This is a genomic window from Stenotrophomonas sp. 99219_Sma (genome assembly GCF_056480785.1).
The window spans coordinates 1,065,736-1,121,786 of the sequence record NZ_CM151117.1; the positions used below are offsets into that span (position 1 = coordinate 1,065,736).

The window sequence follows — 56,051 nt, forward strand, 5'->3', positions numbered from 1 at the left end:
GGCCGCGCCGAGGATGCGCATGTAGCCGGCGCAGACGATCCAGTCCGGTTGTACTGCGGCCAGCGCATCGCCGAGCGCCTGCTCGTAGTTGGCGCGGTCGCTGAAGGACTTCGGTGCATGCGCCCAGCGCAGGTTCGGTGCGACGCGCTGCAGGGCCTCTGCGGCGGGGCGGTCGGAAAACACGCCGACCACCTCGGCGGGCAGTCGGCCGTCGGCAATGGCATCGAGGATGGCCTGCAGGTTGCTGCCGCGACCGGAGGCGAGCACGGCAATGCGGGTGGTCGCGGTCACTGCTGGGCGCTCCGGCGGATCAGCGGCCAGATCAGCAGGCTGCCGAGGGTGGCCATCAGCATGTCGGCGTGCGCGTCCCACATGTCGCCCTGCTGCCCGTTGTAGGCCTCGGCAGCATCCGGTGACAGCGCCACCGCGATGGCCCACTCGAACCATTCGTAGACCAGGCTGGCACACATCACCGTCATCACCGCCAGGGTGAAGGCCTGGCCCAGGCGCAGCGCCGGCCACGCATGACGGGCAAGCTGCAGCAGCGCAGGAGTGAAGCAGACGCCGAACAGGAAGTGGATGAGGCGATCGAAATGGTTGCGCTGCCAATCGAAGGCCGCATTCGGCGACCAGCCGCTCAGCGTCTGCGCCCAGGCGTCGTAGGGCACGTTGGAATACAACCAGCGCGCGGCCACGCAGTGCAGGGCGATGAAGCCGCAGATCGCGATGAAGGCACCGTTGCCCAGCCAGCCGCCGCGACGGTCGACCCACAGCAGCGCGGCCAGCCCGATCACGGTCAGGGTGCTGTGCAGGGCCTGTTCGGTAGGCCACAGCGGGTGGACCCAGCTGACTGCGAACACCGCCAGCACGGCGGCAAAGGCCAGCTTCTTGGGGCCCGAGAAACGGTGGGTGGTGGGCGAAGCGGACGTGGGGAGGGCAGGCGCGGACATGGGAAATCGATCAGGAAAGGACGGGGCGTCTGCCGGCAGGTTCAGACACTGAGGTGGTCGCCGCGGTCGAACAGCGCGGCCATGTCAGGTTTGGACAGGAACACCCAGGCATAGGCGGCCAAGGCCATGCCCAGCGGGCCGGCCAGTACGCCCAGCCACGCCGCGCGCCGGCACCAGGCCAGCCCGGTGCGATGTGACAGCTGGCGCGCGGTATACAACTGCACGAACCCCAGCACGGCCGCCAGCACGGCGATGGACGCATAGACCGTGGTCAGCATCCAGGCATCGTCCAGCCCGCGCGAGTGGGCCACCCATCCGCTGAGGCCAAGAAACGCCACTGTGGCGAACCAATGGAAGCCGGCCAACGCGTAGAACAGCACTTTCAGCGTCTGCAGATGGCTGGTCAGCTGCAGCTGCGCCAGGGTCTGATGCGGCAGCGGCGGCGGATTGCCGGAGGCGGTCATGCGGGCGTGGCGGGAAGGTCGAAGGCGGCCTTCACCTGCGGGCGCAGCAGGGTGATCAGGCTGAACACCCCCAGCACCGTGCCGACGGGGGTGAACAGGCAGGCCAGGCCGGCCGCGATCAGGCACAGCAGGTAGCGGCGTCTCTGGGCCAGGCAGCGGCCGGCATAGGCGACGAACGCGCCCAGGGTGACGCCACCGAATACGGCGACGCAACCGATGAGGGTGAACATCCAGCCGAACAGGCGCTGTTCGGCCGGCGACGACGGCTGGCCGCCGGAATTCATCGGCAGGTTGCCGGTGAGCGCGGTGATGCCCAGCACGATGTGGATGATGAAGATCAGCGAGAACAGCACGATCAGGCCGCCGACCACGTAGTGCGCGATGGCCAGCATGCGCAGGTGGTCGGCATCCTGCGCGTTGAACACCGGTACCGTCGCCAGCGGCGGCGGCACGGGGGCGGGCGACAAGGGGGGCGTTGCGTCCATGCGGGCTCCTGGGTTGTCGGGATCAGGCGATGTGGACGCGCTCGGCGCCTTCGGCGGTGACCACCTGGCCGATGGTCCAGTGCTCCAGGCCCTGCGCCTTGACCGCATCGGATACCGCGGCCACCTGGTCCGGCGCCACGATCAGCACGAAGCCGATACCGCAGTTGAAGGTGCGCCACATCTCGCTGTCGGCGACCGCGCCTTCCTTCTGCAGCCACTGGAACACCGGCGGCAGGGTCCAGGACGAGGCCTGGATGTCCAGGCCGAGGCCGTCGGGCACCACGCGGATGATGTTCTCGGTCAGGCCGCCACCGGTGATGTGGGCCATGCCGTGGATGGCCGCGCCGTGCGACTTCAGCAGCGACAGGATCGGCTTCACGTACAGGCGGGTCGGCGCCATCAGCGCATCGACCAGCTTCACGCCGCCTTCCAGCTCCAGCTCGGCCGGGCGGCCGGCGCGGTCGTAGATGCGGCGCACCAGCGAGTAGCCGTTGGAATGCGGGCCGGACGAAGCGATGCCGATCAGCACGTCGCCGACAGCCACGCTGGCGCCATCCTTCAGCTCGCTCTTCTCGACCGCGGCGACGGTGAAGCCGGCCAGGTCGTACTCGCCCGGGGCATACATGTCGGGCATTTCAGCGGTTTCGCCGCCGATCAGCGCGCAGCCGGCCTCGGTGCAACCGTTGGCGATGCCGCCCACGACCGCTGCGGCGGTGTCGATGTCCAGCTTGCCGGTGGCGAAGTAGTCCAGGAAGAACAGCGGCTCGGCACCCTGCACCAGCACGTCGTTCACGCACATGGCGACCAGGTCGATGCCGATCGTATCGTGGCGGTTCAGCTGGTGGGCCAGCTTCAGCTTGGTGCCCACGCCGTCGGTACCCGACACCAGCACCGGCTCGCGGTACTTGTTGGACAGGTCGAACAGGGCGCCGAAGCCGCCCAGGCCGCCCATCACTTCCGGGCGGAAGCTGCGCTTGACCAGGGGCTTGATCCGCTCGACCAGTTCGTTGCCGGCGTCGATGTCGACACCCGCGTCACGGTAGGTGAGGGGGGAGGGGGCGGAAGACGGGGTGTTGGTCACGGGCGTCGGCGCTGGCAGGGGTTGAACGGGCGATTTTAACAGGCCGCATTGGCGCAAAGGCCGTATTCGGGCAACAATTCCCCCGGATACGTCGAGCCAATGGATGTCCTGATGCGCCGCAGCCTGATTCTGACCCTGCTCCTTGCGCTGAGCCTGCCGGTGGCCACGATGGCCCAGAGCGGCCTGCGCACCGAGGGTGATGTTGCCACCGCCACTGGCGCGTACGAGGCCGAAGTGCCCGTCAACAGCCAGGCCGAAGCCGACCGCAACGGCGCCCTGGCCCGCGCCTTGAGCGTTGTACTGGGCAAGTTGTCCGGCGATCGCAGCGTGATGTCGCGCCCTGGCGTGGCGCAGGCGCTGCGCAATGCCAAGGATTACGTGGCCAGCTACGACTACAAGCAGGACCAGAGCGTGAGCGCCAGTGGCGCCCCCAGCTTCCGTACCCTGCTGGTGGCCCGCTTCCGCGAGGACGATGTCGATTCGCTGGTGTCGGCGCTGGGCCTGCCGCTGTGGCCGCAGCCGCGACCGAAGCCGGTGCTGTGGCTGGCCGTCGATGACGGCAGCGGTCCGCGCCTGGTCAGCGTGCAGCAGGCCAACGCCGCCCGCCCGTTGCTGAACCGCGCCATCGAGCGCGGCTACAAGCTGGGCCTGCCCAGCGGTGGTGCCGCCGAACAGGCGCTGGCCGGTGCCATCTGGCGCCAGGACAGTGCCGCCGTGGCCCGTGCCTCTTCGCGCTACTCGCCGCCGATGCAGCTGATCGGCAAGCTGTACCGCGCCAATGGCGGCTGGCAGGCGGACTGGGTGTTCGTCGACAACGGCCGTGAGCTGAACAAGTGGACCAGCAAGGACGCCAACGCCATGCGCGCGATGGCCGCCGGTGCCGATGGTGCCGCCGATGCGCTGGTCAAGCGCTATGCCAAGGCCGGCGCGGCCGTCGGCCAGGCCGGCACCTATCGGGTGGTGGTCACCGGCATCAACAGTGCCGACGACTACCTGCGCCTGGCTGCCGGCCTGCGTGAGGTGCCGGTGGTGCGCAACGTCACCCCGCTGCACGCTTCGGCCGGCCAGCTGGAGCTGAGCCTGGAGATGACCACCGGCCTGGCCGGCTTCAACCGCATGCTGGGCGACAACGGCGTGCTGGTGCCGAGCGCACCGCTGCCGGCCCTGCCGACGCCGATCGACGACACCACCGGTGCCCCGGTCGCTGCGCCGGTCAGCAACGAGTACCGCCTGCGATGAACCTGACCCCGGAAGCGGAAATCGCGCAGTTCCTGCGCCGCCTGAAGTACATCCTGTTCGCCGGCCTGATCGGCTGGGTGGTGTGGTTGCTGGCGCCGATCCTGACCCCGTTCGTGCTGGCGCTGGCGCTGGCCTGGCTGGGCGATCCGCTGGTGGACCGCATCGAGGCCACCGGCCGTTCGCGCATGACCGGCGTGGTGCTGGTGTTCGCGGCGATGGTGCTGGTGATCGTGGCGCTGCTGCTGGTGCTGGTGCCGATGATCGAGCGCCAGATCACCACCCTGATTGCGGTCGCGCCGCAGGCACAGGCGTGGCTGATGGAAAAGGGCATTCCCTGGTTCGAGCAGAAGACCGGCCTGGAAGTGATGCAGTGGCTGGACCCGGACCGCCTGATCGAATGGGTGCGCAGCCACTGGCAGCAGGCCGGCGGCTTCGCCACCACGTTCATGGGCTACGTCTCGCGTTCGGGCTTTGCGATGGTGACCTGGGTGGTCAACATCCTGCTGCTGCCGATCCTGGCGTTCTACTTCCTGCGTGACTGGGACAAGCTGGTCGAGCGCGTGGCGTCGGTGATTCCGCGCAACCAGATCGGCACCATCAGCGCATTGGCGCGTGAGTCCAACGAGGTGCTGGGCGCCTTCATCCGCGGTCAGTTCCTGGTGATGCTGGCGCTGGGCGTGATCTATGCCGGCGGCCTGTCGCTGGTCGGCCTCAAGCTGGGTCTGCTGATCGGCCTGATTGCCGGCCTGATCAGCTTCATTCCCTACCTGGGCGCGACCACCGGCATCCTGATGGCGGTGGTCGCCGCACTGGTGCAGGCACAGGGCTTCGACCTGAAGCTGCTGATCCTGGTCGGCGTGGTGTTCACCGTGGGCCAGCTGCTGGAAAGCTACGTACTGACCCCGCGCATCGTCGGCGACAAGATCGGCCTGCACCCGGTGGCAGTGATCTTCGCGGTGATGGCCGGCGGCCAGCTGTTCGGCTTCCTCGGCATGCTGCTGGCGCTGCCGGTGGCAGCGGTGACCAACGTGCTGCTGCGCTACGCGCACCAGCGTTATCGCCAGAGCGAGCTGTACGTGGGTGAGAGGCCGGCGATCGTGCTTGATGGCGTGGTCGATGCCCCCCATATCATCATTCCGAACGACAAGGGCCCCGACCTGAAGTGATGGGTGTGCCGCAACTGCCGCTGGCCCTGCATTACCCGCGGGACCAGCGCCTGGAGACCTTCATCGGCGCGCCGGACGGCGCGCTGGCGCAGCTGCGCGCGATCGCGGTGGGTGCCAGCCACGATTGGGTCTATCTGGAAGGTGCGGCGGGCACGGGCAAGACCCACCAGGCACTGGCGATGTGCTCCAGCGCCGAGCAGGCCGGGCGACTGCCGACCTACGTACCGCTGGCCAGCGCCGCCGGCCGCGTACGCGCGGCGTTGGATGGGCTGGAGGCGCGCGAGCTGGTGGCGCTGGACGGCCTGGACGAGGTGGCCGGCAACCGCGAGGACGAGATCGCGCTGTTCGATTTCCACAACCGCGCGCGCGCTGCGGGCGTGACCGTGCTGTACACGGCGCAGAAGGCGCCGGAAGAACTGGGCCTGGTACTGCCCGATCTGCGTTCGCGGCTGGGCCAGTGCGTGCGTGTGCTGCTGCAGCCGCTGGATGAGGAAGGACGGGCAGCGGTGCTGCGTGAGCGCGCGCTGCGGCGTGGGCTGGCGATCGACGAGGCCTCGATCGAGTGGCTGCTGTCGCACACCGGTCGCGAGCTGGGTGGATTGATCACGCTGCTGGACTGGCTGGACCGCGAGTCGCTGGCGGCGAAGCGGCGGATCACCGTGCCGTTCCTGCGCCAGGTGCTGGAAGAAGGCCGGCCGCGTTACTGAGGGTGGGGTTTGCTTTGCAGGGCTGCGCCCTGCACCCGCCGAAGCCGAAGCAACGTCAACGTCAACGTCAAAAGCGGGCTATCCGTGGGATGGCGGGGTGGCTCAGGTTGCGGGGGACGGCGCAAGTACGTCCATGTAGCCTCGGTCGCGCCATCCATGGCGCTCACGCCCCCGCAACCTGAGCCACCCCGCCTTCGACAGGTTCCCGCGATCTGCCGGGACTGCATACTGCACTGCTGTTGGTGGGTGTCGACCTTGGTCGACACGTGTCTTGCTTGTGGTAGGTGACGACCGTTGGTCGTCACCAGAGCGAGCGCAGCGACGCGACCCGCGTTTGCTTTTCTTTCTTTCTTCCGTGGCTGGACGCCCACGGAAACTGTCAGAGGCCGGGCGGGGTGGGTTCGCGGGGGGCACTTCAGGGACGGGTTCACGGCGTCCCCCGCGAACCCACCCCGCCCGGCCAAGCAAGGCTTCTGCTTTCAATAAGCCCAGCCACGAGGGGCTCAGCCGTTCGCGGCCAACTCAACATCCAGCGCGCGCAGGCGATCCACGGTGCCGACATCGGTCCAGCGTCCGCGATGATGCTGCCCCGTCATCAACCCCTGTGCCATGAAGTGCTTCTGCAGCGGCACCACCGAGAACTTCGGCGGCAGCCGCTCGCTGCCCGGTGCATCACCGATCACCGTGCGCCAGTCGGCCACGATGGAAGGGCGATACACGCCGATGCCGGCATAGGTCAGGCACGGTCCTTCGCGGTCGTGGTGCAGCAACCCCTGCGCATCGAGGCGGTAGTCACCGTTCGGGTGCTGAACCGGATTGTCGACCAGCACCAGATGCGCCTGGCCCTGCGGCTCGCGCGGCAGCGTGGCGAAATCGAAATCGGTCCAGATGTCGCCGTTCACGACCAGAAACGGGGCGTCGCCCAGCACCGGCAACGCGTTGAGGATGCCGCCGCCGGTTTCCAGCGGGGTCTGCCCTTCGTACATGAAATGCAGGCGCAAGCCCCATTGGCTGCCATCGCCCAGCGTCGCTGGAAACTGTTCGGCCAGCCATGCGGTGTTGACCACTACCTCGCGCACGCCGAGTGCGGCCAGGCGTTCCAGGTGCCAGACGATCAGCGGTTTGCCGGCCACGTCCAGCAGCGGCTTGGGCGTGTGCAGGGTCAGCGGGCGCATGCGTTCGCCGAGGCCGGCAGCAAAGACCAGCGCCTTCATCGGGCCACGCGCATCGGTGCGGCCAGGTCGGTCAGCGCCGGCTTGATGCGGTGTTCCAGCAGCTGCTGCAGCGGTGCCAGCTCGCGGTAGCGCGGCAGCACTTCGTCCAGATAGTTGATGAAGCGCGGCGCGTCGTCCAGGTAATGGCCCTTGTTGTCGCGATAGCGCAGGCGGCAGAACAGGCCGAGGATCTTCACGTGGCGCTGGATGCCCATCCAGTCGGCATCGCGCAGGAAGGTGGCGCGGTCGGGCACCGGCAGGCCGGCGTTGCGGGCGCGCTCGTGATACTGCGCCAGCCACTCGTCCACACGCTGCAGCGGCCAGCTCAGGAACGCGTCCTTGAACAGGCTCATCGCATCGTAGGCAATCGGGCCGCGCACCAGGTCCTGGAAATCCAGCACTGCCGGACCATTTTCGACCGGCATCAGATTGCGCGGCATGTAGTCGCGATGGGTCATCAGCTGGGCCTGGCCCAGCGCGTTGTCCATCAAGCGGCGGTGCACCAGCTGCAGCCCTTCAATCTCTCCGCAGTCCAGTTCCAGGTTCAGGTGGCGCTGCAGGAACCATTCGTCGAACAGGCCGGCATCGCGCTGCAGCAGTGCTTCGCCGAACTGGCCGAAGTCGGCCGGCACCGGGATCGCCTGCAGGCGCAGCAGCTGTTCGATCGAACGGCCGAACCATTCATCGGCGTTGCGCTCGTCGAGGATCTTCGCCAGGGTCGGGCCGCCGAGATCTTCCAGCAGCAGGAAGCCGGCATCCAGATCCTGTGCCAGCAGCGCGGGCACACGCAGGCCGTTGTCATCCAGCAGGCCGCGCATGCGCAGCCACGGGCGCGGATCTTCCAGCCCCGGCGGGGCATCCATCACGATGTGGCTGCCGCGCGTGCTGGTGGTGCGCCAGTAGCTGCGCATGCCGGCATCGACCGAGGCGCGTTCGACCACCGCACTGGAATCATCGAGCTGGGTACGGGCCCACTGCAGGCGCTGCGCGCTGCGCTGGGGATCGGAGGCGGGTTCGGTCATGCAGGCATATCCGGGCGCGCCGGGCGCGCCTACGTCGGGAACAGGAAGGGAAGAGGGTGCGGGATCAGCGGCGACCGCTGAACAGACGCAGGACGGCCAGCACGGCCACCGCGCCCAGCACCGCACCGAGGAAGCCGGCCGGCTCACCGGGGGCGTACCAGCCCATGTACTGGCCGAACCACCCGGCCAGCAGCGCGCCGATGATGCCCAGCACGATGGTCAGCAGGCAGCCCATGCGGTTGTTGCCGGGCATGAAGAATCGCCCGAGCAGGCCGACGAAGAAGCCGACCAGGATGATGTAGAGCCAGCTGCTGCTGCCGAACAGACCATTCATGCGCGCGATTTCCACCAAGGGTGGACGCAGCCTAGCAAGGCCAGGCTGCGTCCGTCACGGTGTGCCGGATTCAGCAGCAGCCGTGGTCGCCGTGGCGGGTGCCACTGTCGGCAGCCACCGGCGAACCGCTGGTCTCGCCGCGCAGGCTGGCGGCGTAGTGCTCGCTGATCACCTTGGACACGCAGGCGGTGACCTTCTTGCCCATCGGAATGTGCAGGAACTCGTTCGGGCCGTGTGCATTGGAGTGCGGACCGAGCACGCCGGTGATCATGAACTGGGCGCCCGGGAACTTCTCACCCAGCATGCCCATGAACGGGATCGAGCCACCTTCGCCCATGTACATCGCCGGCTTGCCGAAGAAGGCCTGGCTGGCGTCGTCGATGGCCTGGGTCAGCCACGGCGCCATGGCCGGGGCGTTCCAGCCGGTGGAGGCCTTTTCCAGATCCAGAGTGACCTGCGCGCCGTTCGGCGGATCGCGCAGCAGCGCTTCCTTCAGCAGCTCGCCGCAGGTTTTGCCATCGGCGGTCGGCGGCAGGCGCAGCGACAGCTTCACCGAGGTCTGCGGGCGCAGCACGTTGCCGGCCGATTCCAGCGCCGGCATGCCACCGACGCCGGTGACCGACAGTGCCGGGCGCCAGGTGCGGTTGAGCACCAGCTCGGTCAGGTCCTCGTTCATCGGACGCAGACCGTCGACCATCGGGAACTTCTCGAAGATCTCGGTATCGACCACTTCGGCGGCGCGCTTGGCCTGTTCCTGGCGCTCGGCCGGGATCTCAACGTTCATGCCGTCGATCAGGATGCGGCCGGTGTCCTGGTCCTCGATGCGCGACAGCAGCTGGCGGAGCAGGCGGAAGCTGGACGGCACCACGCCGGAGGCATCGCCGGAGTGCACGCCTTCGTTGAGGACCTTCACGGTGAAGTTGCCGCCGGTCAGGCCGCGCAGCGAGGTGGTGCACCACAGCTGGTCGTAGTTGGCGCAGCCCGAATCCAGGCAGACCACCAGCGACGGCTTGCCGATGCGGTCGGCGAGGTGGTCGACGTAGGCCGGCAGGTCATAGCTGCCCGACTCTTCACAGGCTTCGATCAGCACCACGCAGCGGGCGTGCGGCAGGCCCTGGGCCTGCAGCGCCAGCACCGCGGCCAGCGAGCCGAAGATGGCGTAGCCGTCGTCCGCACCGCCGCGGCCATACAGCTTGTCGCCGCGCAGGACCGGGGTCCACGGGCCGAGGTCGTCGTCCCAGCCGGTCATTTCCGGCTGTTTGTCGAGGTGGCCGTAGAGCAGGATGGTGTCGTCGCCGGTTTCGGCGCCGGTAGCCGGAATTTCCAGGAAGATCAGCGGGGTACGGCCTTCCAGACGCACCACTTCAACCTTCAGGCCGGGCAGCTGCTGGGCCTTGGCCCAGTTCTCCATCAGGGTGACCGCCTGTTCCATGTAGCCGTTCTGCACCCAATTGGCGTCGAACATCGGCGACTTGTTGGGAATGCGGATGTAGTCGACCAACTGCGGGACGATTTCGCTGTCCCACTTGTCATTGACGAATTGGCCGAGCTTGGCGCTGTCCATCTGAAACTCCGGTTGCATGGGCTGATCCAGCCATTCTACGCCTGTGCCGTGGGTAGGGTTTTTCCTACATCACGTCGGGTATTTGGCTGGCTTTTAGAAATCCAGGAAACCGATAGGCTGTGTGCATGTGGTGACGGACACTGTTCCTACCGACGGGATTGCCGGTCGGGACGGCCAGAATCACAAGGAGATACACGTCGTGCCTTGGAGTGTCGTGTTGAGGGCACTGGTGCTGGTCGTGTGGATCGCTGGGGCGCATGCCGCCGAACCGATCGACATCAACCGCGCCGATGCCCAGGCGCTGCAGCAGGGATTGACGATGGTCGGAGCCGCCAAGGCCGAGGCGATCGTCGAGCACCGGCGCAGACACGGCCCGTTTCATCGCGTCGAGGACCTGACGCAGGTGAAGGGGATAGGGAAAGCAATCGTCGAACGGAATCGACAGCGGATCACCGTAGGCAACAGGTTGTTGCCGGCGGATCCGGTACCCGGATCGGTACCGGTGCGAACCGTACCGAGGCGCTGACAGCAGGAATCGTCGGAACCGGCAGGAGGCTGGTTCACCGGACACGGACAGGAAGGCCGTGACCACCGACCGCCGCAGGACGCGGCACCAATCACCAGGATGGTGGCATCACAGACCTGTGGAAGGGGCTGAGATACAAACAGGACAGACGCGGCCGCGTGCAGGATGCAACGCTACCCCCACAGCGCAGGATGCGAGGGGGCGGCAGCAGGCCGACAAGGACGTAACGATTGCCCGGTACGACACATGGCTGTGTCGCCGGGCAGTTTCATTTCCGGCGCCTGGTTTTGCCGCGGCCACCACGGGTCGATGGTGTACGGTGGCCGCACCGCATGGAAAGGACCCCCGCTGGATGCTTCTGCACCGCCCCACCACCCTGATGCTCGCCCTTGCACTGGCCCTGCCGCTGCTGGGCCATGCCGCTGCGCCGACGCCGACGCCGGCTGCCAAGCCTGCCGCTGCCGCAGCCAGCAGCGCCGAAGTGCGCGGACCGACCGACCTCAAGCCGGGCGAATACCTGTGGCATCCGGAAATTTCGCCGACCGGCCCGATCGTGCTGGTGGTCAGCCTCGATGAGCAGCGCGCGTACGTGTACCGCAACGGCATTGCCATCGGCCTGACCACGATCAGCTCGGGCAAGGCTGGGCATGAGACGCCGACCGGCGTGTTCACCATCCTGCAGAAGGACAAGGACCACAAGTCCAACCTCTACAACAGCGCGCCGATGCCCTACATGCAGCGGCTGACCTGGGACGGCATCGCCCTGCATGGCGGCAGCCTGCCCGGTCATCCGGCCTCGCATGGCTGCGTGCGGCTGCCGCAGGCCTTCGCGCAGAAGCTGTTCAGTGAAACCCAGCGTGGCGACACCGTGGTCGTGGCCGATGCCAAGAGCTCGCCGATGACGCTGGCCTATCCGTCGGTGTTGGCGCCGGTCAACGCGCGCGGCCAGGCCCTTCCGGAAACCGAGGGTGGGGCCCCGGCGCAGGCCCGGTGGGATGACGCCGCGGCGCCGGCCGGGCAGGTCGGCATCCTGGTCAGTCTGCACGACCAGCGCCTGTACGTGCTGCGCGATGGCGTGATGATCGGCGAGTCGCCGCTGAAGGCCGACGCCCTGCCGGCGTTCCAGGGCACCACCCTGTTCGTGATGGGGCAGGGCTACAGCGATACGCCCAGCCCGCTGGACGCGAACAAGCGCCTGCACCAGTGGACGGCCTATCCGCTGCTGGGCCAGGACCGTGCCCAGGCCACGCCGGACCTGCTGGCCACGCCCTCGCTGCCGATGGCGTTGCCGGCCGATTTCGCCCGCCAGCTGTACCAGGTGCTGGTACCGGGCACGACCCTGCTGGTGACCTCGCTGCCGGCGGTCCGCCCAAGCCCGGCTGAATCCGGAATGCAGCCGGTCTTGGAATCCGAGCCGCCAGGGTCCACCCTCAAGGGCAACTGAGTCCCTTCGTTGTGCCCATGACTGCATCCCGCCTGTGCCGGCTGGCCGCGTTCGGCCTGCTGGCGACCTCGGCCAGTGCTCCGGCGCTGGCACAGACGCCCGCCCTTGCCACCAGTGCCGATGATCTGGCCGCCTTGCTGTCGCGCAGTGCGCCCAAGGCCGACCGCCACGTATTGCAGCTGGCGGCGCACGCCATGCGCTGCGCGCTGCAGCGGCCGGAGCTGGGCATCAATGGTGATCGCCTCAGCGTGATCGATTATTCGCGGCCGTCCACCGAGCCGCGCCTGTGGGTGTTCGACCTGGCCCACCAGCGCCTGCTGTTCGAGGAATGGGTGGCGCATGGCCGCAACAGCGGTGAGAACCGTACCGAACACTTCTCCAATCGCGATGGCAGCTTCATGTCCAGCCTCGGCGCGTTCACCGCGCAGGAGACCTACATGGGCGGCAACGGCTATTCGCTGCGCCTGGCCGGGCTGGAACCGGGCTTCAACGACCGCGCGCGCGAACGCGCCATCGTCATCCACGGCGCGCCGTACGTGAACCCGGCGACTGCGCAGCTGCAGGGGCGGCTCGGCCGCAGCCTGGGCTGTCCGGCAGTGCGCCTGTCGGTGGCCAAGCCACTGATCGACGCATTGCGTGGCGGCACGATGGTGTTCGCCTACTACCCCGACCAGGATTGGCTGAAGCACTCGCAGCTGCTGGGCGGTGAGTGCGGTGGCCAGGGCACGCTCGCCACGCGGTGATGCATGACGGCGCGCGGCATGATGCAATGCGCCGATGAACATCGACTCCCTGCTGCACACTCCGAGCCAGGTGATCTCCCGCCTGGACTACCGCCGCGAACGCTGGCGCAACGGCCTGGGCTGGACCCGCGAGATCCTGCGACTGCCGGCGCAGGGTGATGACTGGGCGCTACGCCTGTCGGTGGCCGAGATCGAGCAGGATGCCGCGTTCTCCGCCTTCCCCGGCGTGGAGCGCGAGCTGGTGCTGCTGCAGGGCAATGGCGTGCGCCTGCGCTTCGACGATGGCCGTGTGGCCGAGGTGCTGCCACCGCACGGGCGTGTGCGTTTTGCCGGTGAGGAAGCGCTGCACGGCGAATTGGTGGACGGCACCACCCACGACTTCAACCTGATGTGGAAGCGCGAGCTGCTGCAGGCCGAACTGCTGCACCGGCCGCTGGTGGGCACGATGTTCTTCTTCTGCGAACCGGGTGTGGCCTGGGCGCTGCATCTGCTGGCTGGTCAGGCGGAGTTCGGTGCAGATAGCGGCTTGCCGGCGCTGCAGGCGGGAGACACTGCGTGGTTGGCGGCGGGTGCACGGCAGCGTCATGCGTTGCAGGGCGGTGGCGAGTTGCTGGCGATCCGGATCAGTGCGGCGGCGGGATGATTCCTGGGCGCCGGTTGGCACTATCCACGCATGGCGTGGATCTACTGGGGTGCGGGTGCCACCATGCCTGGACACGCCGTTCAGTAGATCCACGCCATGCGTGGATGGGGCCACCGACACCGCGTCACGGTGCGAACCAAGGTTCGCACCCACCAGAAAGCGGTTCGCACCCGCCGAATCTGTTCAGTAGATCCACGCCATGCGTGGATGCGGCCACCGACACCGCGTCATGGTGCGAACCAAGGTTCGCACCCACCAGAATGCGGCTCGCGCCAGCCGAATCTGTTCAGTAGATCCACGCCATGCGTGGATGCGGCCGCCGATACCGCGTCATGGTGCGAACCAGGGTTCGCACCCACCAGAAAGCGGTTCGCACCCACCAGAAGGCGATTCGCATCCGCTGAAGTGGAGCAGTACATCCACGCCATGCGTGGATGCGGTGGCCTCAATACACATCGCGCCGGTAACGACCGGCCAGCAACAGCGCTTCCTTGCCCGCGGTACCCAGCACCTGCTCGATCACTGCATCCACCGCCGGGGCCATGCCCTGCAGGCTGCCGCAGACCAGGATCGTGGCGCCTTCATCCACCCACTGGCGCAGCGTTGCCGCTTCGGCCAGCAGCCGGTCCTGCACATAGCGGTGCGCACCGCCATCGCGGCTGAACACTGCATCCAACCGCGCCAGCGTGCCGTCGGCCAGCATCGCCTGCAGTTCTTCACCGAAGTGGAAGTCATGCGGGGCGGTGCGCTCACCGAACAGCAGCCAGGTGCGGCGTGCGCCACTGCGTACGCGTTCGTGCAGATGCGCGCGCAGGCCGGCGATGCCGGTGCCGTTGCCGATCAGCAGCAGCGGCACGTCGGCGGCCAAGCCGTGGAAATTGTCGTTGCGGCGCAGACGCAGCTGTACCGGTTCGCCGATGGCAGCGTGGTCGCACAGCCAGCCGCTGCCGATGCCGGGTGTACCGTCAGCGCGCAGCTGGCGGCGCAGCAGCAGCTCAACCGCACCGTCGGCCATGACCGAGGCGATCGAGTACTCGCGATGCGGCAGCGGTTGCAGGGTCGCCAGCAAGGCAGGCAGATCACCCGGGGGAACCAATGAGGGCAGGTGCGAGCGCGCGACGCGTGCCAGCAACGTCTGCCCGTCATCCAGCACGGTGTCCGCGTCGAAGCGTTGTGCATCCAGCCAGGCACGCACGGTGTGCGATGCGTGCTGCGGGCCGATCTCGGCGATGTCACCGGCCTGCCACTGCACATTTGCATCGGCCGGTGGCTGCAGGCGCAACCAGTACACCGGACCACCGGGGCTGCCCGGGTTCAGATGCTCGCGTTGCAGCAGCGTCCACGGCTGGTACTCGGCCGGACTCCAGTCGGGCAGTTCGCTGGCGTTACCGCCGAGTTGTCCCAGCAACTGTTGCCAATGACGCAGCGCTGCCGGATCGGCGTTGTCGACCTCGATGGCGTCGAACAGCGGATGCGCGCCGTGTTGGCGCAGCCAAGTGTCCAGCTGGTGGCCGAATCCGCAGAAGTGGCCATAGCTGCGGTCGCCCAGCGCGAGCACCCCGTAGTGCAGGTGCTGCAGCGGGGGCGGGGTGGCCATCACCCCGCGCAGGAACGGCAGGGCGTGGTCGGGTGGATCGCCTTCGCCGGTGGTGCTGGCAATGAACAGCGCGCGCTGGCTGGAAGCCAGCAGTGCTGCATCCACCTCATGCAGCCCGCGCACGCGCACTGGCACGCCGGCACCGCGCAGGGCCTCGGCGCTGCGTTCGGCCAGTTCGCGGGCGAAGCCGGTCTGGCTGGACCAGACCAGCAGGATGGGCGCGGTGTCTCCGGTTGCGGCGTCGTCGCGCGGGCGCCCACGCCACCACAGGGCCGCGCAGGCCAGCGCATACAGCACCGTGGCGAGCACCGCGATCTGCGACTGCCGCGCCGGTGGTGCGCCTCGCCACCACGCTTCGCCGAGATGCAGGCGAAGCAGTGCCCAGCCGATCGCTGCCAGCAGGAGCAGGACCAGAGTGTTGCCGAGCCACGCGCGCGATGGACGTGCGCTCATGCGTCCTGCCCGTCGAGCAGGCGCTGGAAGGCGCTGCTGAGAAATTCCTGCGGGCCTTCTGCGGTGCGTTGCAGGTAGCGTGCAGCCAGTCCTTCGCGTTCGGCCAGCGCCATGCCCTGTTCGCGACCCAGCACGGTCAATGCCGTGGCCCAGGCATCGGCGTGCATGGCGTCGTCGGCCACCACGGTTACTGCCGCGGCAACCTGCCGCACCGGTCTGCCGGAGCGCGGGTCCAGGCTGTGGCTGTAGGCCTCGCCATCGGCCTGGTACTGGTGCCAGCGATCACCGGAGGTGGCCACCGCCTTGCCGTCCAGCGCCAGCACCCGTGGCGGGGTATCGGTGTGCACGTCTTCTTCGGGTGCGGATTCCACCAGTACGCGCCACGGCTGGCCGTCCGGTTTGCGGCCGTAGCCGGCCAGTTCGCCGCCGACTTCGATCAGCGCGGCAGTGATGCCTTGTCCACGCAACCAGGCGGCCACGTGATCGACGCCGAAGCCCTTGGCGATCGCAGAGAGATCCAGTGCCAGTCCACCCGGCTGCAGCAGCGCATCGTCCTGCCACTGCAGGCGCTGCCAACCGCAGCGATCACGCGTGGCCTGCAGGGTAGCGTCGTCGGGCTGGCGGCGTTCACCGGCATGTGCCCCGAAGCCCCACAGTGCAACCAGCGGACCGATGGTGGGATCGAAGGCGCCGCCACTGGCGGAAGCGATGGCCTGTGCGCAGACCAGAACGTGACGGGTTTCGGCCGGCAGCACGCACCATTGGCCGGCGTCGGCGCGGTTGTAGCGACTCAGATCCGAACCACGCTCCCAGGTGCTCATCTGCGCGACCACCTCGTCCAGCCGCGCCTGGATGCCAGCATGCAGCGGGTGCAGGTCGCGCTGGCGCGACGCGACCAGCGACACGCTCCAGATGGTGCCCATGGTGGTGCCACCGAGGCGGGCGATGTCGAGCAGGGGATCGGTCATGGTGGTGTGCTGCAGGCGCGATGCCGGGGCGTGCCCGGCATCGCGGTCCACGTCATTACTGCGGCAGCACTTCCAGCGTGGCGACGTAGCTCAGGCGGCGCTTGGCGGCCTGCTTCACCGAGGTCTTGTTGTCTTCGGTGCCGGTCTCCAGCCAGTACATGCCGGCTTCCGGCCAGGTCACCTTGATCTCACCCTTGGCATCGCTGGTGACCTTCAGCTCGTCCTGCGCGTTGCGGTAGCGGGTGGCGCCACGCACGATCTCGAACTCCAGGCCGGCGGTCGGCTTGCCGTCGACCAGCACGCGGAAGGTGGCTTCCTCGCCGGCGAACAGATCGTTCGGGTGGCCGACGGCGACCAGCTCGATGCCACGGTTGGTCGGCTTCAGCGCGGTGTCGTTCGGGGCGCCGTTGGTGACGAAGGTCTCCACGCGGCCGACCGACTGGCTCACTTCCAGCTTCTTCGCATCCTTGGGCAGTTCGCCGAAGGTGGCGACGCTGCCGCGCCAGCGCTTGCGCTCGCCGTTCTGCTCGTAGGTGGCGAACAGGCCGTCATTGACCGACGCGATGCGGTAGGTGCCCGGCTGCTTCAGCTCGACATCGAACACGCTGCGGTACTTGCCGGTGGACGCGTTCTGCGGTTGCACGGTGCTGCCGTCCGGCGCGGTGATCACCAGCGACTCCAGGCGCAGCGGCACGTGGTTGAAATAGAACAGGTCGTTGGAGACCGCACCGTCGACGGTGATCCACGGCGCATTGCCGGCGATCACGGTCTGCGAGGGCAGCAGCCAGGCCTTGTGGGCCAGGGCGGAGAAGGGAAGGGCAGCGGCCAGAGCGGCGGCGAGGACGAGCGTGCGCTTCATGCGGAAGACTCCAGGTGGATGCAGGGTGGTGCGGCGAGAGGAGGGGAATTACGACTTAATCCCCTCCGTCCCCTTTTCAGGGTTTGACGGCGAGGGTGACCTGGCCCAGTTCGGTGGCGCCCTGCGCCTTGCCGTTCTGCGCGGCGGTGGCCGGCCAGGTGAAGGGGATCTTCAGCAGTTCACGGCCGCCGACTTCGCGCACCGCTTCCACCACCAGGGTGTAGTTGCCCGGAGCCAGCTGCTTCAGCGCCGGCTGCTTGTCGTTGAACGACAGCGCGTGCTTGCCGGCCGGGCGGGTCGGGCCGGTCACGCCGTCCACCGGCACCTGCAGGGTGCGGCCGCTCTTGCGCCACCACTGGCGCAGGTCCGGCAGCCACTTGGTGCCGTGGCCTTCGCTGTTGCTGGTCTGCTGGTACCAGACCGACAGGTTGGCCGCGACCTTCTGGTCGGCGCCTTCCAGCCACACCGCCACGTACGGGCGGTGGTACTCGGCCACGTTGAGCTTGGGCACTTCGACGTTGATGTCGAGGGTGGTGGCATAGGCCGGCGAGGTGGCCAGCAGGCCGCTGAGGGCGATGGTCAGGGTGACGCGCATGGGGCGGCTCCGGAAACGAAGGAAAGTCAGTGAATCAGCAGCAGGGCGATCAGCAGCGGGATCATCAGGCCGAGGCCGACCAGCGGCCAGGTCATGCGCCGCTGCCGTGCATGCAGGTGAAGCAGGAACAGGCCGGTGATGCAGAACACCAGGCAGGCCACGGCGAACAGGTCCAGGAACCAGCCCCACGCTGGGCCCGCGTTGCGGCCCTTGTGCAGGTCGTTGAGGTAGGACACCGCGCCGCGCGAGGTTGATTCGTACTCCACCGCGCCGGTCGCGCGATCGATGCTCAGCCAGGCGTCGCCACCCGGGCGTGGCAGTGACAGGTAGATCTCTTCAGCCGACCACTCGGCCGGGCGCCCGCCGATGGCGATGCCCAGCTGCGTGTCCAGCCATTGCCGGGCCGGGCGCGGGATCGGCGCGTTGCCGTCCTCGCGCGTGCCCAGCTGGCCCAGCAGCGCGGCCGGCAGTTCCAGATGCTGGTTCTGCACCTCGGGCTTGGCCTCGATCTTCGCGGCATGGTTGAGGGTCAGGCCGGTCACCGCAAACAGCAGCATGCCGATCAGGCAGACCGCCGAGCTGATCCAGTGCCACTGGTGCAGCGTCCGCAGCCAGAAGCCACGGCTCTGTTGCTGCTGCACGGTGGAAGGGGCAGGACGGCTCACGGCACGGTTCGAGGCGGACGGGGACTGCCCATTACATCATTGATGAGAATAGCTCGCAATTGCGTATCGTTCTGTATCCCTGGAGGGGAATTGCCGGCCAGCGGCCGGCACTACCGACTGGCCGGCAATCCCGCGGATCAGTAGATCCACGCCATGCGTGGATGGAGCGGTGCCGACCAAAGTCGGCACCCACCAGGGCAGGGCGCAGAGATCAGAACTTCGCGTTCAGCGAAATCCAGTAGCTGCGGCGCTGGTCCTTGGTCGCGTAGTCGTCCACGCAGCTGAACTCGCTGGGATTGAGCAGCAGGCACGACTGCGAAACGAAGTCCTTGTCGAACAGGTTGTTGACCCGCGCGTTGACCGTCAGCCACGGCGTGGCCTTCCAGCTGCCACCGAGATGGAAGATCGTGTAGTCCTCGTAATAGCGCACGTGGCGGGTGCCGGCACTGTCGATGAGGGTGTCGCGATAGCGGTCGTAGCGGCCTTCGCCGATCAGCGACAGGCTGATCGCTTCGTTGATCTGCCAGTTGAGGCTGGCGTTGGCCATGTGCTTTGCCGGCGTGGTGCCAGAGATCGGGCGTCCCTTGTCGGGGCCGCTGGTCTGCTCGCTCTTGGTCCACGTGTAGTTGCCGCGCAGCTGCAGGTTGTCGAGCAGGTCGACGTGGCCGGCCAGTTCCGCACCGCGGGTCTCGGCCTTGTCGATGTTCACGCTCTGGGTGAAGGTGCTGTAGCCCAGTGCTGCCCAGCCCGGGCCGATGTCCACGCAGTAACCGCTGCCGGCGCGGGCCACTTCGCAGTTCGGGAACGTGCCGCCGCTGGCGATCTTGTCTTCGAACTTGTTGAAGAAGCCGGTGACATTGAAGCCCCAGCGCTGGCCTTCGTAGTACGCGGCCAGCTCGTAGTTGGTGCTGGTTTCAGGCTTCAGGTTAGGCGAGCCCACCAGCGGCAGCACGCCCTGGCCACCGAAGCCGGTGATGCCCGGGAACAACTGGTCCGGACGCGGGGTCTTGTAGCCGGTGCTGACGCCACCCTTGAAGGTCCAGGCGTCAGTGGCGTTCCACACCAGGTAGCCGCGCGGGCTGACATGGCTGCCGAACACGTTGTGGTCGTCGTAGCGCAGGCCGAAGGTGGCGGTGAGGGTGTCGGTCAGCGACCAGTTGTCCTCGGCGAAAAGCGCCCACATGCGGTGCTTCTGCTTGGTGTTGCTGCGGTAGCCGGCGCCATCCATGCCGAACACGCCGTCGATCATGTCGGTGTCGTTGTACTGGCCGCCGACGGTCAGCTTGTGCGCGCCGAAGTCGAGGTCGAGCATGGTGTCGAGCACGTAGCCTTCCAGCTCCATGGTGCGCAGCGGACGCGGCAGGAATGCCTGCAGGCGTGCCATTTCACTTGGGTTGAGGGCGGCCAGTGCATTGCCGCGGCCGGCCGCGCAGTTGTTGGCGCCGCCGGTGCGGCGGCAGACGTCGTTCCACAGGGTCTGCAGGTTGGCGCGTTCGTCCAGGGTCAGCGGCAGCGAGCGGCCCAGGTTGCTGCTCTTGCTGTGGGTCAGCGAGGTCTGCCAGGTACCGAAGCTGTAACGGCCCTGGTGGGTCAGCGACAACTGGTCGCGCTCGTATCGCTGGTAGGCGGTGTAGCCCACGCGCGGCTGCACCACGCGGCGGGTGACGGTGCCGCTGCCGTTCGGGTTGGGGATGACGGCATTGCCGACGCGCCACAGGCTGGCCAGGCTGTCGAGGGTGCCGGTCTGGCCCTCGCTGTTGTCGTACTTCTGCCGCGACACGTCGTAGTCCAGCCACAGTTCGTGGTCATCGTTGACGTGGAAGTTCAGCCGCACACCGGTGTTCCAGTTGGTGTTGGCCACCGACTTGCCGCCGCCACCGAAGCCGATGCTGCGCTCCCACAGGCTGCCGTCGGGCAGGGTCAGCGCATCCCACTCCGGATTGGAGGCCTTGGCATCGTAGTAGCTGCCGCGCACCGCCAGGCTGAGGCGGTCCTTGACCAGCGGGCCGCTGAGGTACAGGTCGGTGGTGCGTGCATCACCGAACTGGTCATCCTGCTGCACGGTGAAGCCCTGGGTCACAGCGCCGTGCCAGCTGTCCTGGTTGCGACGGGTGATGATGTTGATCACGCCGCCCATTGCATCCGAGCCGTACAACGTGGACATCGGGCCGCGCACCACTTCAATGCGCTCGATGGCATCCAGCGGCGGCAGGTAGGCGAACTGGCCACCGCCGAAGTTGTTCGGATACAGCTGGCCGACATTGCTCTGGCGGCGGCCGTCGATCAGCACCAGGGTGTACTCGGAGGGCAGGCCGCGCATCGAGATGGTGGCACGGCCGTTCTTGTCGCTGGCTTCCAGACCGACGTCGATGCCTTCAACGTCGCGCAGCGCGTCGACCAGATTGGTGTACGGGCGCTTGCTGAGTTCTTCGCGGCTGACCACGCTGATGCTGGCGGGTGCATCGACCACCTTCTGCTCAAAGCCGGAGGCGGTGACCACCACCTTGTCCAGCGTCTGTGGCGCGCCGGAAGCGTCACCGTGGGCGAAGGCTGGGGCGGTCATGGCTGCCAGCACGGCGCTGGTCAGCAGGGTACGGGACAGGGACGAACGGACACGATGGCGCTGGGCCATGGCAGTAACCTCGAAGGATGCAGGGTGGTGCAATGCCAAGCGCGAACGGCGCGGCATGCACGGGGAGGCCCGGTCAGGGGCGGCAGGGATGAAGCAGGCAGCGGCGTGCGGGCACGACCGCGCAGGCGGTCACGCGGGGCCGTGATTCAGGCGAGCGGCGGCGCCTGGCCGCGTTGCTGGCGGCGCCCGGGCGCGTCGGCCCAGGGCGTGTCCGGAGCGGCCAGCGGCCAGTCCGGGCGCACGCCGGGCATGGCCGGCGTGGCGGGTACGAGTTCAAGCTCGGTGCGCAGCCATTGGCTGGCCAGCAGCAACGGCGGGCGCGCCTTCTCGGCCGATTTCACCGGGGCGGCAGCACAGCGGCGCAGTTTGGCCGGTGCTTCTTCCTGCGGGGACGCTTCGCCACCGCGCTCTTCCAGCGGCATCTGCACGGCCATTCCGGCCCGGCCGTGTGGCAGCAGCGGCAGGGTGCCCAGCAGCAAAGCCAGCATCGCCACCCACGCCAGCAGACTGGCCAGCGCAGGACGCTGGCCGCGCATGGCGGTGCCCATCTTGCGATGGATGAGTGGGCGAGGGCGAAGCGGGCGCAGCAAGCAGGGGTCCCCAAGGGTCTGCCGGCAGCGGCCGGCATCAACGGGGCGTGATTGTAATGAGAGCTGTTAGCTGTTGCAAATGAGAATGATTGCTAAATTGTCGCGGATCGGCCGGATGGGGCTCAGACTTCGCTCCAGCGTCGCAGCAGGTTGTGGTACACGCCGGTCAGCTGCAGCACCGCCTCGGCGTCACCGCCGGTCTGCCGCAGGCGCTCGATCGAGCCATCCATTTCCCACAGCAGGCGGCGCTGCACATCGTCGCGGATCATGCTCTGTACCCAGAAGAACGAGGCCACGCGCGCACCGCGGGTGACCGGCCGCACCTGGTGCAGGCTGCTGGACGGGTATACGATCAGGTCGCCGGCCGGCAGCTTCACTTCGTGCTCGCCGTAGGTGTCGCTGATGATCAGTTCGCCGCCCTCGTACTCGTCCGGCGCCGACAGGAACAGGGTGCAGGAAATGTCTGAACGCAGCTGTTCGCCGTTGGCCAGGTTCATCACCGCGCCATCAACATGGAAGCCATAGGTGCCGCCACCGCTGTAGCGGTTGAAGCGCGGCGGCAGGTATTTCAGCGGCAGCGCGGCGCTGAAGAACAGCGGGTGCCGGGCCAGCGCGACGAGGATGATCTCGCCCAGTTCGCGGCGCAGCGGTGAGGCCTCGGGCAGCTGCTGGTTGTGCTTGGCCTGCGCGCCCAGATGGCCGACGGTTTCGCGGCCATCGGTCCAGTCGGCGGCATCGAGCCGGCGGCGAAAGTCGGCCACCTGGTCGGCGCTGAGAATGTCGGGGATGTGCAGCAGCATGCGGGACTCCTCAGAGGGACGGCGGCGCGACCAGGGCGCGGACCTGTGGATGCGGCGACGCTGCCAGTTCCGGCACGATGTGCGCCATGAACGCCGGGCTGCCGTGGGCCAGTGCGCGCCGCAGCCAGTACACGGCCTGCTCGACCTGGCCGGCCTGCAGCAGGATCGAGGCGTAGTTGGCCTGGCCGCGGAAATCACCGGCTTCGGCCGCGCGCTGGTACCAGCCCAGCGCTGCCTGCGGATCGGGTGCGGTATCCAGCCCGTCTTCGAGGTGGCGGGCCAGCAGGTTCATCGATTTGGCATGGCCCAGGTGTGCGGCACGGGTGTACAGGGCCAGTGCCTGTGCGCGGTCCTGGGTCACGCCGCGGCCGGTGGCCAGCAGGTTGGCCAGGTTGTACAGGCCCCAGTCCAGCCCGGTGTCGGCCGCGCGCCGGTACCACACCGCGGCGAGTGTCGGGTCGGGGGCGGTGCCCTGGCCCAGTTCGTGGCAGCGGCCCAGCATGTTCATCGCCATCGGCGCGCCGTTGTTGGCGGCGGTTTCGTACCAGAGCCGTGCCGCCGAGGCGTCCTGTGCGGTGCCTTTGCCTTCCATGTGCATCTGCGCGAGCAGCAGTTGTGCCTCGACCTGTCCGGCCTGCGCGGCGTCGCGCACGCGTGCGAAGGCAGCCTGCGGATCGTGCTGCAGCAGCTCGGCCAGAGCATCGCTGTCGATGGGGGTACGGGTTGCCATGGGGTGAGTATCGCCGGAAACAAAAACGGCGGCAGGAGAGCCTGCCGCCGTGGTGGAGCGCAGTTACATCAGAACGTCACGTTCAGTGCCAGGGTGGCCGAGCGACCCGGGGCGATGCTCGCGTAGTGCGAGGCGTAGGCCTTGGTGAAGTAGGTCTTGTCGGTCAGGTTCTGCACGTTGAGCTGCAGGCTGATGTTGTCCTGGATCGCGTAGCTGGCCATCGCGTCGAAGCGGGTGTAGCTGGCAATCCACTTGGTGTTGGCGACGTCACCGTACTGCTTGTCCGAGTAGAACGCACCGGCGCCGATGGTCAGGCCGATCGGGAAGCGGTAGGTGGTCCACAGGTTCGCGCTGTGCTTGGCGGTGTTCGGGAACACGTTGCCGTTGTTCGGCGACGGCACGTAGACGTTGGACGGACAGGTGCGGCCCACCGGTGCGCCACAGACGAAACCGTTGTCCTTCAGTTCCGAGTCCAGGTAGGTGTAGCCGCCGTACAGGCTCCAGGCATCGGTCAACTGGCCGGTGAAGCCCAGCTCGAAGCCGTTGATTTCCTTCTTGCCGGCGTTCTGGCTGGTGCCGTTGTCGATGGTCACGCGCGCGTTGTTCATCACGGTGTGGAAGATCGCGGCAGTCAGGTTCAGGCGCTTGTCGAACAGGTCCCACTTGGTGCCCAGTTCGAGGTTCCTGGTGTCCTGCGGCTTGAGGTCGGCGACGCCGGCATTCAGGCCGTCCGAACCGTCGCCACCGTCCATGCCCGGCGGGGTCGAGGAGGTGCCCCAGGACAGGTAGATGCTGCCGTTGGCGGCCGGCTTGAACACCACGCCGGCCTGGTAGTTCAGGAAGTCGTTGTCATTGCGCACACGGGGAGTGGCGCTGCCCGGAGTGAGCAGGGTGGTGGAGTAGTCGTCATAGCGCAGGCCGACGTTGAAGCTCCACTGTGCATTGAGCTCGATGGTGTCGAACAGATACGCGGACTTGGTCTTGGTGCGCTGTTCAACGTCCTGCGCCTTGTTGCTGCGATAGACAGTCTGACCGGCCGCCCACGGATCGTTCGGGTTCGGATTGTTGAAGTCGGTGCAGTTGTAACCGGTAGCGGCACCGGACACCGTGCATCGCGAACTGTTGGCAGCGAGGGGTTCCAGCGGGTTGGCGGTGCCTGGCGTCATCTGGTAGCTGCCACGGGTCATCTTCTCGTCGCTGTATTCCACGCCGGCGCTGTAGCTGTGCTTCAGTGCGCCGGTCTGGAACGCGCCGGTCAGGCCCAGCTGGTCCGCGAAGCTCTTGACGTCGACGGCGCGGCTGTTGGTGCGGCGCCACAAGGTGCCGTAATTGTTCGGGTTGCCCTTGCTGTCGTCCGGCTGGGTCCACAGGTAGTCGTTGCTGGTGTTGCCCAGGCGCGCGATGTTGCGCAGCTTGTGGCCGCCGAAGTCGTAGCTGGCGTCCAGAGTGCTGATATCGGCACGGGTGCGCTGGAAGTCACGATCGACCAGGCCGTAGTAGTTGTTGCGGTCCGGTACCATCGGGCGGCCATCGCCGTTCTTGGCCACGTTCGGGCCGCTGGAGAACGGATTGTTGTAGGGGAAGCCACCCGCGTCCGGCAGGTCATCGCTCTGCATGTGGTAGTGGCTGGCGATCAGCTGTGCCGGACCGTTCAGGCCGAACGCGATCGACGGTGCGATGCCCCAGCGGCTGACATTGGCAGCGTCGCGGCCGGCGATGTCCGACTCGTGCTTCATCAGGTTCAGGCGGGCGGCGATGCCATCGCCCAGCACGTAGTTGGCGTCCACGGTGCCGCGTGCGTAGCTGTCGGTGCCGATGCCCATGCTGGCGCTGGTTTCGTTCTTCAACTTCGGCGTCTTGCTCACCAGGTTCAGGCTGCCACCACCGGAGTCACGGCCGCCGTAGGCCGAGCTCGGGCCCTTGACCACTTCCACCTGCTCCAGGTCGAAGATCTCGCGGGTCTGCGAGCCGACGTCGCGCAGGCCGTCGACGAACACGTTGCTCTGCGAATCGAAGCCACGGATGAACGGGCGGTCACCGGTCGGGTTGCCGCCTTCGCCGGCACCGAAGGTGATACCCGGGACCATGCGCAATGCATCCTGCAGGTTGGTTGCACCGGTTTCGGCGATCAGCTTCTCCGACACGATCGACACCGACTTCGGGGTGTCCAGCAGCTCGGCGGTGAACTTCGGCGAGGACGGATTGAACCAGCTGCCGCGCACCTGCACCTTGTCCAGGTCGGTGGCCTTGCGGGAGCCGGCATCGGCGCTGTCGGCCGCCTGTGCGGCCAGCGGTGCGAAGCCGGCGGCCAGGGTGGCAGTAGCGAGCAGGGAAACGCGCGGAGCGTGCTTGCGGGACGTGATGTGGGTCATGGTCTGGGTGGCGGTGGCTTGGATCGGGAAAGGGCGAGCGCGAGCCGGCGTAGATGGGCGTGCGGCGACAGGCGGGAGGTGGGTTCTGTAGAGCCGAGCCATGCTCGGCTGGCAGGAAACGCAATCAGGCGCACGGCAACGGCCGCAAGGCGCCTCAGCTGGCGTGCGGTGCGGGCGGAGCGTGGCCGGGGTTCAACCGCAGTGCGGGATCGTGCAACTGCCAACGCAGGGCGTCGGAACGCCACAGCGGAACATGCGCGACCAGGGGCGCGCGCGGGGAGCCAGTCCGGTACAGGGCGTGGCGCCCTCGCCATCCAGCGGCGGCTCGGGTGCTGGCGCGGCATGGTGCTGGCACTCGTCGGCCGGCGGAGCCGGCATCGGCGTGACCTGCTGCAGATCTTCAGCGTGTGCCTGCCAGCCGTGGGTAGCCGGGTTGTTGCCGCGTCCTTCGTGCAGTGCCGACCAGCCCAGCAGCAGCGTCAGCAGCACGGCCACGAGCAGCGGCCACCCTTGACGGGCAAGCTGGCACAACGTGGCGGTGGGCGCGGGCGAAGCCATGGCGCGGGGGCGGAGTCGTTACGAAGATGTTACGTAGAATAACATCAACGATAATGATTCGCATCTGCGGGGCGTGACGGGCCGCTGGGGCCGCCCCGGAGCGGCCTGGGGGCGCCCTCATGGCCTTCCGGTAGATCCACCCCATGGGTGGATGCTCTCCCGCGGGGCGCCCTCTGGGGGGGCTCTCTGGGCCGAGCGCCGCCTCAATCCCGGTCGTCGCGGGTCCAGACGGCGTCGTGCTCGCGCTTCACCGGAAACTTGGGTACAGGGCTGTAGGCCGGGGCACACAGGGCGCGGCCGTCACGCACGTCGAAGCGCGCGCCGTGCAGCACGCACTCCACGCTGCCCTCGGTGGTGTTGAACTCACCCGAGGACAGCTCGAACTCTTCATGCGTGCACTGGTCTTCCAGCGCGTACAACTCACCGTCGAGGTTGAACACCACGATCGGCGTGCCGGTTACCTCGTCGAACACGCTCTTCATTTCACCCGGCAGCAGCTCGGTGCCGGCACAGACGAAGGTCCAGGTATCGCTCACGCGGCGGCTCCGGCCAGCGGCTTTTCCAGGATCTCGAAGCGCAGGTCGTCGCGCTTGGGAATGCCGAAGCGTTCGTCGCCATAGGGGAACGGCTTCTTGATGCCGGTGCGCTGGTAGCCGCGGCGCTCGTAGAAGGCGATCAATTCGTCGCGCACGTCGATCACCGTCATCTGCATCACCGGCACCTTCCATTCGCGTGCGGCGTGCGCTTCGGCGGCGTCCATCAGCTGCTTGCCGACGCCGCCGCCCTGCTGGGCCGGGTCGACCGAGAACATGCCGAAGTAGCCCTTGCCGTCGACATCGGCGACGTGGGCGCAGGCCACCAGCTGGCCGTCGCGTTCGGCCAGCAGGATGGTGGAGCGCGGGCGGTCCAGGTCGGCCTGGATGCCTTCGGCATCGATGCGGGCGCCGTCCAGCAGGTCGGCTTCGGTGGTCCAGCCGACGCGGCTGGCGTCGCCGCGGTAGGCCGAGGTGACGAGGGCAATGAGGGCGGGGATGTCGGCCGACGTGGCGGCGCGGAAGGTCAGGGTGCTCATGGGGACATTCTAGGTGGAGCGGGGAAGGGCGCGGGAGGCTGTCGATTGGGCCAACTTTGCCGAATGTGGCCAATACGCGGGGTTGACGCCATCTTCATTATTCGTTCATATCTGTAGCCAGCACCCGCCCACCGTGAAGCAACGCGTGGCTGTCTGCCGGAGTGGGTGCCGCCTGGTCGAAGGCCAACTGCCGTTCGGCGCAGGTGGGGCACACAGGGACGTCGATCCAGGGAGGATCTTCATGCAGTCTGGCCTCATTTCTCATCCGCGCGCCGCAACGGCTGCCAAGGGTCTGTTTCTCGGTTTCATTGCCCTGTGTGTGCTGGCACCGGTCGGCGTTTCAGCCCAGATCGTTCCCACCTGGCGCCAGGAGTACGACAAGCGGCTGAAGTACGGGGACCTTGTCGAACCGCTGAAGGGCGAGATCTTCGGCGAGCAGGTCAACCTCTATGACGGCTCGATCAGCTTCAAGGCCACGGATATTTCGATTCCAGGCAATGGCAGTCTGACGATGACCTTGGGCCGCAGCTACAGCGATGACGATGGCGGCGGAGAGAACTCATTCTCGAATTGGGGCCTGGATATCCCGTCCATGTCCGGCGTCTATGGTGATCTGCCGGAGACCGCGTCTGTCGGCTATTGGGCGCCTGCCGCGCGCTGCAGTACGGTGGCGGCGCCTCCGTCATTAGAGGTCTGGAACCGTCGCAAAACCCAGACCGTCAATTTCAGTCCCACTACATTCTGGGATGGCGTGCGACTCTCTCTACCGGGTGGTGGCAGTGAGCCGGTGCTGGGAGGCAGCGGAGATGCGCGCCAGCCGCAGCCACAGTTTGGCGAACCGGCGCCTTGGAATACCAAGGGCGGCTGGACGTTCAGTTGCCTGACCGCCCTGAAGAGCGGACAGCCGGGACAAGGCTTCCTTGGTCATGCGCCGGACGGTACCAAGTACTACTTCGACTGGATGGTCGCCAAGCACCACAACGGTGCAACGCTGCAACCCTACGGGCCAGAAAGCAATGCACTGCTGAATCGAAAGCGTGTGTTCCTGTACCCATCGCAGGTTGTGGATCGCTTCGGCAACTGGGTGCGCTACGAGTGGAGTGGCGACCGGCTGTTGCGCATGGTTGCCAACGATGGCCGCGAGATCAGCCTGGGCTACAACGCGAAAGGACTGATCGCATCCGCAACCGCTGCTGGGCGTACCTGGACTTACGGGTACACGGAGGCCGATATCCTGCGGACAGTGACGCTGCCGGACGGAACCCAATGGGTCTACAACCTGCCGCCGCTGTCAGTCACCCACAAGTACGCCGACTATAACGGGCAGAGCATCTGGGAGTACATGGACTACCCGGCCACATGTTCGCGCGTCAACAAGATCGTGCCCAGCGAGATCACCCTGAGCATCCAGCATCCGTCGGGTGCGCTGGGGACGTTCCTGTTCCGGCCGTTCCGCCATGGGCGCAAGAATGTGAAGCTGGATTGCCAGACCTCTGGCGACAATCACCTGTTTGCCGATGGCTGGAACTACACGCCGGTCTACCGTGACGCAATGTCGCTGGTGACCAAGACCATCAGCGGTCCGGGCATGCCCACTGCACAGTGGACCTATCAATACACCAATCTCAATGGTGCCTACGCTCAGGACCTGGGCGGTCCAGTAATCCCGGTAGGCCAGGCGGAGCCGAAGATCACTACCGAGACGTTGCCCGATGGTGTCGTTCGCGTCTACGAGTTCGGCAAGGAAGTTGCCTACAACGACGGCCTGTTGCTGTCCACGACAACGCGTGCGGGTGGCTCGGTCGTGCGCGTTGACCGCAACAATTACTATCCGGATGCCCAGCTGGATGCGGCGCCCTTCCCGAAAGAGGCCGGCAAGGACTTCAAGTACGGTGCGAGCGATCTCAAGGCCCATTACAACCGCCCCGTTCAATCCACTGTTGTGGAACAGGATGGCGTGCAGTTCACCCGCACCGTGCAGGCCTTTGATGCATTTGCGCGCGAAGTCACCGTCGTCGAAGCGAATTCCGCTGGCCAGAGTCGCACCAGCAGCACCAGCTACTACGACAATCCCGCGCTATGGGTGAACGGCCAGACGGCGCGCAGTGTGCTCAATGGCATCGAACAGTCCCGCACCGAATTCGATACGGCCAAAGCACTGCCGCTGCGCGCCTACGCATTTGGCCGCCTGGCGCAGCAGGTGACCTATGCAGCCGACGGCACGGTTGCCTCGGTGGCCGATGGCCGTGGAAATACCAGCCATCTGTCGGGATGGAAGCGTGGTGTTCCGCAGCAGCTCCGCATGCCGGCCACGCCCGAAGCGCCCAATGGTGCGGTGCGCACGGTTGCCGTCGACGACAACGGTTGGATCACCTCGCTGACCGACGAAACCGGCGCGACCACTAGCTTCAGCTACGACAGCATGGGCAGGCTGCGCAGCCAGCAGTTCCCTGGCGGCGACAGCGTGAACTGGAATGGCGTAACCATGGACCTGCAGCGACTGGGTGGCGCGCAGCTGGGGGTGCCCGCCGGCGCATGGAAGCACTCGCGCACGCAGGGCGGGCGGCGTACGGATACCTACCTGGATGCGATGTTCCGCCCGGTGCTGGTGACCGAGAACGCCAACAACGTGCTGGACAGCGCCGTGGTGACCCGCTACGACACCAGCGGCAAGACCGTGTTTGCCTCGTATCCCACGCGGCAGCTCTCCGATATCAATGCCGCCCTGACCGGCACCACGACGCAGTACGATGCGTTGGGCCGCCCCACCGTGGTCAGTCAATCGTCCGAGCTTGGGGCACTGGTTACCCGCACCGAGTACGTGGGCAACCTGTCGGTGAAGGTGACCAACCCCCGCGGCCAGGCCACGACGACCCGTCACCTTGCCTACGACCAGCCCAGCTACGAGATGCCGCTGACGCTGCAGCACCCGGAAGGCGTGGTGACCGAGATCCAGCGCGACGCGCTGGGCAAGCCGCTGGCGATCACCCGCCGCAATGCAGACGGCAGCCAGTCGCTTACCCGCCGCTACGTCTATGACGGCTACCAGCAGCTGTGCAAGACCATCGAGCCGGAAACCGGTGCGACCGTGCAGGACTACGACGCGGCAGGCAACGTGCTGTGGTCGGCGGCCGGCACGGGTTTGACCAGCACCACCGACTGCAACCGCAGTGAAGCCCTGGCCAGCGGACGTGCGGTGAAGCGTAGTTACGACGCCGCCAACCGCTTGTCGACCCTGATCTTCCCGGATGGGCGCGGAAATCAGAACTGGTCCTACGCGCCTGATGGTCTGCCGGCCGAGATCAGTACGCAGAACGATCCGACCCGGCCGATGGTCGTCAACCGCTACCAGTACAACCGCCGCCGCCTGCTCAGCGGCGAAACCCTGCAGCATCCGGATCTGGGAAGCCTGAGCCTGGCCTATGGCTACGATGCCAACGGCACACTGGCCAGCAATACCTATCCGGGTGGGCGTGTCGTCAGCTATACGCCGGACGCACTGGGTCGGGCGACGACGGTCGGCGGCTATGCGAAGGAGGCCAGTTACTTTGCCAACGGCGCGTTGGCCCGCTTCGTATATGGCAACGGAATCGTGCACACGTTGACCCAGAATGCCCGCGGGCTGCCCGACCGCAGCCGCGATGCCACTGCAGCGGCCGCAGTGCTGGATGACAGCTATGACTACGATGCTGGTGGCAACGTGATGGCCATTTCCGATGGTCTGCCCGGGGCGCCCGGCAACCGGGACATGACCTATGACGGCCTGGACCGGTTGCGGACGGTCACTGCGCCGGGCTTCGGCAACGCCTTGTATGAGTATGACGCGCTGGACAACCTGCGCCGTGCCAAGGTCGGCAGCCGCGATCGTACGCACTACTTCGATCCGACCAATCGGCTGGTCAACGTGATCGAAACCGGAACCGGGGCAACCGTGACCGGTCTTGGCTATGACGTGCAGGGCAATCTTTCGGTGCGCAATGGTCAGGCTTTCGCGTTTGACTACGGCAACCGGCTGCGCGCGGCGGGAACAGCAGAGAGCTACGAGTACGACGCCCACGGTCGCCGGGTGAAGGCCAGCGCCAGTGGCAAGGGGGCAATCTACTCGTTCTACGACAACGGCGGCGTGCTGCGATTCCAGCGCAACGAACGTACCGGCAAGCAGACCGACTATCTCTACCTGTCAGGCAGCCTGGTTTCCCAGGTGCATGGTGAAGCCGCACCCAGCGTTCCCGCGCTGAGTGCGCCGGGCTACATCACCCAGGGCAGCGTGAACCTGACCTGGAGCCCGGCCGGTGGTGCCAACCGCTATGAGTTGCAGCGTGCCCTTGCGGGCACCTGGAGCACGGTCTTCGATGGCGCGGCGCAATCGTTCACCAGCACCGGCCTGGTCACGGGGACCTATCAATTCCGGGTGCGCGGCTGCCGGGCGGTGTGCGGCGGATGGAGCAATGTCGCGTCAGTGGCCGTGGCATTGGCGCCATCTACCGTGCCGACCTTGAACGTGCCTGCCACGGCCTTCAACGGCAGCTACAACGTGGCTTGGTCTGCGGCTTCCGGTGCCGAGCGCTATGAGCTGGAGGAAAGCGCCAATGGTGGCGCCTGGGTCCAGGTGCATAACGCCATCGGTCAGTCCAAGGCCTTCAGTGGCAAGGCAGCGGGAAGCTACAACTACCGGGTTCGCGCATGTAACCCGGTAGGGTGCACGGGATACAGCGCCACGGCTGCGGTGACGGTGGTGTATCCGCCTGCCACTGCGCCAGGTCTCTCTGCGCCGGCACGCTCTGCGCCGGGCAGTATCGGCATTGGCTGGAACGGGGTGGCTGGTGCCACGCGTTACACCCTGCAGGAGAGCAGTAATGGTGGCGGATGGGTCACGCTGTTCGACGGCAACGCGGGTTCCTATGCCACCGCTGTGCGTGGTGTGGGCAGCTATGGCTATCGGGTTGCCGCCTGCAATGGCGCAGGCTGCGGGCCGTGGTCGGCCACGTCGACGGTAGCGGTGATCGGGCCGCCGACGATCGAGCCGGTGATCAGCGCACCGGGCCTGGTGAACGTGCCGCAGTACAGCCTGAGCTGGTCGGTGCCGGCCAACAGCGAGAGCTTCGTGCTGGAGGAGAGTGCCAACGGTGGTGGCTGGACGGTGGTGCATAACGGCGGCGGGAACAGCTTTGGTGCCAGCCGTGGTAATGGCAGCTATGCCTATCGTGTGAGGGCGTGCAATTTCGCGGGGTGCAGTCCCTATTCGGGCATCGCCAGTGTCTCCGTCGTGCTTCCTCCCGCGGCCACTCAGATCTACGTGGCGGAGTGGCTCAGCACGCGCAAGGCGCCCTATCAGGTGCAGTGCAGCGTCGGCTGGCGCGCGGTTCCGGGGGCAACGGAGTATCAGCTGGAGCCTTCCGGAGCTGGACGGCGCCTGTACACCGGCCCCAAAACCTACGTGCAGTCAAACGGCGGGACGTACTGCGCCAGTCTCTACATTGTCAGGGCCTGCAACGCCGGCGGCTGTTCGGCATGGTCTGCAGACTTCCCCGTCACCCGCGGCGTACTGAGCTGGGACTAAGCCATGAATGGACTCTCTTTGCTGTTGATTCGGGCGGTACTCGCGGTGGGGGTGCTGGTGGCCTGTGTGGCTCCGGCGGTTGCCCAGGAAGTGGTCGAGTACATCCACACTGATGCACTGGGTTCACCGGTGGTGATCACCGATGCCAGCGGAAACGTCATCGAGCGTACGGTGTATGAGCCGTATGGGGCGGTGGTGAATCGGCCGTTGAAGGATGGGCCGGGATATACGGGGCATGTGACGGACTCGGGGACCGGGCTGAGTTACATGCAGCAGCGGTACATGGATCCGCAGTTGGGGATTTTCCTGTCAACTGATCCTGTCACGGCCTATCAGCAGTCAGCTGAACAGTTCAATCGATTCAGATATGCAAATGGCAGTCCTTACAGATTTACTGATCCCGATGGGCGATCAGCTGCATTGGCATTTGAATTCATTGCCCCTGTCGTAGTCCTCGCAACTGGCTACTACATACTAACTACTCCTGAGCAGCGCGCAGACATGGGGCGTCGCCTGGAGGCTGGGATTAGGGGGGCAGTTAAGCAGAATCAGTCGAGTTCAAATACTCCGTCTGACAAGCCTATTGTTGATGATCTAGTTAAAGGGAAAGGACCTGCGCCTGGCGAGGCGGGTAAGAGAGGCGAGTTTGGTGGCGAGCCAGAGGGCGGCGATGCGGACTGGAAAAAAATGAAGGAGACCCCTGGCGTTACCGGTGACGACAGCAACCTTCAACTGCCCGGAGGGGGGGTGCAAACCGTCATGACAGCACGCGACCCTATCCTGATGGATTGGTTCCTAAGGGTACCGATACAATCAAGGTCTATGTTACCGGTAGTAAGATTCCGATCACTGTTAGATATCCGAAGAAGCCATGAACAATACATGCTGCTGGCCTGACTTCATCGCGCTGTCCCTCTCCAATGTGACCCCTCCTGATGTTCCCCTGCTCAGAGAGGACTGGGCAGGGATGGCGTTTGATCGCAACCTGTATGAGGATTTTGCTCCGAATGATGTTTGGGTGGCGTGGCTGAGCGCACTTTCGGAGCACTTTGAAGATATCGCGATGTGCGCGGTTCGATGTTCAGAGTGCTTCGACTGGGGAAGCCCCGTGGAAATTGAGCGAGGTCTGGATGGCCTGCGCTCCTACTGGCTCGAAGATGGGAACTTCATGCGTGATCATTATTTGTATTCGCATGATGGTCGCTGGGTTGTAAAGCTGGATCAGGACGTGACGTTGTTTGCGGGAGATGTCACTTTCCTTGCGAATGTTGTCGCGCGACTTGGTGGTGTAGAGCATGTCGAGAAGATGATGCGACGGGACCTGATTGGCACAGCTGAGGACGTAGTTGGCCTCGGTGGGTACGTCAAGGGTCTTCTTGCGCCATTGAGCGCATCGACTCCATAGCTGATTGCTGCGTAGAAGATTGGGTGTGCAGGTGCTATGTGATGGAGTAGCCTCAAAAGGAGGAGCTGAGTGCCAGGGTTTGTTGAAAGCTTCCCCATTTTGGCTTCCATTATTCTAGGTGCCATGTGGATAAACGCATTTGCGGCTCACAGGATGTTGCTGAAAATCGAGCGTGAACGGCCGGAAGTACTTGCTGCAGTCGGAATCATCAAGGTTGATTGGTGGCTTAGGTGCTTGCGCGGTATTGCAGTGCTTGCCCTTACTTCCAAAGGGCAGACGCTCCATCAGGGGGAACGGTGGGTGTTGAGGGGCGTCGTGATGATGTACGTCTTCTTGATTGCCTCCGGGGTATCCATGCTTGTTGGCATGTAGGGGACGGTGCCTCAAGGTCGTTGATGGTGGATGGATCGGCATTACGGTGAGATTGCCCGTTCCTGGCATCGCTCAGCGTTTCCCGGTTACACCTCTGCTTGGTTGCGTCCAGCGCGCAATAAAAAACGCCGCAGTTTCCTGCGGCGTTCTTGTACTTTCCTGGTTCTGGCGAATCCTCAGCCCAGCAGCTTCCGTACCTTGGTCAGCGCGGTCATGAACCGCTCGATCTCGGCATGCGTGTTGTAGAACGCCAGCGAAGCTCGGCAGGTAGCCGCGACGCCGAAGTACTGCAGCAGCGGGTGTGCGCAATGCTGGCCCGAGCGCACGGCCACGCCTTCCAGGTCGAGCAGGGTCGCCAGGTCGTGCGCATGCGCGCCATCGATCAGGAAAGAGACCACCGCAGCCTTCTCCGGCGCTTCGCCGATGATGCGCAGGCCGTCGACGCGGCGCAGCTCTTCGGTGAAGTGCGCCAGCAGTTCGGCTTCGCGGGCTTCCACGTTCTCCTGGCCAAGCTGCTGCAGGTAGTCGGCAGCCACACCCAGGCCGATGAAACCGGCGATGTTCGGGGTGCCGGCTTCGAACTTGTGCGGGGCATCGTTGAACACGGTGCCGTCGAAGCTGACTTCCTTGATCATCTCGCCGCCGCCGAGGAACGGCGGCATCGCATCCAGATGCTCGCGACGGGCCCACAGCGCACCGGTGCCGGTCGGGCCGCACATCTTGTGGCCGGTAATGGCGTAGAAATCGCAGCCGATCGCAGCGACGTCGACCTTGCGGTGCGGCACCGCCTGCGAGCCATCGACCACGGTGATGATGCCGCGCTTGCGCGCTTCGCGGCAGATCTCGCGCACCGGGTTGACCGTGCCCAGCACGTTGGAAACATGGGTGACCGCCAGCAGCTTGACTTCTGGGGTCATCGCCGCGCGCAGCGCATCCAGATCGAGTGCGCCGTCGGGCGTGATCTCGGCCACCCGGATGGTGGCGCCGGTGCGCTGCGCGACCAGCTGCCACGGCACGATGTTGGCGTGGTGCTCCATGCGCGTGATCAGGATCACGTCGCCGGCGTTCAATCGCGGCAGCGCCCACGAGTAGGCCACCAGGTTGATGGCGAAGGTGGTGCCGCTGCACAGCACCAGGTCGCTGGGCCGCACGTTGAGGAAGCGCGCCAGCTTGTTGCGTGCGCCTTCGTAGGCATCGGTGGCTTCGCTGCCCAGTGCATGCACCGCGCGGCTGACGTTGGCGTTATAGCGACGGTAGAACTCATCCACCGCGCCGATCACCTGCACCGGCTTCTGGCCGGTGTTGGCGTTGTCGAAATAGACCAGCGGCTTGCCGTGCACTTCACGCATCAGCAGCGGGAAGTCGAGGCGGACGCGGTCCCAGTCGGGGGCGCCGGTGCGTTCTTCGATCGGGCGCGGCGTGGACAGGTTCATGCCACACCCGCCTCGGCCAGTGCCTTGTCCAGGCGACGTGCCAGCTGCGCACGCAGTGCGTCGGGCAGGATCTTCAGCGGCTCGTGGCAGAACGCGGCGCTCAGCAGTGCCTGCGCCTGTGCCTGCGGCAGGCCGCGCGAGCGCAGGTAGAACAGCGCATTGGCATCGAGCTGGCCGACGGTCGCGCCGTGCGCGGCCTTCACTTCATCGGCGTCGATCACCAGCGTCGGCTGGGTGTCGATCTCGGCATCGGCCGACAGCAGCAGGTTCTTGTTGGACAGGTTGGCATCGGTGCCATCGGCGCCTTCGCGGATCTGGATGCCACCATGGAACACCACGCGGCTGCGGTTGGCGGCGACGCCGCGCCACAGCAGTTCGCAGGCGGTATCGCGTGCGATGTGGTCGATGCCCAGACGGGTTTCGACGTGGCGGCGGCCATTGCCAAGCAGCACGCCGTTGGCGGTCAGCTGGGCATTGTCGCCTTCCAGGCGCACGTTCAGTTCATGGCGGCTGAGCGCGGCGCCCAGTTCCAGGTCGACGCGGTGGTACTGCGCGTCGCGGGCCAGCACCGCGTCGGTGCGCAGGAAGCTGGTCTGGCGCGCGCTGCCGGCCTGCACGCGGGCGTGCTTGAGCACGGCATCACGGGCGACGTGGGCATGCAGCACGGTGTTGTCCAGGTGGGCGGAGTCACCCACGCTGAAGCGATGCTCGACCACGCCCAGGCTGGCGCCGGCACGCAGTTCGATCAGGTGACGGTGGTGCCAGGCCAGGTCGGTGTCGCCGGCGACGCTGGCGAACACCAGCTGCAGCGGCACGTCGACCTGTACGCCTTCATCCACGCGCAGCACCACGCCTTCATCGGCAAGCGCAGCGTTGAGGCGGGCGAAGATCTCTTCGCTGCGCTCGTAGCGACGGCCAAGGAAACGCACGGCGTCTTCGCCGGAGGCCAGTGCGGCCGACAGCGGCTGCAGCTGCACGCCGGACGGCAGGGCCTGCACGTCGCTCAGCGCGGCATCCAGGCGACCATTGACGAACACCAGGCGCGGCGCCGGGATGTCGTCCAGCAGCGTGGCGTCCAGCGCCGGGCCCTGCAGCGGTGCCGCAGCGAACGCACGGCGCTCCAGCTGGCGCAGCGAGGTGTACTTCCAGGCTTCGTTGCGGGCGGCCGGCAGGCCGTCGCGCAGGGCCGCATCCAGCACTTCGCGGCGCGCATCGCTGCCGCAGAAGGCCTGGGCCATCGAATCAAGCAGGGCGCTCATCAGACCGCCGCCTCGGGCACGACCCGGTCCTTCAGGAAGTCATAGCCGTGCGCTTCCAGTTCCAGTGCCAGCTCCGGGCCGCCACTCTTGACGATGCGGCCATCGGCCAGCACGTGCACCACGTCCGGCTTGATGTAGTCCAGCAGGCGCTGGTAGTGGGTGATGACCAGGAACGAGCGATCGGCGGCGCGCAGTGCGTTGACACCATCGGCCACGCTCTTCAGCGCATCGATGTCCAGGCCCGAGTCGGTTTCGTCCAGGATCGCCAGCTTCGGTTCCAGCACGGCCAGCTGGAAGATCTCGTTGCGCTTCTTCTCGCCACCGGAGAAGCCTTCGTTGACGCCACGGTGCAGCAGTTCGTCCTTCAGGTGCAGCACGGCCAGCTTCTGGCGCACCAGCTTGAGGAACTGCATGGAATCGAGTTCTTCCTCACCGCGCGCCTTGCGCTGGGCGTTCAGTGCCGCGCGCAGGAAGTAGGTGTTGTTCACGCCCGGGATTTCCACCGGGTACTGGAACGCCAGGAACAGGCCGGCAGCGGCGCGCGCTTCCGGGTCCTGCTCCAGCAGGTCGACGCCGTCGAACTGCACGCTGCCTTCGGTCACTTCGTAGCCGTCGCGGCCGGCCAGGACATTGCCCAGGGTGGACTTGCCGGCGCCGTTCGGGCCCATGATGGCGTGCACCTGGCCGGGCTGGACGTCCAGCGACAGGCCCTTGAGGATTTCCTTGTCGCCGATGCGGGCGTGGAGGTTTTCGATCTTCAGCATGGTGGGGGTTTCCGTGGGGCGGGCCGCGGCCCGCCGGTAAAGAGAATGCGTTTGCGAGGGGCAGGGGCGGGCGGTCAGCCCACCGAACCTTCCAGCGAGACTTCCAGCAGCTTCTTGGCTTCCACCGCGAACTCCATCGGCAGTTCGCGGAACACCTGCTTGCAGAAGCCGTCGACGATCATCGACACCGCGTCTTCCTGGCTGATGCCACGGGCGCGGCAGTAGAACAGCTGGTCGTCGGAAATCTTCGAGGTGGTGGCCTCGTGCTCGACGGTGGCGCCCGGGTTCTTCACCTCGATGTAGGGGAAGGTGTGCGCGCCACACTGCTTGCCGATCAGCAGCGAATCGCACTGGGTGTAGTTGCGCGCGCCATCGGCATTGCGGTCCACACGCACCAGGCCGCGGTAGGTGTTCTGGCCGCGGCCGGCGCTGATCCCCTTGCTGACGATCTTGCTCTTGGTGCGCTTGCCGACGTGGATCATCTTGGTGCCGGTGTCGGCCTGCTGGCGGTGATGGGTCAGCGCCACGGAGTGGAACTCACCGACCGAGTCGTCGCCCAGCAGCACGCAGGACGGGTACTTCCAGGTGATCGCCGAGCCGGTTTCGACCTGGGTCCAGGTGACCTTGCTGCGCGCACCACGGCACTCGGCACGCTTGGTGACGAAGTTGTAGATGCCGCCGACGCCGTTCTCGTCGCCCGGGTACCAGTTCTGCACGGTGGAGTACTTGATCTCCGCGTCTTCCAGCGCGACCAGCTCGACCACCGCAGCGTGCAGCTGGTTCTCGTCGCGCATCGGCGCGGTGCAGCCTTCCAGGTAGGACACGTAGGCCTTGTCCTCGCACACGATCAGGGTGCGCTCGAACTGGCCGGTGTGGCCGGCATTGATGCGGAAGTAGGTGCTCAGTTCCATCGGGCAGCGAACGCCTTTGGGAATGAACACGAAGCTGCCATCGGAGAACACCGCCGAGTTGAGCGCGGCGAAGTAGTTGTCGCCCACCGGCACCACGGTGCCCAGGTACTGGCGGACCAGTTCCGGGTGTTCCTTGATGGCCTCGGACATCGAGCAGAAAATGATGCCCTTCTCGGCCAGTTCCTTGCGGAACGTGGTGCCGACGGACACCGAGTCGAACACCGCGTCCACCGCCACGCCGGCCAGCTTGGCACGCTCGTGCAGCGGCACGCCCAGCTTGTCGTAGGTGTCCAGCAGTTCCTTCGGCACGTCATCCAGCGAGGCGTACTTCGGGCCCTTCGGCGCGGAGTAGTAGCTGAGCGCCTGCAGGTCGATCGGCGCGATCTCCAGCTTGGCCCAGTCCGGCATCGGCATGGTCAGGAAGTGGCGGTAGGCGTCCAGGCGCCACTGCGTCATCCACTCCGGCTCTTCCTTCTTGGCCGACAGGGCACGGATGGTGTCCTCGTCCAGGCCCGGCGGCAGGGAGTCCGATTCGATCTCGGTGATGAAGCCGGCCGAATACTTGCGGCCGAGCTGCTCGTGGATCTCGCGGTTGGGGGTGTCGTCGTGGGCGACGTTTTCGATGGTTTCGGTGGCCATGGGGGGCTGCCTACGGATCAGGAGACGACGTCGACAGCGATGGTGCGGCGCTGTTCGTCATCGGCAAGGGGGAGAGGGGGCAGGATCTGCGCAAGGGTGACATCGCGCAGGGCCTCGGAGACCACGTCGTTGATCAACCGCCAGCTGCTGCGCGCGCCGCACTTGGGCGCCATGCCGCACTGGTGGTGGTCGTGGCTGCATTCGGTCAGGGCCAGTGGCCCTTCCATCGCTTCGACCACTTCGAACAGCGAGATCTCGATGGCCGGGCGGGTCAGGCGGTAGCCGCCACGCACGCCGCGCAGGCCTTCAACCAGGCCGGCCTGGGCCAGCGGCTTGAGCACCTTGCTGACGGTGGGCGGCTCCAGACCGGTGAATTCGGCCAGCTCGGTGGCACTGAGCACCTCGCCCGGACGGGCGGCGAGCACGGTCAGCACGACGGTGGCGTAATCGGTGAGTTTGGTGACGCGCAACATGGGGATGCGAGTGGTTCTTAAAGCGGACTGAAATTGTACGCTTTTATTCGCCGCCATCCAACCCGGGCATTCAGCCGGCGCTGGGGCCGGGCCGGGAGGACACACCGGGGCCGTTGCCAGGGCGCAATGCTGCGCCAACGGGGTGATTTTCGCAATCACCCGGAATGGGCGAGAATCCCTGTTCCATTCGCTGCAAACAGCCCGTGCCGATGCCGAAGAAGATCCAAGCCCGCAAGTCCGCCATCCATGGCAACGGCGTGTTCGCCGTGGCCCCGATCAAGCAGGGCGAGCGCGTGATCCAGTACAAGGGCCTGCTGCGCAGCCACGGCGACGTTGATGCCGATGACAGCGGCGACGTCGAAAGTGGCCATACCTTCCTGTTCACCCTCAACGACGACTGGGTGATCGATGCCAACTACAAGGGCAATGACGCGCGCTGGATCAACCACAGCTGCGACCCGAACTGCGAGGCGGTGATCGAGGAAGACGAGGACGGCGACAGCCGCGGCGACAAGGTGTTCATCGAGGCGCTGCGCGATATCAAGGCCGGCGAAGAGTTGACCTACAACTACGGCATCACCCTGGCCGAGCGTCACACCGCCAAGCTGAAGAAGATCTGGGAGTGCCGCTGCGGCTCGCCCAAGTGCACCGGCACCATGCTGCAGCCCAAGCGCTGACCCGCAGCGGGTAGTGCCGGCCGCTGGCCGGCACACATGTGAAAAGCGTGCCGGCCAGCGGCCGGCACTACCTTACTTACCCAGGACGCCTGCCGGCACCAGGTTGCCCAGGTTCTGGTTGAAGGTGACCACCAGCTTGCCGTTCTTCACCTGCGCCGACTGCACCTGCAGGGCGCCGAGCAGGCCGGCCACGGCCGGGTCCAGCTTGTAGATCGGTTCGCGCTGGGCGTAGTCGCTCAGCCAGGCATTGAGCAGGCCGCGGGTGCGCGAATCGAGGCGACCGCCCTGGTTGGCCGGGGTGAAGTCATCCACGCTCGGCTGCTGCAGGTGGAAGCCCTGGGTCTGCGCGTCGTAGCGCAGTCCACTGCTGAGCTTCACCGTGCCCAGCTTGGCCGGGTTGCCACCGGCGGTGGCCAGTGCCACATCCATGCCCAGGTTCAACCGTTCGCCGGCCGGAAGACTCAGTTGCGGGTGACTCATGGTCAGGGCGATCAGGCCGCCGAGGGCGTCCTGGGTGCGCGGGAAGCTGCCATCGAGGTACTGCTGCACGTCGCTGGCGCCGACCGACAGTTCGCGGCCGGAAATGGAAGGGGCGGCCTGGGCGCCGATCGCAGCGGCGATCAGCACGGTGGAGGCCGCGAGGCGGGTCATCAGTGAACGCAGGCGCATGGCGGTGACCGGTGGATATGAATGGACGAATCAAAGAGTAGCCGTGCCGGCTGAATCGCGCGTGCATGCCGCTGCAACGGTTCAGTCCAGCGTTGGCCGCAGTTGCGCCGACTGGATCTGCCAGGCGCGGCCATCGGCACGGGGTTGCACCCGGTACCAGCCGCCGAAGCGGAAGGTGCCCTCAGGGGTCACTGCGCGGATCTGTACCGGAACCTCCAGCAGCTGCGGCGGCTGGTGACCGTCGCGCGCGATCGGTAGTTCGCTGGTCAGGCGCAGGCTGCGCACGTCCGTGAGCTGGCGCAATGCGGCATCGTCGGCGCGTCGTGCATCGCTGGGCGGGAAGGTCCACGCGGCGTCGACGGCCTTGCGATCGCGATTGAGCAGGGCCATGACATAGGCATTGAGCATTCCCGCCGGCAGCTCGGCCTCGGCCGCGACGGCGGCAAACAGGGGATCGACATCGATGGCCTGCACGGTCGGTGCATCGCCTTCTGCGGCGGTCTGTGACTTCGTGCGGGCAGCCGCCTCGGCCGTGGCCGACGGTGTGGCATCCGCTGGATCGGATTGCGATGTCGGCCGGGAACAGGCCAGCAGCACCAGCGGTGCGAGCAGTATCAGGAACCTGCGCATGTCTGCCTCCTCCCCGAGGCGAACGGAAGGAGGCAGTGTATCGGCTGTTCCGCGATCAGCGGGAGGAGGGCAGCTGTTCCAGTGCATCCAGCGCCGGCAGCACCTGCGTGGCGATGGCGGCCAGGGCATGGCCTTCGGTGTCGGCGTGGCGCTGCACGATGTCGCGCAGCAGCTGGGTGGCGATCACCAGGGTCGCGCGCTCGTCGCCGCTGATACCAGCGGTACGCGGTGCTGCTTCCAGCAGGCGCATCAGGTCGCGGCTTGCGCGATGTTCCAGTTCGATGGTGCAGCGCCCGGTGCACTGCAACCCGTCCTTTTCGATGGGGGTCACCGAGATCCGGTAGCGGGTGGAGGGGCTGGCCATGAGGGTGTGCTCGCCGTAGCTGTGGAGGATGTGCCCACCTTAGGCAAGGCCGTGCCCGGCGGCGATGGCCGGGGCTGCACGCAGTGTTCCACCCGGTACGTTCCGGGGCCGCAACGGACCACGCCCAGCCAATGGCGACGGGCCTGTACGCGCATTCCCGGGGATGCGGCAACGCTGTGTTGCGGGCTGTGGTTGGGACAAAAAAAACGGGACGGCCAGAGCCGTCCCGTCGGAATCCGCGTTGGGGCGCGCGCTTACAGCGCGGCGTCCTTCAGCTTCTTCAGCGGACGCACCTTCAGCTTGGTGGTGGCCGGCTTGGCAGCGAACCACTGCTCTTCCTTGGTGAACGGGTTGATGCCCTTGCGCTTCGGCTTGGCCGGCACATTGACGGTGGTGATCTTCAGCAGGCCCGGCAGGGTGAAGGAGCCAGCGCCCTTCTTGTGCACCGAGGAGGCGACGGCGCTTTCAAGCGAGGCCAGCACAGCGCGGACGTCCTTGGCGATGACGCCGGAGGCTTCAGCGATGTGTGCAACCAGGCCGGACTTGGTCAGCACTTCCTTGATCGGCTTCGGAGCGGCCGGCTTGGCGGCTGCCTTCGTCGCGACTTTCTTCACTGCCTTCTTCGGGGCAGCCTTCTTAGCGGTCTTTGCCATGGTTTCCTGTTCCGTGAACGGTTGGTTGTTTGGTCGGCGCCGAACCCCGTCGGCAAGCGCAATGTAGGGCAACTCTCGGGCGCCGCCAATAGCCCGAAGCGTGGAAAGTGCATGTTTTTTCATATCCAGGCCGATTCAGTACATGGCTGGCAGTGGGGGAAGGGGGTGTGGCAGCGCGCGCGATGGTCCGCGCCCGCCCATCGGAGGAATGCGCGAAACCACTGAAAACAAGGGAAAAATGCGCGCCGGCCTGGCGAAGAAGTGACCAGTTGTCCGGTTTCCGGTGGACCTGTGGCGTGTGGCGGAGCGACGCAGGGCTAACGCCTCCCGTGCGAGGGTGACCGTTCATCACCGTCACGCAGGAGCAGCACATGGGAATCTCGCGACACGCCACCGCGCACTGGGAAGGCGATCTGAAGTCGGGCAAGGGGCAGTTGAGCACGCCGCAGAGTGGGCTGCTGGACAAGACCCGCTACGGCTTCAACAGCCGCTTCGGCGACGAAAAGGGCACCAATCCGGAAGAGCTGATCGCTGCCGCGCACGCCGGCTGTTTCACCATGGCGCTGTCGGCCAAGCTCGGCGAAGCCGGCTTCACCCCGACTTCGCTGGATACCGAAGCCAAGGTCGATCTGTCGCTGGAAGGCGGCCCGCAGCTGTCGCAGATCCGGCTGAAGGTGAAGGCGGTGGTGCCGGGCATCGACGCGACGCAGTTCCGTGCGATTGCCGATGACGCCAAGCAGAACTGTCCGGTGTCCAAGGCGCTGAGCGCGGTGCCGATCAGCCTGGAAGCCGAGCTGGGCTGAGGGTAGTGCCGGCCGCTGGCCGGCAACCGCATGATGTCGAGGTCCAGGTAACAGCCGGCCAGCGTTATGGCGGCCTTCCTGGCCGCCACCCTCCGAGCCGTCGCATCCGACGTTGGCAGCGGCTCCTGCCGCTGCCTTCGGCTCTACCACCCCCCATCACAATCACCAATCAAGGGTGCCGGTAATCACCGTCTGCACCTGGCCACCGGACCAGACTTCCCCGTCTTCATCGACGAAAAGGGTCAGGCGCGCGTCGTGGCCGACTTCGCGGCCCTGGCTGACTTCGAACGGTGCGCGACCACGGGGCAGCGCATCGCGCAGGTCCAGCCATGCGGCCAGCACCGCATTGGCAGCACCGGAGGCGGCGTCCTCGAAGCGGCGTCCATTGCCGACGAAGGCACGTACCGCCAGATCGAAGCCCTCGCTGCCATCGCTGAAGGCATAGGCGAACACGCCCATGCTGTCGGTGGACTCGGCCAGTGCGGCCACCGCATCCCAGTCCGGTTGCAATGCGCGCAATGCGGCCTCATCGGCCACCTGCACCACCCACCAGCTGCGTCCGCCCTGCATCCGCGCCGGCGGCAGGGAGCCCAGCGGCCAGTCCTTCAGCGCCGCCTGCAGGCGTGGATCGGTCGCCTCGGCAGTCTCGGCCAGCTGCGCGCGCGGCGTGCGGATGGCGATGCGCTGCTGCGCACCCTCACCGCTGACCCGCAGCGGCAGGGCACCGGCAATGCCGTCCTGTACCAGCACACCATCGACCGCTGCGGCCAGGCCGGCCTGCAGCACCGCATGCGCGGTGCCGACGCTGGGGTGGCCGGCAAACGGAACTTCCTTCTGCGGGCTGAACATGCGCAGCCGGTAACTGGCACCGGCGACCTGCGGCGGGAACACGAAGGTGGTTTCGGGCAGGCGCGTCCAGCGCGCGATGGCCTGCATGCTGGCGTCGTCCAGGCCCTCGGCATCGAGCACCACGGCCAGCGGATTGCCGGCGCCGGCGCGCGGGGAAAACACATCCAGCTGCAGGAAACGGCGGGTGGACATCAGGCGGCACTCCAGTAAACAGGCCGCATAGCGTAGCGCGGGGCACCAAAAAGGGGACGGAGGGAATTAAGTCGCTTTTGCCCCATGTGCCATAAGCGACTTAATTCCCTCCGTCCCCTTTTTTCCGTGGGCTACCAGCGGATGTGGCCGTCGATGACCGGTTGCACCTGGCCGCCGATCCAGACCGTGCCCTGCGGATCGACCTGCACCTGCACGCGGCCGTCGCGGCCGACTTCGCGGCCTTGGCTCGCCACGTAGTGGCCCTCGCGGCCCGGCAGGGCATCGCGCTGCCGCAGCCAGGCACCGATCAGGGCATTGGCGCTGCCGGTCACCGGGTCCTCGGGTACGGCGGCCGCATCAGCGGGGCAGAAAGCGCGCACCACCCGGGTGTGGTCGGTGCCAGCTTCGTCGGCGAACACGGCCAGGCCGGTGGCATCAGTGGCGAGGCTCCAGTCGGCCAGTGCGGCCATGTCCGGCACCAGGTTGCGTACGGCGGAGGCGTCGCGCAGCGGCAGCAGCCACCAGCGAGCGCCGTTGTCCCATAGTTCGGGTACGTGCCCGCTGGCAGCCAGCGCCAGCAGCGTTTCCGGCGCTCCGTCCGCCGCTGTGTCCAGTTGCTGCGCCGGTGGGCTGGCCAGTTGGATCTGCAGTGCCTCGGCCGGGCCGCTCACCCGTACCGGCAGCAACCCCGCCGCGCATTGCTGCAGCAGGGCACCGTCGCGTGGTTGCGCCAGGCCGCAGATCACCGCCGCCCAGGCGGCGCCGACGCTGGGGTGGCCGGCAAATGCCAGCTCGCGGGTCGGGGTGAAGATGCGGATGTGGTAATCGGCGCCGGGCGCGCTGGGGCGCAGGAAGAACACCGTCTCGGACAGGTTCAGCCAGGCGGCCAGGGCCTGCATCTGGCTGCTGGAGAGCTCGTCGGCGTCCAGGATGGCGCCCAGTGGGTTGCCGGTGCCGGGGCGGGGGGCGAAGACATCGAGCTGCAGGTAACGGAGGACGGCCATCTACGAGGATATTGCGCTTAGAATCAAAGGTTCCGCCCCCGAGGGCGGCTTCCCCACATTCTACATAGCCAATCCATGTCAGCTTCCCCCCTTGTCGATCGTTGGATCGTACTGAAGTTCGGCGGCACCTCGGTGTCGCGTCGTCATCGCTGGGACACGATCGGGAAGCTGGCGAAAAAACGTGCGGAAGAGACTGGCTCGCGCGTGCTGGTAGTGGTTTCGGCGCTGTCCGGGGTCACCAACGAACTGACCGCGATCGCCGATGGCGCGCCGGACAGCCGTGATCGTGTGGCGGCGCTGGTCGAACGCCACGAGGCCTTCCTGGTTGAACTCGGCCTGGGTCGCGAGGTGCTGGCCGAGCGCCTGGCGGCGCTGCAGGGGCTGCTCGACGACGCGCGCGCGGCCACCCGGCCGCTGCAGTGGCAGGCCGAAGTGCTGGGCCAGGGCGAACTGCTGTCCTCCACCCTGGGTGCTGCCTACCTGCACGCCTCGGGCCTGGACATGGGCTGGATGGATGCCCGCCAGTGGCTGGACGCGATGCCGCCGCAGCCGAACCAGAGCGACTGGTCGCAGCGGCTGTCGGTGAACTGCCAGTGGCGTGCCGATGCGGAGTGGATGCAGCGCTTCCGCGCGCAGCCGACCCGCCTGCTGATCACCCAGGGCTTCATTTCGCGGCATGCCGATGGTGGTACCGCCATCCTCGGCCGTGGTGGCTCGGATACCTCGGCGGCGTACTTCGGTGCGCTGCTCGGTGCCAGCCGCGTGGAGATCTGGACCGATGTGCCGGGCATGTTCAGTGCCAACCCGAAGGACGTGCCGGACGCGCGCCTGCTGACCCGCCTGGACTATTACGAGGCGCAGGAAATCGCCACCACTGGCGCCAAGGTGTTGCACCCGCGCTCGATCAAGCCGTGCCGCGATGCCGGCGTGCCGATGGCCATCCTCGATACCGAGCGCCCGGAACTGCCGGGCACCAGCATCGATGGCAGCGCTGCACCGGTCCCGGGCGTGAAGGCGATCAGCCGCCGCAACGGCATCGTGCTGGTGTCGATGGAAGGCATCGGCATGTGGCAGCAGGTCGGCTTCCTGGCCGATGTGTTCAACCTGTTCAAGAAGCATGGCCTGTCGGTGGACCTGATCGGTTCGGCCGAAACCAACGTCACCGTATCGCTGGATCCGTCCGAGAACCTGGTCAACACCGATGTGCTGGCCGCGCTGTCGGCCGACCTGTCGCAGATCTGCAAGGTGAAGGTGATCGTGCCGTGCGCGGCGATCACCCTGGTTGGTCGCGGCATGCGCTCGCTGCTGCACAAGCTGTCGGACGTGTGGGCCACCTTCGGCCGCGAGCGCGTGCACATGATCTCGCAGTCGTCCAACGACCTGAACCTGACCTTCGTCATCGACGAAGCCGATGCCGATGGCCTGCTGCCGATCCTGCACGCCGAGCTGATCGACAGCGGTGCGATGCCGGTGGAAGAGACCGAAGTGTTCGGCCCACGCTGGCGCGAGATCGCCGGCACCGTGCGCCCGCGTGGCACGCCGTGGTGGCGGGGCCAGCGGGCGCACCTGCTGCAGCTGGCCGACGCCGGTACGCCGCGCTATGTCTACCACCTGCCGACCGTGCGCGCCCGTGCCCGCGCGCTGGCCGCGATCAAGCCGATCGACCAGCGCTACTACGCGATCAAGGCCAACAGCCACCCGGCCATCCTGCAGCTGCTGGAAGCCGAGGGCTTCGGCCTTGAGTGTGTATCGCACGGCGAACTGAAGCACGTGTTCCAGCACCTGCCGGAACTGTCGCCCAAGCGTGTGCTGTTCACCCCCAGCTTCTGCCCGCGCAGCGAGTACGAAGCCGCGTTCGCGCTGGGCGTGACCGTTACCGTCGACAACGTCGAAGCGCTGCAGCGCTGGCCGGACCTGTTCCGCAACCGTGAGCTGTGGCTGCGCGTCGATCTGGGCCGTGGCGAAGGCCACCATGCCAAGGTCCGTACCGGCGGCAAGGACTCCAAGTTCGGCCTGCCGATCGCCCGCGTCGATGAGTTCGTGCGCGCGGCCACCGATCTGGGCAGCCGCGTGGTCGGCCTGCACGCGCACCTCGGCAGTGGCGTGGAAACCGCGCAGCACTGGCGCCTGATGTGCGATGAGCTGGCCGGTTTCGCCCGTCGCATCGGCAGCGTACACACCATCGATATCGGCGGTGGCCTGCCGATTCCGTACAGCGACGAAGACGAGCCGTTCGACCTGGACGCCTGGGCCGAGGGTCTGGCCGAGGTCAAGGCGCTGCATCCGGCATTCCGCCTGGCGATCGAGCCGGGCCGCTACCTGGTGGCCGAGTCCGGCGTGCTGCTGACCCATGTCACCCAGGTGGTGGAGAAGGACGGCGTGCGCCGTGTTGGCCTGGATGCCGGCATGAACGCACTGATGCGCCCGGCCCTGTACGACGCCTGGCACGACATCGAGAACCTCAGCCGCCAGGGCGGTTATGCCGAAGCGGCATTCGACGTGGTCGGGCCGATCTGCGAATCCAGCGATGTGTTCGGCAAGCGCCGCAAGCTGCCGGTGTCGACCGCACCGGACGACGTGATGCTGATCGCCGATGCCGGCGCCTACGGCTATTCGATGGCCAACACCTACAACCAGCGGATGCTGCCGCGCGAAGACGTGATCGAATGACCACCGCGCGCGCCCTGCACCCGCCCACCGACACGCCCCGCGCCATCGCGCGGGCCCGTGCCTGACCGGATACACCATGACTGCTTTCGACAAACACCAGGTTTCCCGCTTCCGCTTCGTCCGCTGCGAATTCGCCGCGGACACCGGCGTGGCCAAGCTGGTCTACGCCTTTGATGACGGCCCGGAGATGGTGGAAACCATCACCGTGCCGGGCGCCCCGTTCATGCTGGACGAAGCGCGTACCGCCGCTGTGCAGCGCGCGCTGCAGCTGCTGCACCTGATCGCCGGTGTCAGCTACTACAAGGCGGGCGTGCCGGAGACGGTCAGCATCGACAGCTACGCCATCGATGCCGATACCGCTGCGCTGGTGGAGACGGTCTACCTCAATGGCCTGGGTGAATTTGCCTACCGCAACGGCCTGAACCTGCGCGGGCGCTTCCGCCTGCCGGTGCAAGGCGAGGCAGTGCAGGCGCCGGTGCTGGGCCTGCAGCCGCACGCGCTGGTGGCGATCGGTGGCGGCAAGGATTCGCTGGTCAGCATCGAAGCGCTGCGCCGTGCCGGCGTGGACGAGACGGTGACCTGGATCGGTGGCTCGCAGCTGATCCGTGCCTGCGCTGAACGCACCGGCCTGCCGACGCTGAACCTGGGCCGCGCGCTGGCGCCGGAACTGTTCGAGCTGAACCGCCAGGGTGCGTGGAACGGGCATATCCCGGTCACTGCGGTGAACTCGGCGATCATGGTGCTGGCCGCGCTGCTGCAGGGCGTGGACCAGGTGGTGTTCTCCAACGAACGTTCGGCCAGCTACGGCAGCCAGATTCCGGGCACCGGCGAAGTGAACCACCAGTGGTCCAAGGGCTGGGCATTCGAGCAGGCGTTCGGCAGCCATGTGCAGACGCACGTAGCGGCGGACCTGCAGTACTACTCGCTGCTGCGCCCGATGTCGGAGCTGGCAGTGGCCCGCCAGTTCGCCAAGACCGATTTCTACGACGCGCATTTCTCCAGCTGCAACCGTAACTTCCACATCCTCGGCGAGCGCCCGGTGAACCGCTGGTGCGGTGTCTGCCCGAAGTGCCATTTCGTGTTCCTGGCGCTGGCCCCGTTCATGCCCAAGACGCGCCTGGTGCGCATCTTTGGCCGCAACCTGCTGGACGATGCCGAGCAGGCCGGTGGCTTCGATGCACTGCTGGAATTCCAGGACCACAAGCCGTTCGAGTGCGTGGGCGAAGGCCGCGAATCGCGTGCGGCGATGGCGACCCTGGCGCAGCGCCCGGAGTGGAAGGAAGACGTGCTGGTGAAGCGCTTCTGCAATGAGATCCAGCCGCAGCTGGATGCCGCCGAACTGGAACTGGCACCGCTGCTGCAGCTGCAGGGCGAGCACCGCGTTCCGGCTGCGCTGTGGGAACGGGTGCGTGAAGATTTCGAAGCTTGAAGGAAAGCGCGTTGCGCTGTGGGGCTGGGGCCGTGAGGGCCGCGCCGCGTTTGCGGTGCTGCGCGAGCGCCTGCCCACGCTGCCGCTGAGCCTGTTCTGCCCGGCGGCAGAAGTCGAGGCCGCACGCGCAGAAACGCGGGGCGCGCTGGATGTGCGTGGCGAGCCTTCTGCTGAAGCGCTGGCCGCGTTCGACGTGGTGATCAAGTCGCCCGGGATCAGCCCCTACCAGCCGGTCGCGCTGGCGGCGGCGGGGCAGGGCACCACCTTCATCGGTGGCACCGCGCTGTGGTTTGCCGAGCATGCGGGTGCCGATGGCATCGTGCACGACACCGTGTGCGTGACCGGCACCAAGGGCAAGAGCACCACCACCGCGCTGGTCGCGCACCTGCTGCGTGCCGCCGGCCACCGCACCGGCCTGGTCGGCAACATCGGCCTGCCGCTGCTGGAAGTGCTGGATCCGCAGCCCGCGCCCGAGTACTGGGCGGTGGAACTGTCCAGCTACCAGACCGGCGAAGTGGCGCGCAGTGGCGCCCATCCGCAGGTAGCGGTGGTGCTGAACCTGTTCCCGGAGCACCTGGATTGGCACGGCAGCGAGCAGCGTTACATCGAGGACAAGCTGCGGCTGGTGACTGAAGCCGCACCGCGCATCGCCGTGCTCAATGCCGCCGATCCGCATCTGGCTGCGCTGTCGCTGCCCGATAGCGAAGTGGTCTGGTTCAACCAGCCGCAGGGCTGGCACATGCGCGGTGACATCGTGCATCGCGGCGAGCAGGCCGTGTTCGATACCCGCAACACGCCGCTGCCGGGTCGCCACAACCGCGGCAACCTGTGTGCGGTACTGGCGGCGCTGGAAGCGCTGGGGCTGGACGCCGTGGCGCTGGCACCGGCGGTGCAGGATTTCCGTCCGCTGCCGAATCGCCTGCAGCGCATCGGCGCGGCCGATGGCCTGACCTACGTCAACGATTCGATCAGCACCACGCCGCATGCCAGCCTGGCCGCGCTGGAGTGCTTCGCCGGCCAGCGCATCGCGCTGCTGGTGGGCGGGCATGACCGTGGCCTGGACTGGACCGATTTCATGCAGCACATGGCGCACGACGTGCCGCCGGTGGAGATCGTGACGATGGGCAGCAACGGCCCGCGCATCCACGCGATGCTGCAGCCGCTGGCCGATGCCGGTCGCTTCGGTCTGCACGCCGCCGGCGATCTGCCGGAGGCAATCGCTTTGGCGCGTTCTGCGCTGGGTTCTGAGGGCGGGGTGGTATTGCTGTCGCCTGGCGCGCCGAGCTTTGGTGCCTACCGGGATTACGTGGCGCGTGGCCGTCATTTCGCTGAGCTGGCTGGGTTTGACCCGGAGAGCATCAGCGCGATTCCCGGGCTGGGTATCGCTTGAAGGTAGTGCCGGCCGCTGGCCGGCAACCTCCGGAGAAATTCATCCACGCATGGCGTGGATCTACTGCTCCTCGTCGATGAACGCGTAGCCGCCTTCGATCAGCTGCTGCAGGTACGCATCGAAGCTGGGCGCGATCACCGCATAGCTGTCCGGATCGTGCAGGTAGCGCACCACCTGGCCGACCGCGCCGCCCGGCGCGGGATCAAAATCCAGGTACAGCATCGAGGTGCCGCCGTTGTTCATGCAGTGCGAGAAGCACAGGCGGCGGTTCATCGGCAGATCGGCGTCGATGCCCTCACCCAGGATCTCCGGCTCGTCATCCAGCCACTCTTCGTAGATGGAACGGATGCTGTCGTCCCACTGTTGCTGGTCCTCAAAGATCTGCGCGACCGAACGCAGGTAGTAGGGATAGCCGCCGTCCTCCACGTCCGAGCCGAGCACCAGCACGCAGACCTCGCCGCCGGGGTACTCACGGAAGTGGGTGCCATCCACGCGGGACAACAGTTCCAGCAGGCTGTCCGGCACCTGCGGCCACTGCGCACGCAGGCGCTGCAGGTCTTCGCCGCTGGCGCCCTGCACGTGGGCCCACTGCGGGGCATCCTCGGCAGGCAGGCGGGGGATCAGGCCAGACAGGAAGCGATCAACAAGATTCATGCGAAAAAAGGGGACGGAGGGGATTAAGTCGTATCCAACCACACCTGCGTCACGTCGCCAATGCAGAATGCGACGCGGGAGGGGCGAATACGGCTTAATCCCCTCCGTCCCCCTTTTTCTTGCGGAGCAGGCGCATGAATCGTTGGCGATGCGGTGTGGCGGTGGTTCTGGGGCTGGCGGCGATGCCGGCGTGGGCGGCGATGAAGACGCAGCCGGTGGAGTGGAAGCACCAGGGTACGACCTTCAGTGGCGTGCTGGTCTATGACGACGGCGACAACGATAAGCGCCCCGGGCTGGTGATGGTGCCGAACTGGAAAGGCGTGAACGAGTCGGCGGTGGAGAAGGCCAAGCAGCTGGCTGGCGATGACTATGTGGTGCTGGTGGCCGATGTGTACGGCAAGAGCGTGCGGCCGAAGACCGATGCCGAGGCCGGGCCGGTGGCGACCAAGCTCCGCAACGACCGGCCGCTGCTGCGTGCGCGTGCGCTGGAGGCGGTGAACGTGCTCAAGGCCCAGGCCGGCAAGGCGCCGCTCGATGCCAGCCGGATCGGTGCGGTGGGCTTCTGTTTCGGTGGCACCACGGTGCTGGAGCTGGCCCGTGCCGGTGCGCCGCTGGCAGGGGTGGTCAGCCTGCACGGCGGGCTGGGTTCGCCGCTGCCGGCACAGGCTGGTGGCAGCCACCCGTCGGTGCTGGTGCTCAATGGCGCCGACGACACCAGCGTGACCGCCGAGGACATCGGCAGCTTCCAGAAAGAAATGGACGCGGCCAAGGTCGATTGGGAGTTCACCAACTACAGCGGCGCGGTGCACTGCTTTGCCGAGCGCGATGCCAACAGCCCGCCGGGCTGCCAGTACAACGAGCGCGCGGCGAAGCGTGCGTGGAAGGCGCTGGATGAGTTCTTCGAGGAGCGCTTCGAGAAACGTTGAACCGTGCAGCGGTAGTGCCGGCCGCTGGCCGGCATTCCCGTGACATCCGCAGCATCATGAGGTTGCCGGCCAGCGGCCGGCACTACAATGCGGTAAACGCGATCGGTCGGTAGTCACCGATGTTTCCGTGCCGACCGTTGGTCGGCACACCTCAACCCATCAATGCGAGCGCTGCACCGCGTAGCGGGCCAGGCCGCGCAGGGCAGCCACGGCATCATTGTCGGCCAGGCCATCGAGCGCGCGCTCGGCGGCCTCGGCATATTCCTCGGCACGCGCGCGGCTGTACTCCAGGCCGCCGGTAGCGCGGATCGCGGCCAGCACTTCCGGCATCGCCGAGGCGTCGCCGTCCTGCACGATGGTGCGCAGGCGTTCGCGGGTGGCGGCGTCCGAATGGGCCATGGCATGGATCAGGGGCAGCGTGGCCTTGCCCTCGGCGAGGTCGTCACCCAGGTTCTTGCCCAGCTCCTCGGCATTGGCCGAATAGTCCAGCACGTCGTCGGCAATCTGGAACGCGTAGCCCAGGTGCATGCCGTAGTCGAACAGGGCCTGCTGGGTGGCTTCATCCACGCCGCTGGCCAGCGCGCCCAGGCGGGTGCCGGCGGCGAACAGCACCGCGGTCTTGCGCTCGATCACGCGCAGGTAGGCGGCTTCGTCGGTATCCGGGTTGTGCACGTGCAGCAGCTGCAGCACTTCACCCTCGGCGATGCGGTTGGTGGCATCGGCCAGGATCTGCATCACCGACATGCGCTCCAGCTCGACCATCAGCTGGAAGCTGCGCGAGTACAGGAAGTCGCCGACCAGCACGCTGGGCGCGTTGCCCCACAGCGCGTTGGCGGTGCTGCGGCCACGGCGCAGGCTGGATTCGTCCACCACGTCGTCGTGCAGCAGGGTGGAGGTGTGGATGAACTCGATGATCGCCGCCAGCTGGTGGTGGTCCGGGCCGGCCTGGCCGACCGCATGGCCGGCCAGCATCACCAGCATCGGGCGCAGGCGTTTGCCGCCGGCGGAAATGATGTGATCGGCGATCTGGTTGATCAGCACGACGTCCGAGGACAGGCGGCGCCGGATCAGGGCGTCGACGGCGGCCATGTCGGCCGCGGCAAGCGACTGGATCTGGGGCAGGCCCAGGGCGGGACGGGTGTCTTCGGTGATGGTCATGCGATCAGGCTTTCAGGCTCATCGCTGATTATAGGCGTTGCCTGTGAATTCGGGCGCAAACCGGGCAGGCCGGCGTCCGCGGCCCGGCCACGGATGCCGCCTGCGTGAATACGTATGCAGGTTGCGCCATGCCCGTGAGGCCACCGCTAAGCTTGCGGCATCAGGATTTCGGCCCGCTCCCGGCGGGTCCCGCACGCCCGGAGGGGGGCTGTCGATGTCGCACTATCCATGGTGGCGCGGAGCCGTCATCTACCAGATCTACCCGCGCAGTTTCCTTGACGCCAACGGCGACGGGGTAGGCGACCTGCCGGGCATCATCCAGCGCCTGGACCACATCGCAACGCTGGGCGTGGACGCGATCTGGATCTCGCCGTTCTTCAAATCGCCGATGGCCGACTTCGGCTACGACATCGCCGACTACCGCGACGTCGACCCGCTGTTCGGCAGCCTGGACGACTTCGACCGCCTGCTGGCCAAGGCGCACGGTCTGGGCCTGAAGGTGATGATCGACCAGGTGCTGAGCCATACCTCGATCGAGCACGCCTGGTTCCGCGAGAGCCGCCAGGACCGGACCAACCCCAAGGCCGACTGGTACGTATGGGCGGACCCGCGCGAGGACGGCACGCCGCCCAATAACTGGCTGTCGCTGTTCGGCGGCGGCGCCTGGCAGTGGGAGCCGCGCCGAGAGCAGTACTACCTGCACAACTTCCTGGTCGACCAGCCAGACCTGAACTTCCATCACCCGGACGTGCAGCAGGCGACCCTGGACAACGTGCGCTTCTGGCTGGACCGCGGCGTGGATGGCTTCCGCCTGGATGCGATCAACTTCTGCTTCCATGACGCGCAGCTGCGCGACAACCCGGCCAAGCCGGCGGAGAAGCGCTTCGGTCGCGGCTTCAGCCCGGACAACCCGTACGCCTACCAGTACCACTATTACAACAACACCCAGCCGGAGAACCTGCCGTTCCTGGAGAGGCTGCGCGCGCTGCTGGACGAGTACCCGGGGGCGGTCAGCCTGGGTGAGATCTCCTCGGAGGACTCGCTGGCCACCACCGCCGAGTACACCCGGGATGGCCGCCTGCACATGGGCTACAGCTTCGAACTGCTGGTGGACGATTACAGCGCGGCCTACATCCGCGACACGGTCTCGCGGCTGGAAGCGGCAATGACCGAAGGCTGGCCGTGCTGGGCGGTTTCGAATCACGATGTGGAGCGGGCGGTCAGCCGCTGGGGCGGCCACCCGGCTGACCCGCGCCTGGCGAGGATGCTGGTGGCGATGCTGTGCTCGCTGCGCGGCTCGGTCTGCCTGTACCAGGGCGAGGAACTGGGCCTGGCCGAGGCCGAGGTGCCGTTCGAGGCCCTGCAGGATCCCTATGGCATCACCTTCTGGCCCAACTTCAAGGGCCGCGATGGCTGCCGGACCCCGCTGCCGTGGACCGACGCGCCGCTGGCCGGTTTCACCGCCGGCCAGCCGTGGCTGCCGATTCCGCCCGAGCACCGCGCCGCGGCCGTGGCGGTGCAGGAGCGCGACCCGGACTCGGTCCTGGCTGCGTTCCGCGGGTTCCTGGCCTGGCGGCATAGCCAGCCGGCACTCCTGCATGGCAGCATCCGATTCATCGAAAGCGCCGAGCCAGTGCTGCTGTTCGAGCGTATGCTTGCAGATGAAACCCTCCTGCTGGCCTTCAACCTGTCGG

Annotated in this window: 52 protein-coding genes and 1 pseudogene (2 of these 53 only partly in view); 18 read left to right on the top strand and 35 right to left on the bottom strand. The window is 66.7% G+C overall.

Features of this window, described 5'->3' with window-relative positions; translation table 11 throughout:
• The 5 genes in view from purN to purM are tightly spaced (at most 41 nt apart) and all read right to left on the bottom strand, a layout consistent with a single transcriptional unit that may run on beyond the window.
• Positions 1-291 carry the beginning of a phosphoribosylglycinamide formyltransferase gene (gene purN / locus ACZK13_RS04930; protein ID WP_125894159.1) on the bottom strand. It extends 369 nt beyond the left edge of the window, so the window shows 291 of its 660 coding nt (coding positions 1-291); its start codon is at positions 289-291; its stop codon lies off the left edge, out of view.
• Positions 288-950 (bottom strand): DUF2238 domain-containing protein, encoded by a 663-nt coding sequence (locus ACZK13_RS04935; protein WP_478482315.1) that lies wholly within the window; start codon positions 948-950, stop codon positions 288-290. The genes purN and ACZK13_RS04935 overlap by 4 nt, the downstream gene beginning before the upstream one ends.
• A 41-nt stretch (positions 951-991) precedes the next feature.
• Positions 992-1,414, bottom strand: coding sequence for a hypothetical protein (locus ACZK13_RS04940; protein ID WP_032130364.1), 423 nt, complete (start codon positions 1,412-1,414; stop codon positions 992-994).
• Positions 1,411-1,899 (bottom strand): hypothetical protein, encoded by a 489-nt coding sequence (locus ACZK13_RS04945; RefSeq protein WP_180838130.1) that lies wholly within the window; start codon positions 1,897-1,899, stop codon positions 1,411-1,413. The genes ACZK13_RS04940 and ACZK13_RS04945 overlap by 4 nt, the downstream gene beginning before the upstream one ends.
• A 22-nt stretch (positions 1,900-1,921) precedes the next feature.
• Positions 1,922-2,980, bottom strand: coding sequence for a phosphoribosylformylglycinamidine cyclo-ligase (gene purM, locus ACZK13_RS04950; RefSeq protein ID WP_180838131.1), 1,059 nt, complete (start codon positions 2,978-2,980; stop codon positions 1,922-1,924).
• A 99-nt stretch (positions 2,981-3,079) separates the two neighbouring features.
• Between purM and ACZK13_RS04955 the strand changes: the two genes are divergently transcribed.
• From ACZK13_RS04955 to hda, 3 genes are read left to right on the top strand one after another with little or no spacing between them, the layout of a single operon-like run.
• Positions 3,080-4,219, top strand: coding sequence for a DUF2066 domain-containing protein (locus tag ACZK13_RS04955; RefSeq protein ID WP_032130361.1), 1,140 nt, complete (start codon positions 3,080-3,082; stop codon positions 4,217-4,219).
• The gene (locus ACZK13_RS04960) at positions 4,216-5,385 is read left to right on the top strand and encodes an AI-2E family transporter (RefSeq protein ID WP_253144181.1); all 1,170 of its coding nucleotides are present in this window, start codon (positions 4,216-4,218) and stop codon (positions 5,383-5,385) included. Before ACZK13_RS04955 ends, ACZK13_RS04960 begins: the two co-directional genes overlap by 4 nt.
• On the top strand, positions 5,385-6,092 hold the full coding sequence (gene hda / locus ACZK13_RS04965) for a DnaA regulatory inactivator Hda (protein ID WP_032130359.1): 708 nt from the start codon (positions 5,385-5,387) through the stop codon (positions 6,090-6,092). The genes ACZK13_RS04960 and hda overlap by 1 nt, the downstream gene beginning before the upstream one ends.
• A 503-nt stretch (positions 6,093-6,595) precedes the next feature.
• Here hda and murU read toward each other — a convergent pair.
• The 4 genes from murU to ACZK13_RS04985 all read right to left on the bottom strand — a co-directional run bounded on the left by murU (position 6,596) and on the right by ACZK13_RS04985 (position 10,226).
• Complete coding sequence (gene murU, locus ACZK13_RS04970; RefSeq protein ID WP_478482316.1) at positions 6,596-7,306, bottom strand: N-acetylmuramate alpha-1-phosphate uridylyltransferase MurU; 711 nt, start codon at positions 7,304-7,306, stop codon at positions 6,596-6,598.
• Entirely contained in the window at positions 7,303-8,328 is a 1,026-nt protein-coding gene (locus tag ACZK13_RS04975) for an aminoglycoside phosphotransferase family protein (RefSeq protein WP_253144183.1), read from the bottom strand. The genes murU and ACZK13_RS04975 overlap by 4 nt, the downstream gene beginning before the upstream one ends.
• Before the next feature lie 64 nt (positions 8,329-8,392).
• The gene (locus ACZK13_RS04980; protein WP_049398791.1) at positions 8,393-8,662 is read right to left on the bottom strand and encodes a GlsB/YeaQ/YmgE family stress response membrane protein; all 270 of its coding nucleotides are present in this window, start codon (positions 8,660-8,662) and stop codon (positions 8,393-8,395) included.
• Positions 8,663-8,732: 70 nt separating this feature from the next.
• Positions 8,733-10,226, bottom strand: a complete 1,494-nt coding sequence (locus tag ACZK13_RS04985; protein WP_010483606.1) for a M20 family metallopeptidase — start codon at positions 10,224-10,226, stop codon at positions 8,733-8,735.
• Positions 10,227-10,425: 199 nt separating this feature from the next.
• Between ACZK13_RS04985 and ACZK13_RS04990 the strand changes: the two genes are divergently transcribed.
• The 4 genes from ACZK13_RS04990 to ACZK13_RS05005 all read left to right on the top strand — a co-directional run bounded on the left by ACZK13_RS04990 (position 10,426) and on the right by ACZK13_RS05005 (position 13,582).
• On the top strand, positions 10,426-10,752 hold the full coding sequence (locus ACZK13_RS04990) for a ComEA family DNA-binding protein (protein WP_012510302.1): 327 nt from the start codon (positions 10,426-10,428) through the stop codon (positions 10,750-10,752).
• 352 nt (positions 10,753-11,104) lie between these two features.
• Positions 11,105-12,196: a L,D-transpeptidase gene (locus tag ACZK13_RS04995; protein ID WP_180838135.1), complete on the top strand. Its 1,092-nt coding sequence runs from the start codon at positions 11,105-11,107 to the stop codon at positions 12,194-12,196.
• Positions 12,197-12,213: 17 nt separating this feature from the next.
• Complete coding sequence (locus ACZK13_RS05000; RefSeq protein WP_004147404.1) at positions 12,214-12,939, top strand: murein L,D-transpeptidase catalytic domain family protein; 726 nt, start codon at positions 12,214-12,216, stop codon at positions 12,937-12,939.
• Positions 12,940-12,973: 34 nt separating this feature from the next.
• Positions 12,974-13,582, top strand: coding sequence for a HutD/Ves family protein (locus tag ACZK13_RS05005; protein ID WP_125894175.1), 609 nt, complete (start codon positions 12,974-12,976; stop codon positions 13,580-13,582).
• 445 nt (positions 13,583-14,027) lie between these two features.
• Here the strand turns inward: ACZK13_RS05005 and ACZK13_RS05010 are convergent, their stop codons facing one another.
• From ACZK13_RS05010 to ACZK13_RS05070, 13 genes and pseudogenes are all read right to left on the bottom strand, one after another.
• Entirely contained in the window at positions 14,028-15,632 is a 1,605-nt protein-coding gene (locus tag ACZK13_RS05010) for a sulfite reductase subunit alpha (RefSeq protein WP_478482317.1), read from the bottom strand.
• The gene (locus tag ACZK13_RS05015) at positions 15,629-16,600 is read right to left on the bottom strand and encodes an FAD:protein FMN transferase (RefSeq protein WP_478482318.1); all 972 of its coding nucleotides are present in this window, start codon (positions 16,598-16,600) and stop codon (positions 15,629-15,631) included. The genes ACZK13_RS05010 and ACZK13_RS05015 overlap by 4 nt, the downstream gene beginning before the upstream one ends.
• A 55-nt stretch (positions 16,601-16,655) precedes the next feature.
• Entirely contained in the window at positions 16,656-17,459 is an 804-nt protein-coding gene (locus ACZK13_RS05020; protein ID WP_071228078.1) for a DUF4198 domain-containing protein, read from the bottom strand.
• Positions 17,460-17,535: 76 nt separating this feature from the next.
• Positions 17,536-18,054: a DUF2271 domain-containing protein gene (locus tag ACZK13_RS05025; RefSeq protein ID WP_004147429.1), complete on the bottom strand. Its 519-nt coding sequence runs from the start codon at positions 18,052-18,054 to the stop codon at positions 17,536-17,538.
• Positions 18,055-18,080: 26 nt separating this feature from the next.
• Positions 18,081-18,719, bottom strand: a complete 639-nt coding sequence (locus ACZK13_RS05030; protein WP_180838138.1) for a PepSY-associated TM helix domain-containing protein — start codon at positions 18,717-18,719, stop codon at positions 18,081-18,083.
• 211 nt (positions 18,720-18,930) lie between these two features.
• A complete protein-coding gene (locus ACZK13_RS05035) occupies positions 18,931-21,351 on the bottom strand; it encodes a TonB-dependent receptor domain-containing protein (RefSeq protein WP_253144189.1) in 2,421 nt (806 codons plus the stop codon).
• Positions 21,352-21,497: 146 nt separating this feature from the next.
• Positions 21,498-21,899 (bottom strand): hypothetical protein, encoded by a 402-nt coding sequence (locus tag ACZK13_RS05040; RefSeq protein WP_125894185.1) that lies wholly within the window; start codon positions 21,897-21,899, stop codon positions 21,498-21,500.
• Positions 21,900-22,063: 164 nt separating this feature from the next.
• On the bottom strand, positions 22,064-22,741 hold the full coding sequence (locus tag ACZK13_RS05045; protein ID WP_094002066.1) for a Fe2+-dependent dioxygenase: 678 nt from the start codon (positions 22,739-22,741) through the stop codon (positions 22,064-22,066).
• A 10-nt stretch (positions 22,742-22,751) separates the two neighbouring features.
• Positions 22,752-23,471: a tetratricopeptide repeat protein gene (locus tag ACZK13_RS05050; RefSeq protein ID WP_478482319.1), complete on the bottom strand. Its 720-nt coding sequence runs from the start codon at positions 23,469-23,471 to the stop codon at positions 22,752-22,754.
• Between the two features lie 68 nt (positions 23,472-23,539).
• On the bottom strand, positions 23,540-25,843 hold the full coding sequence (locus ACZK13_RS05055; RefSeq protein WP_478482320.1) for a TonB-dependent receptor: 2,304 nt from the start codon (positions 25,841-25,843) through the stop codon (positions 23,540-23,542).
• A 154-nt stretch (positions 25,844-25,997) separates the two neighbouring features.
• Positions 25,998-26,401: pseudogene (locus tag ACZK13_RS05060) on the bottom strand (hypothetical protein).
• Positions 26,402-26,604: 203 nt separating this feature from the next.
• Positions 26,605-26,937, bottom strand: coding sequence for a non-heme iron oxygenase ferredoxin subunit (locus tag ACZK13_RS05065; RefSeq protein WP_100437470.1), 333 nt, complete (start codon positions 26,935-26,937; stop codon positions 26,605-26,607).
• On the bottom strand, positions 26,934-27,473 hold the full coding sequence (locus ACZK13_RS05070) for a GNAT family N-acetyltransferase (protein WP_253144199.1): 540 nt from the start codon (positions 27,471-27,473) through the stop codon (positions 26,934-26,936). Before ACZK13_RS05070 ends, ACZK13_RS05065 begins: the two co-directional genes overlap by 4 nt.
• A gap of 241 nt (positions 27,474-27,714) precedes the next feature.
• Here ACZK13_RS05070 and ACZK13_RS05075 point away from each other — a divergent pair, with 241 nt between their 5' ends.
• The 4 genes from ACZK13_RS05075 (at position 27,715) to ACZK13_RS05090 (ending at position 34,810) form a co-directional block, all read left to right on the top strand.
• The gene (locus ACZK13_RS05075; protein ID WP_253144201.1) at positions 27,715-33,033 is read left to right on the top strand and encodes an RHS repeat domain-containing protein; all 5,319 of its coding nucleotides are present in this window, start codon (positions 27,715-27,717) and stop codon (positions 33,031-33,033) included.
• 3 nt (positions 33,034-33,036) lie between these two features.
• Positions 33,037-33,930: an RHS repeat domain-containing protein gene (locus tag ACZK13_RS05080; RefSeq protein WP_478482321.1), complete on the top strand. Its 894-nt coding sequence runs from the start codon at positions 33,037-33,039 to the stop codon at positions 33,928-33,930.
• On the top strand, positions 33,905-34,438 hold the full coding sequence (locus ACZK13_RS05085) for a hypothetical protein (RefSeq protein ID WP_253144205.1): 534 nt from the start codon (positions 33,905-33,907) through the stop codon (positions 34,436-34,438). The genes ACZK13_RS05080 and ACZK13_RS05085 overlap by 26 nt, the downstream gene beginning before the upstream one ends.
• 69 nt (positions 34,439-34,507) lie before the next feature.
• On the top strand, positions 34,508-34,810 hold the full coding sequence (locus ACZK13_RS05090; RefSeq protein WP_253144207.1) for a hypothetical protein: 303 nt from the start codon (positions 34,508-34,510) through the stop codon (positions 34,808-34,810).
• Between the two features lie 176 nt (positions 34,811-34,986).
• Here ACZK13_RS05090 and ACZK13_RS05095 read toward each other — a convergent pair whose 3' ends face one another.
• From ACZK13_RS05095 to ACZK13_RS05115, 5 genes are all read right to left on the bottom strand, one after another.
• Complete coding sequence (locus ACZK13_RS05095; protein ID WP_253144209.1) at positions 34,987-36,243, bottom strand: cysteine desulfurase; 1,257 nt, start codon at positions 36,241-36,243, stop codon at positions 34,987-34,989.
• The gene (gene sufD, locus ACZK13_RS05100) at positions 36,240-37,502 is read right to left on the bottom strand and encodes a Fe-S cluster assembly protein SufD (protein ID WP_253144211.1); all 1,263 of its coding nucleotides are present in this window, start codon (positions 37,500-37,502) and stop codon (positions 36,240-36,242) included. The genes ACZK13_RS05095 and sufD overlap by 4 nt, the downstream gene beginning before the upstream one ends.
• The gene (sufC, locus tag ACZK13_RS05105) at positions 37,502-38,266 is read right to left on the bottom strand and encodes a Fe-S cluster assembly ATPase SufC (RefSeq protein ID WP_019337095.1); all 765 of its coding nucleotides are present in this window, start codon (positions 38,264-38,266) and stop codon (positions 37,502-37,504) included. The genes sufD and sufC overlap by 1 nt, the downstream gene beginning before the upstream one ends.
• Positions 38,267-38,340: 74 nt before the next feature.
• Positions 38,341-39,816, bottom strand: a complete 1,476-nt coding sequence (gene sufB / locus ACZK13_RS05110; protein ID WP_043396952.1) for a Fe-S cluster assembly protein SufB — start codon at positions 39,814-39,816, stop codon at positions 38,341-38,343.
• A 17-nt stretch (positions 39,817-39,833) separates the two neighbouring features.
• Entirely contained in the window at positions 39,834-40,289 is a 456-nt protein-coding gene (locus tag ACZK13_RS05115; protein ID WP_005408436.1) for an SUF system Fe-S cluster assembly regulator, read from the bottom strand.
• Between the two features lie 209 nt (positions 40,290-40,498).
• Here ACZK13_RS05115 and ACZK13_RS05120 point away from each other — a divergent pair, with 209 nt between their 5' ends.
• On the top strand, positions 40,499-40,966 hold the full coding sequence (locus tag ACZK13_RS05120; RefSeq protein ID WP_012479369.1) for an SET domain-containing protein: 468 nt from the start codon (positions 40,499-40,501) through the stop codon (positions 40,964-40,966).
• Between the two features lie 72 nt (positions 40,967-41,038).
• Here the strand turns inward: ACZK13_RS05120 and ACZK13_RS05125 are convergent, their stop codons facing one another.
• The 4 genes from ACZK13_RS05125 to ACZK13_RS05140 form a co-directional block, all read right to left on the bottom strand.
• The gene (locus tag ACZK13_RS05125) at positions 41,039-41,635 is read right to left on the bottom strand and encodes a YceB family lipoprotein (RefSeq protein WP_012510326.1); all 597 of its coding nucleotides are present in this window, start codon (positions 41,633-41,635) and stop codon (positions 41,039-41,041) included.
• 81 nt (positions 41,636-41,716) lie between these two features.
• On the bottom strand, positions 41,717-42,265 hold the full coding sequence (locus ACZK13_RS05130) for a hypothetical protein (protein ID WP_125894202.1): 549 nt from the start codon (positions 42,263-42,265) through the stop codon (positions 41,717-41,719).
• A 55-nt stretch (positions 42,266-42,320) separates the two neighbouring features.
• Positions 42,321-42,629 (bottom strand): DUF3861 family protein, encoded by a 309-nt coding sequence (locus ACZK13_RS05135; protein ID WP_032129232.1) that lies wholly within the window; start codon positions 42,627-42,629, stop codon positions 42,321-42,323.
• A gap of 254 nt (positions 42,630-42,883) precedes the next feature.
• On the bottom strand, positions 42,884-43,282 hold the full coding sequence (locus ACZK13_RS05140) for an HU family DNA-binding protein (RefSeq protein ID WP_010483539.1): 399 nt from the start codon (positions 43,280-43,282) through the stop codon (positions 42,884-42,886).
• 371 nt (positions 43,283-43,653) lie between these two features.
• Here ACZK13_RS05140 and ACZK13_RS05145 point away from each other — a divergent pair, with 371 nt between their 5' ends.
• On the top strand, positions 43,654-44,085 hold the full coding sequence (locus tag ACZK13_RS05145; RefSeq protein ID WP_005408443.1) for an OsmC family protein: 432 nt from the start codon (positions 43,654-43,656) through the stop codon (positions 44,083-44,085).
• A 162-nt stretch (positions 44,086-44,247) separates the two neighbouring features.
• Here ACZK13_RS05145 and ACZK13_RS05150 read toward each other — a convergent pair whose 3' ends face one another.
• Together ACZK13_RS05150 and ACZK13_RS05155 are read right to left on the bottom strand one after the other, a co-directional pair.
• Complete coding sequence (locus ACZK13_RS05150) at positions 44,248-45,126, bottom strand: PhzF family phenazine biosynthesis protein (RefSeq protein WP_478482322.1); 879 nt, start codon at positions 45,124-45,126, stop codon at positions 44,248-44,250.
• A 131-nt stretch (positions 45,127-45,257) separates the two neighbouring features.
• Positions 45,258-46,130: a PhzF family phenazine biosynthesis protein gene (locus tag ACZK13_RS05155; protein WP_478482323.1), complete on the bottom strand. Its 873-nt coding sequence runs from the start codon at positions 46,128-46,130 to the stop codon at positions 45,258-45,260.
• Positions 46,131-46,205: 75 nt separating this feature from the next.
• Between ACZK13_RS05155 and ACZK13_RS05160 the strand changes: the two genes are divergently transcribed.
• From ACZK13_RS05160 to murD, 3 genes are all read left to right on the top strand, one after another.
• Positions 46,206-48,800, top strand: a complete 2,595-nt coding sequence (locus tag ACZK13_RS05160; RefSeq protein WP_100437481.1) for a bifunctional aspartate kinase/diaminopimelate decarboxylase — start codon at positions 46,206-46,208, stop codon at positions 48,798-48,800.
• Between the two features lie 76 nt (positions 48,801-48,876).
• The gene (gene murL, locus ACZK13_RS05165; RefSeq protein WP_125894208.1) at positions 48,877-50,229 is read left to right on the top strand and encodes a UDP-N-acetyl-alpha-D-muramoyl-L-alanyl-L-glutamate epimerase; all 1,353 of its coding nucleotides are present in this window, start codon (positions 48,877-48,879) and stop codon (positions 50,227-50,229) included.
• Positions 50,210-51,619 carry a UDP-N-acetylmuramoyl-L-alanine--D-glutamate ligase gene (gene murD / locus ACZK13_RS05170; RefSeq protein ID WP_125894210.1) on the top strand — a complete coding sequence of 470 codons (1,410 nt, stop codon included), beginning with the start codon at positions 50,210-50,212 and terminating at the stop codon, positions 51,617-51,619. The genes murL and murD overlap by 20 nt, the downstream gene beginning before the upstream one ends.
• Positions 51,620-51,679: 60 nt before the next feature.
• Here the strand turns inward: murD and ACZK13_RS05175 are convergent, their stop codons facing one another.
• Entirely contained in the window at positions 51,680-52,273 is a 594-nt protein-coding gene (locus ACZK13_RS05175) for an SMI1/KNR4 family protein (protein ID WP_125894212.1), read from the bottom strand.
• A gap of 134 nt (positions 52,274-52,407) precedes the next feature.
• Here ACZK13_RS05175 and ACZK13_RS05180 point away from each other — a divergent pair, with 134 nt between their 5' ends.
• Positions 52,408-53,199, top strand: coding sequence for a dienelactone hydrolase family protein (locus tag ACZK13_RS05180; RefSeq protein WP_125894214.1), 792 nt, complete (start codon positions 52,408-52,410; stop codon positions 53,197-53,199).
• 159 nt (positions 53,200-53,358) lie between these two features.
• Here the strand turns inward: ACZK13_RS05180 and ACZK13_RS05185 are convergent, their stop codons facing one another.
• Complete coding sequence (locus ACZK13_RS05185; RefSeq protein WP_100437486.1) at positions 53,359-54,357, bottom strand: polyprenyl synthetase family protein; 999 nt, start codon at positions 54,355-54,357, stop codon at positions 53,359-53,361.
• Between the two features lie 214 nt (positions 54,358-54,571).
• Between ACZK13_RS05185 and ACZK13_RS05190 the strand changes: the two genes are divergently transcribed.
• Positions 54,572-56,051: the 5' portion of an alpha-glucosidase gene (locus ACZK13_RS05190; protein WP_100437487.1), read on the top strand. 134 nt of this gene lie beyond the right edge of the window; only the first 1,480 of its 1,614 coding nucleotides appear in the window; it begins with the start codon at positions 54,572-54,574; its stop codon lies off the right edge, out of view.

Coding starts and splice junctions, on each gene's coding strand:
- ACZK13_RS04935 (WP_478482315.1), bottom strand. CDS start 950: ATGTCCGCGCCTGCCCTCCCCACGTCCGCTTCGCCCACCACCCACCGT.
- ACZK13_RS04940 (WP_032130364.1), bottom strand. CDS start 1,414: ATGACCGCCTCCGGCAATCCGCCGCCGCTGCCGCATCAGACCCTGGCG.
- ACZK13_RS04945 (WP_180838130.1), bottom strand. CDS start 1,899: ATGGACGCAACGCCCCCCTTGTCGCCCGCCCCCGTGCCGCCGCCGCTG.
- ACZK13_RS04955 (WP_032130361.1), top strand. CDS start 3,080: ATGGATGTCCTGATGCGCCGCAGCCTGATTCTGACCCTGCTCCTTGCG.
- ACZK13_RS04960 (WP_253144181.1), top strand. CDS start 4,216: ATGAACCTGACCCCGGAAGCGGAAATCGCGCAGTTCCTGCGCCGCCTG.
- hda (WP_032130359.1), top strand. CDS start 5,385: ATGGGTGTGCCGCAACTGCCGCTGGCCCTGCATTACCCGCGGGACCAG.
- murU (WP_478482316.1), bottom strand. CDS start 7,306: ATGAAGGCGCTGGTCTTTGCTGCCGGCCTCGGCGAACGCATGCGCCCG.
- ACZK13_RS04975 (WP_253144183.1), bottom strand. CDS start 8,328: ATGACCGAACCCGCCTCCGATCCCCAGCGCAGCGCGCAGCGCCTGCAG.
- ACZK13_RS04980 (WP_049398791.1), bottom strand. CDS start 8,662: ATGAATGGTCTGTTCGGCAGCAGCAGCTGGCTCTACATCATCCTGGTC.
- ACZK13_RS04985 (WP_010483606.1), bottom strand. CDS start 10,226: ATGGACAGCGCCAAGCTCGGCCAATTCGTCAATGACAAGTGGGACAGC.
- ACZK13_RS04995 (WP_180838135.1), top strand. CDS start 11,105: ATGCTTCTGCACCGCCCCACCACCCTGATGCTCGCCCTTGCACTGGCC.
- ACZK13_RS05000 (WP_004147404.1), top strand. CDS start 12,214: ATGACTGCATCCCGCCTGTGCCGGCTGGCCGCGTTCGGCCTGCTGGCG.
- ACZK13_RS05005 (WP_125894175.1), top strand. CDS start 12,974: ATGAACATCGACTCCCTGCTGCACACTCCGAGCCAGGTGATCTCCCGC.
- ACZK13_RS05010 (WP_478482317.1), bottom strand. CDS start 15,632: ATGAGCGCACGTCCATCGCGCGCGTGGCTCGGCAACACTCTGGTCCTG.
- ACZK13_RS05015 (WP_478482318.1), bottom strand. CDS start 16,600: ATGACCGATCCCCTGCTCGACATCGCCCGCCTCGGTGGCACCACCATG.
- ACZK13_RS05020 (WP_071228078.1), bottom strand. CDS start 17,459: ATGAAGCGCACGCTCGTCCTCGCCGCCGCTCTGGCCGCTGCCCTTCCC.
- ACZK13_RS05025 (WP_004147429.1), bottom strand. CDS start 18,054: ATGCGCGTCACCCTGACCATCGCCCTCAGCGGCCTGCTGGCCACCTCG.
- ACZK13_RS05035 (WP_253144189.1), bottom strand. CDS start 21,351: ATGGCCCAGCGCCATCGTGTCCGTTCGTCCCTGTCCCGTACCCTGCTG.
- ACZK13_RS05040 (WP_125894185.1), bottom strand. CDS start 21,899: ATGGGCACCGCCATGCGCGGCCAGCGTCCTGCGCTGGCCAGTCTGCTG.
- ACZK13_RS05045 (WP_094002066.1), bottom strand. CDS start 22,741: ATGCTGCTGCACATCCCCGACATTCTCAGCGCCGACCAGGTGGCCGAC.
- ACZK13_RS05050 (WP_478482319.1), bottom strand. CDS start 23,471: ATGGCAACCCGTACCCCCATCGACAGCGATGCTCTGGCCGAGCTGCTG.
- ACZK13_RS05055 (WP_478482320.1), bottom strand. CDS start 25,843: ATGACCCACATCACGTCCCGCAAGCACGCTCCGCGCGTTTCCCTGCTC.
- ACZK13_RS05070 (WP_253144199.1), bottom strand. CDS start 27,473: ATGAGCACCCTGACCTTCCGCGCCGCCACGTCGGCCGACATCCCCGCC.
- ACZK13_RS05075 (WP_253144201.1), top strand. CDS start 27,715: ATGCAGTCTGGCCTCATTTCTCATCCGCGCGCCGCAACGGCTGCCAAG.
- ACZK13_RS05080 (WP_478482321.1), top strand. CDS start 33,037: ATGAATGGACTCTCTTTGCTGTTGATTCGGGCGGTACTCGCGGTGGGG.
- ACZK13_RS05085 (WP_253144205.1), top strand. CDS start 33,905: ATGAACAATACATGCTGCTGGCCTGACTTCATCGCGCTGTCCCTCTCC.
- ACZK13_RS05095 (WP_253144209.1), bottom strand. CDS start 36,243: ATGAACCTGTCCACGCCGCGCCCGATCGAAGAACGCACCGGCGCCCCC.
- sufD (WP_253144211.1), bottom strand. CDS start 37,502: ATGAGCGCCCTGCTTGATTCGATGGCCCAGGCCTTCTGCGGCAGCGAT.
- sufC (WP_019337095.1), bottom strand. CDS start 38,266: ATGCTGAAGATCGAAAACCTCCACGCCCGCATCGGCGACAAGGAAATC.
- sufB (WP_043396952.1), bottom strand. CDS start 39,816: ATGGCCACCGAAACCATCGAAAACGTCGCCCACGACGACACCCCCAAC.
- ACZK13_RS05115 (WP_005408436.1), bottom strand. CDS start 40,289: ATGTTGCGCGTCACCAAACTCACCGATTACGCCACCGTCGTGCTGACC.
- ACZK13_RS05120 (WP_012479369.1), top strand. CDS start 40,499: ATGCCGAAGAAGATCCAAGCCCGCAAGTCCGCCATCCATGGCAACGGC.
- ACZK13_RS05125 (WP_012510326.1), bottom strand. CDS start 41,635: ATGCGCCTGCGTTCACTGATGACCCGCCTCGCGGCCTCCACCGTGCTG.
- ACZK13_RS05130 (WP_125894202.1), bottom strand. CDS start 42,265: ATGCGCAGGTTCCTGATACTGCTCGCACCGCTGGTGCTGCTGGCCTGT.
- ACZK13_RS05135 (WP_032129232.1), bottom strand. CDS start 42,629: ATGGCCAGCCCCTCCACCCGCTACCGGATCTCGGTGACCCCCATCGAA.
- ACZK13_RS05140 (WP_010483539.1), bottom strand. CDS start 43,282: ATGGCAAAGACCGCTAAGAAGGCTGCCCCGAAGAAGGCAGTGAAGAAA.
- ACZK13_RS05145 (WP_005408443.1), top strand. CDS start 43,654: ATGGGAATCTCGCGACACGCCACCGCGCACTGGGAAGGCGATCTGAAG.
- ACZK13_RS05150 (WP_478482322.1), bottom strand. CDS start 45,126: ATGTCCACCCGCCGTTTCCTGCAGCTGGATGTGTTTTCCCCGCGCGCC.
- ACZK13_RS05155 (WP_478482323.1), bottom strand. CDS start 46,130: ATGGCCGTCCTCCGTTACCTGCAGCTCGATGTCTTCGCCCCCCGCCCC.
- ACZK13_RS05160 (WP_100437481.1), top strand. CDS start 46,206: ATGTCAGCTTCCCCCCTTGTCGATCGTTGGATCGTACTGAAGTTCGGC.
- murL (WP_125894208.1), top strand. CDS start 48,877: ATGACTGCTTTCGACAAACACCAGGTTTCCCGCTTCCGCTTCGTCCGC.
- ACZK13_RS05175 (WP_125894212.1), bottom strand. CDS start 52,273: ATGAATCTTGTTGATCGCTTCCTGTCTGGCCTGATCCCCCGCCTGCCT.
- ACZK13_RS05180 (WP_125894214.1), top strand. CDS start 52,408: ATGAATCGTTGGCGATGCGGTGTGGCGGTGGTTCTGGGGCTGGCGGCG.
- ACZK13_RS05185 (WP_100437486.1), bottom strand. CDS start 54,357: ATGACCATCACCGAAGACACCCGTCCCGCCCTGGGCCTGCCCCAGATC.